Source organism: Pseudomonas cichorii (genome assembly GCF_015471405.1).
GTDB classification, from domain to species: Bacteria; Pseudomonadota; Gammaproteobacteria; order Pseudomonadales; family Pseudomonadaceae; genus Aquipseudomonas; species Aquipseudomonas serbiensis.
The window spans coordinates 114131-171801 of the sequence record NZ_BLVZ01000010.1 but is presented as its reverse complement, the minus strand read 5'-3'; the positions used below and the strand labels follow the sequence as shown (position 1 = coordinate 171801).

Genomic DNA, 57671 nt, shown 5'->3' with positions numbered 1-57671 from the left:
CGATGCCTGGGTCGTCCAGCTTTGGAGTGGTTTTCATGGCCTGCATGTCCACCAGCGGATTGTTCTTCTCCGTTTCCGGGTGGGACTGCATGTTGCCCATTCCTGGCATGTCATGGTGATTCATGCCTGCCATGTTGCTGTGATCCATCGCGGCCATCTTTGCGTGATCCATGCCGCCATGATCCATTCCCATATCGTCCATACTCAGCAGCGGGCGCGGGTCGAGAGGCGGCACAGGTGCCGTTGCACCGGCTTTTCGAGTGAGCGTGCCTCGGGCAAAGCCGCTGCGGTCCATGGACTGGGCGAACAGGGTGTAAGCCTCTTCGGTAGGTTCGACGATGACATCGAAGGTCTCGGCAACGGCGATGCGCAACTCATCCACATTGACCGGCTTGACGTGCAGGCCATCGGCAGCGACCACGGTCATTTTCAGGCCGGGAATCCGCACGTCGAAGTAGGTCATGGACGAGCCGTTGATAAAGCGCAGCCGAATCCGTTCGCCCGCTTTGAATACGCCTGTCCAGTTCATGTCCGGTGCCTTTCCGTTCATGAGGTAGGTGTAGGTTGCAGCGCTGACGTCGGCCAGGTCGGTCGGGTTCATCTTCATCCCGGCCCACATCGTGCGATCGGCAACCGCCTCGCCCCAGCCTTTCTCGCTGACATCGTGGATGAAATCACCCACCGTGCGCTTGTTGTAGTTGTAGTAATCCGACTGTTTCTTCAGGTTCTTCATCAGCTTGACCGGATCGTCATCCGTCCAGTCCGTTAGCATCACCACGTAGTCGCGTTCGTACTGAAAGGGCTCAGGCTCCCTGGCATCGATCACCAGCGGGCCATACACCCCCGATTGCTCCTGAAAGCCCGAGTGGCTGTGATACCAGTAAGTGCCGTTCTGCCGGACCTTGAAGCGATAGACATACATGCCATCAGGCTCGATGCCTTGAAAACTGAGGCCCGGAACGCCGTCCATGTTGGCGGGCAGCAGGATGCCGTGCCAGTGAATGGAAGTGTTTTCCTTGAGCCGGTTTTTCACCCGCAGCGTCACGGTGTCGCCTTCACGCCAGCGCAGCAGGGGGCCGGGGATGCCGCCGTTGATGGCCATGGCCGTTTTTGGTGTGCCGGTGATATTGGCCTGGATTTCGCCGATGAAAAGATCGAACTCGGTCCCCGCCAGCACCTTGGGTTCATCCGCGCCGCTGATGGCCCAGACAGGGCTTTGCCAAAGCCCCATACCGCCCAGCAGACTGCCGGCAGTCAGCCCCTTCACAAAGGTTCGTCTTGATGTCTTGGAGTGCATGCAGAGGTTGTATCCAGTCAGTTGCGTGCTTGTCTGACGGGACGATGCCATAACGGGGCAGGGCGGGTGATTACATTTCAGTCAGGTTGCAGACCCCGCCCCGCGAATCGGGCGTTATTCCTTTTTCATCAGCCCGGCCAGCGCCGCGAACGGGTTATGGGTCGCCTTGGCGGTTTTCGGGGTGCTGAGGGAACTGTCGGAAAAATACTGCTGGTCGGTGTAGCGCGAGTGCTCGTTGTCATGGCAGTACAGGCACAGCAATTCCCAGTTGGAGCCGTCCTGAGGATTGTTGTCGTGGTTGTGGTCGCGATGGTGAACGGTCAGTTCGCTCAGACGCTTGCCCGCGAACTCGCGTGCGCAACGGCCGCAGACATGAGGGTACATGCGCAAGGCCTTGTCGCGATAACCCATTTCACGGTCGCGCTGGGCGTCGGCCAGGATACGGTCCAGCTTGGACGTGTTGGAAGGAGGGTTGGCCGTGCTCATGGTGTCACCTGTGTCGTGTGCGCATTGATAGCGGGAATGCGCACAAGTTTAGCGCCAGATGACGAAACTCACACCTGTTGGGAAAGCAGTTGGCCGTCGACCATACGCAGGCGTTTGGACAGGGAAATGGCCAGGGCGCGGATGATCTTCGCCGCGATTTTCGGCGCTTCGTCGAGCATCTTGTCCAGCGAGTCCCGGCCCAGGTTCAGCAACTGGCAATCCGATGCAGCGATGCAACTGGCCGAACGGCGTTCGCCATCGAGTACTGCCATTTCACCAAAGGCCCGGCCCCGACGCAGCGTGGCGATTTCCACCTGTTGGCCTTCGGGGTTGAGTTTCTGTACCGAAACCGTGCCGCGATCAATGATGCACATGAAAGTGCCGGCATCGCCTTCGTTGAAAATGCTCTGGCCTTGCGGGATATCACTGATGCTGAAATAACCCGCGACGGTCAGGTAATCGGCGGGCAGCAGGGTGTCGAACAGGCCGCAGTCCAGCAGCATGTCGCGTATGGCATTGTTCAGGTGTGACAGTTGTTCTGACATGGTTCGATCTTGTGCAAGTAAGAGGGGAGCAGGTCCGTGCTCCCCGATGCTACTAAGACAGACTTTTACAGCCAAGTTCAGTCCAGCTGCAAAACCTTGAAGATAAAGCCATATTCCAGTGCTACATCGCGCAGTCCCTGATATCGGCCGCTCATACCGCCATGGCCTGCGCCCAGCTCGGTCTTGAGCAGCAGCAGGTTGTCGTCAGTCTTGGTATCACGCAGCTTTGCGACCCATTTGGCGGCTTCCCAATACTGCACGCGGCTGTCGTTGTAACCCGCAATTACCAGTGTGGCGGGGTAGGTTTGAGCCGTGACGTTCTCGTAAGGCGCATAAGCCTTGATGCGCGCATGAACATCTGGCTCCTGCGGGTTACCCCATTCGTCGTACTCGGTAACAGTCAGCGGCAGCTCAGGGTCGAGCATGGTGTTGAGCACGTCCACGAACGGCACTTCGGCAATAGCTGCCTTGAACAGCTCGGGGCGCTGGTTGAGCACGGCGCCTATCAGCAGGCCCCCGGCGCTGCCGCCACTGATGACCAATTGATCGGCACGGGTCAGGCCCTGATCGATCAGGTGTTCGGCGCAGGCAATGAAATCGCCGAAGGTGTTCTGCTTGTGCTCCTGTTTTCCATTGCGATACCAGGCTTCACCCAGTTCGCCGCCACCGCGGACATGGGCAATGGCAAACGCCACGCCACGGTCCAGCAGACTCAGACGAGCGTGTGAGAACCATGGGTCCAGGCTTTCGCCATAGGCGCCGTAGCCATACAGGTAAAGTGGCGTCGCCTGGCCCAGCAACTCGCGTTTGACCACCAGGCTGATGGGTACTTGCGTGCCATCGCTGGCGGTTGCCCAGAGACGCTGGCTGACGTAGGCATCGGCATCGAACTCACCGAGCACCGGCGTTTCCTTGAGCACCAGCTGTTCGCCGGTGGCCAGCGTCAATTGGCGAACCTGCGGGGGGCGATTGAGGGACTGGTAACGCAAGCGAATGCTGTTGCTGTCGAATTCCAGTGAGTCCTGCACATACAGGCTGTAGGCCGCATCAGGCAATTGCACGCGATAGACCGGCAGGCCCTGTGGGCGAACTTCAATGATCGGCAAACCACCTTCGCGCAGGCTCAACGTGAGGCTTTTGGCATTGAGGCTCACACCTTCAAGCATCACTGAATCGTTATGCGGGACCAGGGTTTGCCACTCATTGCGAGTAGGCACTCCCGTGGCTTTTTCTGCGGCCTGATACAGCGCGAAGTTGATACCGCTCTGATTACTGCGGATAAACCAGCTCCAGACGCCATCGAGCTGGCCATGATCCGGAAAGTATTCATGGCCTTCGACCCGCTCGGCCATGCACACAAAGGCCTGTTCGGGATGCTCGGCATCAAGCACCCAGGCTTCGCTGGTGGTCTTGCTGTTGAGCAGTAAAATCAGTTGGCGCTCGGAACTGCTGCGAAAACAGTGCAGGAAGAAGCGGCCGTCCGGTTCGTTGAACACCAGGTCGGCCGAGTCGTTGCCCAGGCGATGGCGATAGAGTTTGTGCGGACGATGGGTGTCGTCCAGTTCACCGAAGAACAGTGTCTGGCTGTCGTTGGCCCAGGTCATGCTGCCGTCGCAATCCTCGAACGGCAGGCTGCTGACTTCGCCTGTGCCCAGTTCCTTGACGTAAAGCTGATAAACCTCTTCGCCGGTGGTATCCAGGCTGTAGGCCAGACGCTGATGGTCAGGGCTGATGCTGAAAGCGCCCAGGGAGAAAAAGCCGCCATTGGCCAGCACGTTGGGGTCCAGCAACAGCTCTTCATGGCTTTCATCCACCGTGTTCGAGTCGTCTGCCGGGCGTGGGCAGCGATAGTGCCGGGCATATTCATCGCCCTCGGTGGTGCGGGTGTAATACAGGTAGGGGCCCCAAGGGGAGGGCAGCGACAGGTCGGTCTCAAGAATACGGGCCTTGATTTCCTGGAACAGGGTTTCTCGCAACTGTGCCTGATCGGCCAGTTGCTGTTCCTGATAGTCGTTTTCCGCCTTGAGGTAATCGAGCACCTCATCGCTGTCGCGATTCTGTAGCCATGCATAGGGATCGGAGCCGTCGGCCTTGCGAGCGATCGGGGCGCTGGAGGTGGCATTCGAGAAGGACATGCGGGGCTCTCTTTAAAGGCATCGGGTCATTGAAGTATCGGTGGCTGCAAGTATGGCGCACCTATTACTGAAGCCGGGCGAGCCGGGCCAGTGAAAAGTCGTTATCATAAGCGCCTATTTACTTGCCTTACCACGGACGTCATGACCGAGAACGACTATCTGATCGCCTGGGGCCTCTATGCATTCGCAGCATTGGGCTGCCTGCTGGTGTGGTTTCTGATGACCCGCTGGATGTGGCGCTACCTGAAAGAGCCGCTGCGGGTGATTGGCGCAGTGCTGCTGTTCACGCCGACCATCGTCGATCCTGCCAAGGAATTATTCGCGCCTGCCGTGGCCGTTACTGCGCTGGACCTGCTGTTCAAGGTCGGCAGCAACGTCTGGAGCGCGCTCATCGATCTGTCCACCTATGGCATGTTTGCCTTCGTTGCCTATCTGGTCTTCGTACTGGTGCGCTGGCCTGTCGAGAAAAACCGCAAGGCCCGTGAGTCAAGACAACCGGTGGCTGAGCCTGAAGAGGCCGATGACGAGCCCTTTGCCAGTGACGACCGCTACGGTCGTCGGCCAGCAGCGCCAGCCAGCACCGTGAGTCGTGGGCGAGTCGAACCTCGTTTGTAAGAACCCGCTTCGTTGGCAAGCGTGCAGCACGTATTGAAGCGAGAACCTGAGCATGTGTGAACTACTGGGCATGAGCGCCAATGTCCCGACCGATATCGTTTTCAGCTTTACCGGGCTGATGCAGAGGGGCGGGCGCACCGGTCCGCATCGCGATGGCTGGGGGATCGCTTTCTATGAAGGACGCGGCCTGCGCCTGTTTCAGGACCCGGCGGCCAGCAGCGAATCTGAAGTCGCCCAGTTGGTACAGCGTTACCCCATCAAGAGCGAAGTGGTCATTGGCCATATCCGTCAGGCCAATGTCGGCAAGGTCTGCCTCTCCAACACCCATCCCTTCGTGCGCGAGCTTTGGGGACGCAACTGGTGCTTTGCCCATAACGGCCAACTGGCCGATTTCAGCCCGCGTGCTACCTTTTATCGTCCTGTGGGCGATACCGACAGCGAGGCGGCGTTCTGCGATCTGCTCAACCGGGTTCGCGAAGCTTTCCCGGAGCCGGTGGAAATCGAACAGATACTGCCGTCCCTGATTCAGGCGTGTTCCGAATACCGTGGCAAAGGCGTTTTCAACTGCCTGCTCAGTGATGGCGACTGGTTGTTTTGTTTCTGCAGTACCAAACTGGTACAGATTACCCGTCGTGCGCCCTTTGGTCCGGCCCGCTTGAAGGATGTCGACATGATCGTCGACTTTCAGGCAGAAACCACGCCCCATGACGTGGTCACTGTAATTGCCACCGAGCCGTTGACCGAGAACGAAATCTGGAATCGCTATGAGCCGGGCCAGTGGAGCTTGTGGCGCAAAGGCGAATGCGTGACCCAGGGTTCAACCGATACTCCGGTATGAAGCTTGCCCAACCAACAAGAGGGATCTAAATGCTGCGAAGTTATCTGCGATTGGTCTTGTTCACGACTGGCCTGCTGGTAGGGGTTCAGGTTCCGGGTTTCATCAGTGACTACAGCAAGCGAGTCGAAGCGCATCTGATCGAGGCTCAACAAGCCATCAAGGGTTACAACGCGACCGCGCAGCAGTTCTTCAAGGGCGATATTCAGGCGTTGATCCAGCATTATCGCAACAGCGAAGACCCGGTGTTTCGCAGCGATGCCGACACTATCAGCACATTGTTGACCCGCACCCACGTGCTTGAGCGCCAATGGCTAGGCTTGCAGGGCGCGTGGTATTCCAGAGCCTTGTATGTAGCAACCTCCGCCGATGCCGATATCCGCCGCGAAACCTTCAATGGCTACACCTGGCAAGTGCTGCTGGCGCCTGAAGTCATTGCCTGGGGCATCATCTCGGCATTGTTACTGGCGCTGCTGATCGAAAGTTTCTTCCTGCTGTTGGGCTGGGTGGTGACGGGTGGTCGGCGCAAGCCAAAGTTGAACAGGGAGTGGCGTTGATCGGCATTACCCCGGTCGCTCCTACTGTGTAATGCCAGTCAGTTGAGTGTGTTCCCCAGGTTAAGCTGAACAGCCGGTTTTTTATGCGGGCTTGTAGTTAATTTCACTCAACGTGCTCAGACTTTTCATGCTTTGAAGTCAGGTCGGATTTTTCTGTTGTCAGCCGTCATAGACAGGGATGACAACAGTAAGAAGAGGCCATGCCCATGAATATTACTTTGACCGTCGAGCAGCACCTTAGCTACAGGGAAGCATTGAAAATTGCCTACGATAAAGCCAGGCAGGACGGCACGCTGGATGAAATAACAGAGGCGGCTTGCCAGGAGGAATTCAATAGTCCACCACCGGCTGCAATTTACCATGAGTCAAGTATGGTCAGCAGCAACAGGGTTTCTGATACGGGGGGTACTTATTTCAAGTGCTGGACCCTTAGAGATAGCTATGAGCAAGCAAAAATTAACGCCAGGGTCTATGCGGCTGAGTCGCTATCGAAGAACATCAATGATGCTGTTGAGGGAGTCAAGGAAAAGCTAAAAGCTTCGGGGGTAGCTTTTAACGAACAGGACTTGAACTTTTCGATAAATGAAAAGGGAGAATTCAAGCCGGCTTCTGTATCTGGAAAGCCCCATGAAGAAGTGGACAGTGTTTTTACAAAACTATTGAATGAAGACGAAGACCTTAGGGAAATGGCTCGCCAATATGTTCGGATGGTTTTCAGTCTGGTGGATTTTACGGTGGAGGGGTGGGATGCACCTTACGCGCGATATCTTGTGCCAGAGGAAATAGAGAGCTGATTTAAGGCTAACGGGCTACAGACCCGTTAGCGGTTAAGCCAATCACTCTCAGCGGATTATTTTTTGGGTGCAGATATGTACGAACGGAGTCTTGATCCCGGTTTTACTGCCTGCACCGCCATCTTCATGGCTGTCGGGGTAAGCGAACCAGTAGCCTGTGTTATAGGTCAACTGCCATTTTGTCCTGAAGCCGTATTGCCATAGCCAGAAAGGTTCGGTTCTATCTCTCCCCTGACATTCGGGTAGTGAGAGCGATGTTCTGAAAAAGCCGCTCTTGTTACTGATGCCTTGAGATAATTTATGTTTTGAATTTGGGTCTTGATTTATATTTAGCTCAAGCGTGAGCCGCACTCCCTCAAGTGGGTGCCCCTTATAATCGACAACCCGCGTTTGCCAGTTCAAGACTCGATAGGCCCTGTGTTTGCCAAATTGTGTATTGAAGTGCTCGACATCACCGGTCACCTCTGTGTCGGCAAGGCGAGGTGCCGAGCCGAACAGTATTTTGTAGCGCTCATCTTTTTTAATGTTACGGTGCGATTTTTTCGACACCCTTAGCTGGACTTGTTGCCCGGGATTCATATTTGGCGTTGCATAAGCGTCATCGCCATGTTTGGTTTTCCATGTGTCACTTTCTTTGTATTCGAGCAGCCAGGGCGAGTTTTCCGGGTCGATCTGGTTGATCAGTACCCTTTGTCCTCGAATTGCCGTGAATGAGTAATGCTTGACGTCAGCGTCATTGGCGAGGCTATCAATGATCGTATTGAGTTTGTCCGGTAACTCAATAACTTGAGCGGTTGCAGGCGTGCTTGAATCTGTCATGGCATTTGCCGGGTTCATATTAAACCCCGAAAAAACCAGTGCCATGATCAAGGCATGTTTCTTGAAAATATCCATTTTACAAATTCCTTATATCGCACAGCCGCTATTGTCGAGGCGTTAAAGTCCCCAGCCTATAAGGCTGTAAATATCAAAAAAGAGTTAAGGCAGACGCACTGAGAGCGTCTGACAGACAGTTGTTTATCAACTGATCGTCATGACGTAATCACTGGTAAGAATCGTTGTCAACACGGTGTTGATAAATAAACATGAGGCCTGCTCTTAAACCACACACTCCGTGTTGTACCTTATGTACTCCGTGATAGCCCCTGGCTCGTTCCACATCAGTACATCCAGGATGGAGAGATTCTCTACGAAGGTGTAGGGGCCGGTTGAGTATCTCAGTACCGAGGGCTGCAGGAATCGCAGTTCTATTTCCCGCTCGTGCCATTCACGGGGGATGAATATTTCGCGTCCGCCGGGAGCGTTGATGTAGCGTCGGGCGCCCAGCAGGCTGCTGATTTCCAGTGCCCATTGGCCGGGATGTTCAATGGCGGGCAATTCCAGTTGCATTTCTGAACAGGGTGTCCAGTTGAACTCCATGCCGAGGTAGTCGCATACGACTTTCATGGATAAGGCATTCAGGTCGCCAATGCTGTTTGAGCGGGCGGGGTTCAATGTCAGGTCGATCAGTTGCAAGGTCTGTTGAAAGAAGGGGGCCTTGCCATGGTAGTGCTCAAGCTGACCGCGGATGCGTTTCAATGTGCTGGCGTGATCGATGACCATTGTGTCCTTGATCAACATGCCGTCGCTGGTTTTCACGGGGACGGTTATGTATTGCCAGCCACCCTTGGCATCCAGCATTCGATTTCGATTCATCCAGCTCTTGCGTTTGTATTTGACGATATCGAAGAGGATTCCCTGTTCGACCGAGGCGATAAGTTGAAAGTAACCGAGGTAGGGAAAGAAATAGGGCTGCATGATGCCCAGTGTAGTGGTCATGGGGAACCCACGAAGTCTCGACGACGGCGTTTTAGCCGAAGGAGTAGTCAGGAATACAACTGAGTGGTTGTGATGACTGCTGGTGGGTGCCGCATTGACAAGGCTAGTCTGGCAGGCTGAAAGGGCGCTGTTATTGGTCGCCTTCGACAAGCCAGTCGATGACTGGCTTTGACGAAAGGCAAAGAGGGTTTATTTGGCCAGGTAGCGCATGCTTTCTTCCAGGCCGCGCAAGGTCAGGGGATACATCTGGTCTTCGATCAGATCACGGATGATGTGAGTGGAAGATGTGTAGTCCCAGGCATTTCTGGGATAGGGATTGATCCAGACGATCTTCTTGAATTTGGCCATGAAGCGCTGCATCCACACATAGCCTGCCTCTTCGTTCCAGTGTTCGACACTGCCACCCGGCTGGGTGATTTCATAGGGCGCCATGGCGGCATCGCCGATGAAGATCACTTTGTAGTCGGCGCCGTACTTGTGCAGCAGGTCCTGGGTTGAGGTGCGTTCCGAGCCACGGCGCAGGTTGTTCTTCCAGACCGATTCATAAATGAAATTATGAAAGTAGAAATATTCCATGTGCTTGAACTCGGTTTTACAGGCCGAGAACAGTTCTTCGCAGACTTTCACATGGGCATCCATCGAGCCGCCGATATCGAATAACAGCAGCAGCTTGATGGTATTGCGCCGTTCAGGGCGCATCTGGATATTCAAAAGTCCTGCATCGCGAGCGGTATGGTCGATGGTGCCGTCGATATCCAGCTCATCGGCAGCGCCCTGACGGGCGAACTTGCGCAGGCGGCGCAAGGCGACCTTGATGTTGCGTGTGCCCAGTTCCACCTGATCGTCGAGGTTCTTGTACTCGCGCTGATCCCAGACCTTGACCGCCTTGCCTCTGCGCTCACCGGCCTCACCGACGCGGATGCCTTCGGGGTTATAGCCTCCCGAGCCGAACGGGCTGGTTCCGCCGGTGCCGATCCATTTATTGCCCCCGGCGTGGCGTTCCTTTTGCTCTTCCAGGCGCTTCTTGAACTCTTCGATCAGCTTGTCCAGACCGCCCAGAGACTGGATCTGGGCGCGCTCTTCCTCAGTCAGTGAACGCTCGAATTCCTTGCGCAGCCAGTCCTCCGGGATCAGGGCCTGCAAGTGATCGTCGAGGTTTTCCAGTCCGTTGAAATAGGCGCCGAACGCCCGGTCGAACTTGTCGAAATGGCGTTCGTCCTTGACCAGGATGGTACGCGCCAGAAAGTAGAACTCATCGATATCGGCGAAGACGACCCGTTGTTTCAGCGCGTTGATCAGGTCCAGCAATTCACGCAATGACACCGGCACTTTTGCCGCACGCATTTCGTTGAACAGGTTGAGCAGCATGGCTGTCGCCCTTTTTCGTGGCAGGGTGGATAAAGACGGTCAGCGATTACCGCGACGGCTCATGAATGCCAGGCGCTCCAGCAACTGCACGTCCTGCTCGTTCTTGACCAGTGCGCCAGCCAGCGGCGGGATTGCCTTGGTCGGGTCGCGTTCACGCAGCACTGCCTCGCCGATATTGTCGGCCATCAGCAGCTTCAGCCAGTCCACCAGCTCTGAGGTCGAAGGTTTTTTCTTCAGGCCCGGCACTTTGCGAACATCGAAAAATACATCCAGCGCTTCGCTGACCAGATCCTTCTTGATATCGGGGTAATGCACATCGACGATCTTTTGCAGGGTGGTGCGATCCGGAAAGGCGATGTAGTGGAAGAAACAGCGGCGCAGGAACGCATCCGGCAGTTCTTTCTCGTTGTTGGAGGTAATGATGATGATCGGGCGTTTTCTGGCCTTGATGGTTTCGTCGATCTCGTAAACGTAGAACTCCATCTTGTCGAGTTCTTGCAGCAGGTCGTTGGGGAATTCGATATCGGCCTTGTCGATTTCGTCGATCAGCAGGATCACCCGCTCCTCGGACTCGAAGGCTTCCCAGAGCTTGCCCTTCTTCAGGTAATTGCGTACGTCGTGGACTTTATCGACACCCAGTTGCGAGTCCCGCAGACGGCTGACCGCATCGTATTCGTACAGGCCCTGATGGGCTTTGGTGGTGGATTTGATGTGCCAGGTAATCAGCCGGGCACCGAAGGACTCGGCCAGTTGTTCGGCCAGCATGGTCTTGCCCGTACCGGGTTCACCCTTGACCAGCAGCGGTCGCTCCAGAGTGATGGCAGCGTTGACTGCAAGCTTGAGGTCGTCGGTGGCGACGTATGCGTGGGTACCTTCGAACTTCATCGGTGAATCCTCTAACGTGACGCGCAGCCTCTGGCTGGCGCGGCTCAATGGGTGCAAGGAATGTGACGACTATAGCGCGCAGGATCGCCGACTGTGAACGCAGATGCCTCATTCAGTCATTGAATGAAGGATTGTGCTCACAGGGTCGGGGCGGGCTCAGGAGCCTTCATTGCTCTCGTAGCGTGTGTTGAAGGCCTGGACAAAGGCATTGCGCAGCACCTGTATAAAGGCCTGGAAGCCACTGATGTCCTGCTGGCGCACACTGCCACTGAGGTCGACACGGGTGGCGAACTGATTCTGTCGCTGGTTTTTCAGAGCGGTTGTGCCGCCACCCACCAGCGCTTCCCAGATCGAACGAAAGAACCCCTTGTTCTGGTTCTCCACATCCTGTTGCCAGTTGAAGACATCGACATTGCGCAGCAGCGGCTTGATATAGCCACTGAGCTGGCCGTTGGTGGCCTGGGCCTCGATCACAAGGTCGCCATTGCCTGCGTTGAAGTCGAACTTACCGTAGGCCGATGCAAAGTCATTGAGCCGCCGCAGATGGATGCCTGTAGCGCGCAGACGAAAATCGAAATCCTGAAAGTCGCTCAGCGGATCGAAGGTGGCGGTGGCTTCTACGGCGGCACTGCCCAGCAACCGGCCCTTGCCTTCAAAACGTGCGTCGCGCTTGCCCTCGACATCGACCACGTTGGTCAGGTTATAGAGGCTGGCATTGATCCTGTCGGCCTCGATTTTGACCTTGGGGCTGGAAGTGAAGTTGTTGAAGGTGATGCGGGCACTCTCGATGCGGACCTCATCGAGTGTGATGGGGAGCAGTTTATTCAGTTGCGTGCGCCAGTCCGTGCCCTGACCTGTCTGCGAAGCCTGCTTGTCATTGCCGCCGTCGACAAAGTTCAGCTCCGGTTCGATGAACACCATCCTGGCCACCACCGCATGGTTATACCAGAGGGCATGCCAGCTCACTGCGAGGTCGATGACCGGCACCTTGACGAACGGAAGCGGGACTTTGCCATCCACCTTGACGATATCCAGTCCGTTGATCTTGTAGGCTCCGCGCCACAGGGCGATGTCTACATCGGCGATCTGGCCACGGTAATCGCCCATGTCCGCAAGTTTTTCATTGAGGTAGTTACGCACCATATAGGGCAGGGCGGCATTGATGACGACCAGCAATACGACAACAGTGGCCAGTATCCATAGCAGCCAGCGGTAGCGAGGTTTCATGGCCTGAGCCTCTGGATTTGTTGAATGGTTGACTCCCAAGGCTTGCATCCGTTCGGTGTAACTGGACGCGCACTGGCGGTAAGCATAGGCTTTGAGTTTTTAACGCATGCGTACAAGGACACGATCATGAGCCGTATTTATGCTGATAACGCCCATTCAATCGGTAATACGCCCCTGGTGCAGATCAACCGTATCGCGCCGCGGGGTGTAACGATTCTGGCCAAGATCGAAGGGCGCAATCCGGGCTATTCGGTGAAGTGTCGGATTGGCGCCAACATGATCTGGGACGCTGAAAGCAGCGGTAAGCTCAAGCCCGGCATGACCATCATTGAGCCCACATCGGGCAATACCGGGATCGGCCTGGCGTTCGTTGCCGCTGCCCGTGGCTACAAACTGACGCTGACCATGCCGGCATCCATGAGCATCGAGCGCCGCAAGGTGCTCAAGGCGCTTGGAGCAGAACTGGTGCTGACCGAGCCGGCCAAGGGCATGAAAGGGGCTATCGCCAAGGCCGAAGAGCTTCTGGCCAGCGATCCCGAGAAATACTTCATGCCGGCGCAGTTCGATAACCCGGCCAACCCGGCAATCCATGAAAAGACCACCGGTCCTGAAATCTGGGAAGACACCGAAGGCGCCATTGATGTGCTGGTGGCAGGCGTGGGGACGGGCGGTACGATCACCGGTATTTCCCGTTACATCAAGAACACTCAGGGCAAGCCTATCCAGTCTGTCGCGGTCGAGCCGGATGTATCGCCGATCATCACCCAGGCGCTGGCTGGCGAAGAGATCAAGCCCAGCCCGCACAAGATTCAGGGGATTGGCGCCGGTTTCATTCCTGGCAACCTGGACCTGTCGCTCATTGATCGGGTCGAGCGGGTCAGCGATGAGGAAGCCAAGGCCATGGCGCGGCGGCTGATGCAGGAAGAGGGCATTCTGTGCGGCATTTCCTGCGGTGCGGCGATGGCGGCTGCGGTGCGTCTGGCGGAAAAGCCCGAGATGCAGGGCAAGACGATCGTCGTGATTCTGCCAGACTCCGGCGAACGTTATCTGTCGAGCATGCTGTTCAGCGATCTGTTCACCGAGCAGGAATTGCAACAGTAAACGTATCTTTGCCTTGTCGACTTTGTACTGAGTCGACAAGTGTTTATGATGCCCGGCTACTGAGCGCCCCCTGACATGACGGCAGTTCAGCTACCTGTCCGTTACTAGGAGAGTTTCATGACCCTTTCATTTGCTGCCAAGGCATCGATCCTGATGCTGTTTCTGTGCAGCACGCTGTATGTGCATTTACGTGGCAAGGCGCGATTGCCTCTGTTGCGTCAGTTCGTGAACCATTCGGCGCTTTTTGCTCCTTATAACACCTTGATGTACCTGTTTTCCCGCGTGCCGTCCAAGCCGTATCTGGACCGCAGCAAGTTTCCTGAGCTCGATATCCTCAAGGACAACTGGGAGACCATTCGCGATGAAGCCATGCATCTGTTCGATGAGGGCTATATCCGGGCGGCCGAGAAGAACAACGACGCCGGTTTCGGTTCGTTCTTCAAGAAAGGCTGGAAGCGTTTCTATTTGAAGTGGTACGACAAGGCGCTGCCGTCTGCCGAAACCCTTTGTCCGAAAACCGTGGCCCTGGTCAACAGCATTCCGAATGTCAAAGGCGCAATGTTTGCGCTGCTGCCGGGCGACAGTCATCTCAATCCGCATCGTGATCCGTTTGCCGGCTCATTGCGTTATCACCTGGGCCTGTCCACGCCCAACTCCGATGCCTGCCGGATTTTCGTCGATGGCCAGGAGTATTCCTGGCGTGACGGTGAAGACGTGATGTTCGATGAAACCTACGTACACTGGGTCAAGAACGAAACACAGACCACGCGCGTGATCCTGTTCTGTGACGTGGAGCGCCCGCTGACCAATGGCTTCATGACCCGTATCAACCGCAGTGTCAGCGCCTTCCTTGGCCGCGCCACCGCGCCGCAGAACCTGGATGACGAGCGCGTAGGCGGCATCAACCGGGCTTATGCCTTCAGCAAGCGTTTCAGCGACAGCTTCAGCGGCAAGGTCAAACAGTTCAAACGCCAGAACCCCAAGGCCTACCGCGTCATGCGCCCGGTGCTGGCTGTGGTGGTGGCAGTCTTGCTATGGAAATGGCTGTTCGGATAAGCCGAATGCCTTATCGGTAGGAGAATTCATTCGCGAGACGGGTCGCGAATGAATTCGCTCCTACCGGGGTTGCCTGTTACAACGCGAAGCGCGCTACCAAGCCATTCAGGCCAATGGCCAGGCGTGACAGTTCATGGCTGGCTGCCGAGGTCTGGGTCGCTCCTGCGGCGGTTTGTGTAGACAGGTCACGAATGCTCACCAGGCTGCGATCCACTTCCCGCGCTACCAGCGACTGCTGTTCAGCAGCGCTGGCAATCACCAGATTGCGCTGGTTGATTTCAGAAATGGCCGCCGTGATCTTCTCAAGGGCCTGACCTGCGCTGCTGGCACGCTTGAGGGTTTGTCCGGCCTGTTGTGCGCTGTTCTGCATGGCACCGACTGTCTGATGGGTGCCGTTCTGAATGCTGCTGATCATCTGCTCGATTTCCTGCGTCGAGTCCTGCGTGCGTTTGGCCAGCGAGCGCACCTCATCGGCGACTACTGCAAACCCCCGACCGGCTTCACCGGCTCGTGCGGCTTCGATGGCGGCGTTGAGTGCCAGCAGGTTGGTCTGGTCGGCGATGCCCCTGATGACTTCCAGTACCTTGGTGATGTCCTGCGCTTGTGTCGCCAGCTCCTGTGCCTGTTCCGATGCGCCCAGCACTTCGGTGACCAGCCCTTCGATGGACTCGATGGTTTCGGCAACCTGACGATGACCATGCTGGCTGTCGGCATCCGAGGCCTTGGACGCTTGTGAGGTCGATACGGCGTTGCTGGCCACTTCATCCACCGCAGCGCTCATCTGGTTGACCGCAGTGGCCGCCAGTTCGATCTCATCATTCTGTGCCTGCAGGCCGCGTGTGCTCTGCTCCATGACCGAACTCATCTCTTCGGCCGCCGAGGCCAGTTGTGATGACGACTCGCTGATGCTCTGGATGGTCGAGCGCAGGTTGGTCTGCATGGCCGACAATGCCTTCAGCAACTGTGCCGGCTCATCCGAGCCTTCAATCTGGATCGAGGCGCGCAGGTTGCCTTGGGCGATGGTCTGCGCAACAGCCAATGCTTCGCTGATCGGTTTGACGATGCTGCGGGTCAGCAGCCATGCCAGCAACACGGTCCCCAGCAAGGCGACGGAAATGATCAGGGACACGATGGTTTTCGTGGAGTCATACAGCTCGGCTGCCTCGTTGGCAGCATTGTCGGCGCCTTTTTGGCTGAAACCGATCATGGCTTCCAGGCTGGCATCGAGTAGGCGGCCCTGAGGTGTGAGTTCGTCGGTAAGGATCGCCCTGGCGTCATCGAAATGCTGACTGTCTATTTGCGCGATGATCTTGTCCACCAGTGTCAGGTAGCGTGTCGCGCTGCTTTCAAGGTCGCCCAGCAACGTGGTTTCCTGGCTGTCGGTGGTTTTGGCTTTTTGCCTTTGCAGGCGGGTGAACAGTTCGCCTCTGGCGTCGTTGATGACTTTCTTGCTGCGTAACTGGCTGTCAGGTGCCGGCATGGCGATCAGCCGAAGGGACTCCATACGAATGGACGCGATAGCAGCGCCCGCATCGTGCATGTTCTCGATATCCGGCATCCAGGACTGTTCTATGATTTCTGCACTTGAGCGCAGTTCTGCCATTTTGCCCAGGCAGAAGATTCCTACAAATGCGAGTAAGACAGCCACTAATCCAAAGCCGAGACAGGCTCTGATCCCAATACGCATGTTTCTGATAAACATTGACCGCTCCTTGTGTCGTAAAAACTCCCTGATTGTTTTTTTTGAGTGGGAGAAGGTATGAGTAATATCTTCGAGCCATCATGTTATCGGGATGCGAGGATCGCAGGTTTATAAATGATGGCGGATTTATGGCTATGTCCCCGTTAAGTGGTGCCAGAGCCTTTATGGGTTCCGGGCTGCACTCGACATGGTCTTGTGTAACACAGCCATGGTTTTTGCCATTGACGCAAGGCAGGGTCAGGCTTTTGAGTTACTGGGCTAGGCTTTGAGTGTCTCGACATGAGGCTCGTCCATGTCCGCTATCGCTATTGCCCGTCTGATCCTCGACGGCTTCGATGATTACCGTGAGCACTTCCGGCAGATAACCGCCGGTGCCCGGGAGCGTTTCGAGCGTGCGCAATGGCAGTTGATCCAGAGCGCTTCGGCAGGGCGGATCAATCTCTATGAGCAGAAAGTCAACGAAGTGATCGGGCACCTGGAGGCTGTCGCAATCGCCAGTGCCCAGCCTCTGGACGTCAGGGCATGGCCTGACGTCAAAAGCGTCTATATCGAGCTGATCGATTCGCGACTGGACGATGAGCTGTCTGAAACCTGGTTCAACTCGGTTTTCTTCGGCCTGTTCAGTCATGATCTGATCAGTGACGAGCGCATGTTCATCCATAGCACACGGCCTGCGGCACAGGCTCATGAGCATATGGCGCAGATTCGCAGCTACCGGCCGCTGGGTGATATCGCGGCCATGTTCGAGAGCATATTTGCCGATTACCGCTTTGAGGTGCCTTATGCGGATCTTGGCGCAGATCTACAGCGAATACAGGCCCGACTGCGGGAAAACCTGCCCGATTGGGTGTGCAAGGACCCAACGCTGTGTATCGAACTGTTTTCATCGGTCTTCTATCGCAACAAGGGTGCCTATCTGGTGGGGCGCGTCTACACCCGCGAGGAACAATGGCCGCTGGTCATTGCGTTGGTACACCGCGAAGGCCTCGGGGTCCTGATCGATACACTGATCACCGATGAGGCTGAGGTGTCGATCATCTTTTCCTTCACCCGTTCGTATTTCATGGTCGACGTACCGGTGCCGGCAGCGTTCGTAGGGTTTCTCAAAGGTATTCTGCCCGGCAAGCACATTGCCGAGCTGTACACCTCCATCGGTTTCTACAAGCAAGGCAAGTCCGAGTTCTATCGCGCACTGATTCATCATCTGGCCAGTAGCGACGACCGTTTCATCATGGCCCCCGGAGTACGGGGCATGGTCATGAGCGTGTTCACGCTGCCGGGTTTCAATACGGTGTTCAAGATCATCAAGGACCGGTTTTCGCCCTCCAAGAATGTTGATCGCATGACCGTAATCGACAAGTACCGATTGGTGAAAAGCGTCGACCGGGTAGGGCGCATGGCGGATACCCAGGAGTTTGCCGATTTTCGCTTTCCCTTGAGCAAGTTCGAGCCCGAGTGCCTGGCCGAGCTGTTGCAGGTGGCACCTTCCACCGTTGAGGTGGAGGATGGGGACAGAGTGTTGATTCGCCACTGCTGGACCGAGCGGCGCATGATTCCATTGAACCTCTATCTGGAACAGGCCAGCCCTGAACAGATGCGCGAGGTGCTGGATGATTACGGGCTGGCGATCAAGCAACTGGCGGCAGCGAACATTTTTCCCGGCGATATGTTGCTCAAGAACTTTGGCGTAACCCGTCATGGCCGTGTGGTGTTCTATGACTACGACGAAATCTGCTTTCTCACAGAAGCCAACTTTCGCCGCATTCCGACGCCGCGTACGCCCGAGGATGAAATGGCCTGCGAGCCTTGGTATTCCATTGGCCCGATGGATGTATTCCCCGAGGAGTTTCCGCCTTTTCTGTTTGCCGACCTGCAACAGCGCCGCCTGTTCGACAGCCTGCATGGCGAGCTGTACGACGCCGAGTATTGGAAAGGGCTGCAAGCGGAGATTCGGGCCGGCAAGGTGATCGATGTGTTCCCGTATCGGCGGTGCAGGAGCCAATTCATTCGCGAATGAATTCGCTTACAGCCTAATGCCTATCAGTTAAGGCACAAACAAAACGTATGGGAGGCAGCCTGCTGGCGAAGAGGCCTGGAAGCCGGCAGATATTCTGCGTCTGTACGCTCAAGTCGCCAGCAAGCTGCCTCCCACAAAGTTATTCATGACCTTGACTGAACGCATTACTCCTGAGTATTCAACTCAGTTGCACATGCCTGCTCAACAACGCCCGCAGGGCCGCTGGCTTGACCGGTTTGGGCAGGTAATCCAGCCCGGCCGCATGCACCTGGGCAATCAGCTCCGGGCGACCGTCGGCGCTGATCAGCACTCCCGGCACGGGTTGTCCCAGCCGTGTACGCAGCCAGGCCATCAATTCCGTACCTATTTCACCTTCGTCCAGGTGATAGTCCACCAGCGCCAGTTCCGGGCGAATGCCGTTGTTGAGCAGGGTTTCGCACTCCTGACGATTGCGGGCGGTCCACACCTGGCAGCCCCAGCGTGACAGCAGGCTGTTCATGCCGATCAGAATGCTGTCTTCATTGTCGACACACAGGACCTGAATGCCGTTCATCACCACACGGTTGGGTTCGGTTGGTGTGTGGGGGACCAACGCCAGTGGTTGAGCCAGAGGAACGGTGACACTGAACATGCTGCCTTTGCCCGGCCATGATTTGACCTGCAACGGGTGATCGAGCACTCGACACAGGCCGTCGGCAATCGCCAGACCAAGCCCCAGGCCTTTTGCAGCGTGGGTCTGATGGCTGTCCAGGCGTTTGAACTCCTCGAAAATCACTTTCTGCTTGTCTTCGGGAATACCAGGGCCGCGGTCCCAGACTTCCAGGCTCAGGTTGCCACCATGACGCCTGACACCGAGCAATATCGGGCCTTTGGCATAGCGGAAGGCATTGGTCAGGAAGTTTTGCAGGACGCGGCGCAGCAGTTTTATGTCGCTGTCGATCCGCAGTTTGCTGCCCCTGACCCGAAACTTCAGACCCTGCTCCTGAGCCAGCGCCTTGAACTCTGCGCCCAGTGTGTCGAACAGCGCATTCAGGGCGAAAGGTTGCCGATCAGGCGTGATCTTGCCGTTTTCCAGACGCGATATATCGAGCAAGTCGCTGATCAGGTCTTCGGCAGAACGCAACGAACTGTCCAGATGCTGGATCAATTGCTGCGCGTCACTGGAGATGCCTTCTTCCTGATGAGACAACGCAGCGGAAAACAGCCGGGCGGCATTCAGCGGTTGCATCAGGTCGTGGCTGACGGCGGCGAGAAAGCGAGTCTTGGATTCGTTGGCGGACTCGGCTATTCCTTTGGCTTCGGTCAATGCCAGATTCAGTTGCGACAGCTCGTGGGTCCGCTCTGCGACTCGTTGTTCAAGGCTTTCATTGGCGCCCTTGAGGGCATGCTCGGCGTCGCGGAATGCAGAAATATCGGTGAAGCTCATCACGAACCCGCCGCCAGGCATCGGGTTGCCGATCAGCTCGATAACCCGGCCATTGGGGAACAGCCGCTCTGATGTGTGTGCCCGGCCCTGACGCATCCAGTGCAGTCGACGTGCAACGTGGACCTCGGCTTCGCCCGGTCCACACAGGCCACGTTCGGCGTTGTAGCGGATGATGTCGGCAATCGGGCGTCCGACGCTGATCAAACCGTCCGGATAATTGAACAGCTCCAGATAGCGATGATTCCAGGCCACCAGCCTCAGGGACTGATCGACGACACTGATGCCCTGGGTGATGTTCTCGATGGCGCCTTGCAGCAGAGCGCGGTTGAATTGCAGCACTTCCGACGCTTCGTCGGCGATACGTACCACGTCTTCAAGCTGCATGTCCCGGCCTTCGATGGCCGCCTTGACCACGGCTCTGGCCGATGAAGTGCCCAGCACCCCGGCCAGCAGCCGTTCGGTATGGGCGATCCATTCGCCGTTGGCGTTCTGGTTCGGGTTGAAGCTCTTGCCCTGACGATAGGAGAAGCGGATGAAACTCTGCCGGGCTCGTTCTTCGCCGACAAAGCGTGATGACAGGCTCAGCAGGTCTTCGACCTGAACAGCCAGCAACGGGCGGCTGCCAGGGCGCACATGGGTTTCCTGACCGATGAAACGGCCTGCCTGCCAGTGTTCCGAAACGCGGGTGCGCGACAGCATCGATACCCAGACGAACAGCGTGCAGTTACCCAGCATTGACAGCACGACGCTCTGGGTCATTGGCGTGATTGGCAAGTCCAGGGGGTTGCTGTGCAGCCAGCTCAGCAAGGGGAAGTTGTCCAGCGACCAATCCATGCCGTGGGCCACGACCGGCAGTACCAGGGTGTAGAACCAGATGAAGATACCCGCCGCGAGACCGGCGAATACGCCTCGGCGGTTGGCCTGTTTCCAGTACAACGCACCAAACATGGCAGGAGCCAGTTGGGTGATGGCGGCAAAGGCAATCTGGCCGATGGTTGCCAGACTCGCCGTGGAACCTAGCATGCGATAGCTGACATAGGCCAGCAGCAGGATCACCACAATGCTGATGCGGCGTACCGATAGCATCCAGTAGCGGAACGCCTCGAACGGCCGCTCCGTATTCTTGCGCCTCAGCAGCCAGGGCAGCAGCATGTCGTTGGAGATCATGGTCGACAGCGCGACACTGGCGACGATCACCATGCCGGTGGCTGCCGAAGCACCACCGATAAATGCCAGCAACGCCAGTGATGGATGCGCATGGGCCAGCGGCAGGCTGATGACGAACGAGTCGGGCAGCATGGAACCTGGCAACAGCATTTGCCCGGCCAGAGCAATGGGCACCACGAACAGCGCGGCCAGGGCCAGATAAGCGGGGAATACCCATTTGGCCAGGTGCAAGTCCTGGGGTTCGATGTTCTCGACCACGGTGACGTGGAACTGCCGGGGCAGACAGACAATCGCCATCATCGCCACGCCGGTCTGCACAATCATCGCTGGCCAGTTGATGGTTTCTTTCCAGTATTCCTCAAGGCGCGGTGCGAGCTTCGCCTGATTGAACAGGTCATCGAAGCCATCGTACAGGCCAAAGGTGACGAACACCCCGACCGCCATGAACGCCAGCAGCTTGACCAGCGCTTCAAAGGCAATCGCCAGCACCATGCCGCGATGGTGTTCGGTGACGTCGAGGTTGCGGGCACCGAACACGATGGTGAACAGCGCCAGAACCACCGAGACCACCAGCGCTGTGTCCTGGGCGCGAGTGCCGGTTGAGTCGGGGCCGGCACCGATCAGGATATTGACTCCCAGCACGATGCCTTTGAGCTGCAGGGCAATGTACGGCAGCATCCCGATCAGGCAGATCAGCGTCACCATGATCGCCAGCGGTTGCGACTTGCCGTAGCGCGCAGCAATGAAGTCGGCAATCGAGGTGATGTTTTCCTGCTTGCTGATCAACACCATCTTCTGCAGCACCCAGGGTGCGAGCAGCATCAAGACGATAGGCCCCAGATAGATCGGCAAAAACGACCATAATTGCTCGGCCGCCTGGCCCACAGCCCCGAAGAAGGTCCAGCTTGTGCAATAAACAGCCAGCGAAAGGCTATAGACCCAGGCGCGCATGGTCGGGCGCAGCGAGGCGCTGTACCGGTCGCCATAGAAGGCAATGGCAAACATGATGGCCATATAGGTCAGGGCAACGGCAGCAATCAGCCCGCTGGACAGCGACATATGAATTTCCAGAGTGTATCGATCTCGAACCGGCAGTCTCGCACGATGCCTGGCGTTCGTCTTTCTCGACCAAGGTCGAGCGTGGTGTTATGTCGCAGGAGACGTATTTCCAGGTTGCAGGAGCGGGCCTATCGACATCCGGCAACGTTACGTCTTCAATGTGCTCCGGATTGGATTCAGAACTTCCAATTAGCCAAGCCATTCAGGACCACGGACGATGAGCCAACAGTCACAATTCAGCCTGCTCGGAAAACGGCGCTTTCTGCCGTTTTTCATCACCCAGTCCCTTGGGGCATTCAATGACAACATCTTCAAGCAGTCACTGATTCTCGCCATCCTTTACAAGTTGAGCATCGACGGCGACCGTTCGATCTACGTCAACTTGTGCGCCTTGTTGTTCATCCTGCCGTTCTTTCTGTTTTCGGCCTTGGCCGGGCAGTTTGGCGAGAAGTACCCCAAGGATGCGCTGATCCGGCTTATCAAGCTTGCGGAGATCGGCATCATGGTGGTCGGTGCTGCCGGGTTTCTGTTTGATCATCTGTGGATGATGTTGCTGGCGCTGTTTGCCATGGGCACTCATTCGGCACTGTTCGGGCCGGTCAAGTATTCGATCCTGCCGCAGCACCTGCGTGAGAACGAGTTGGTCGGCGGGAACGGGCTGGTGGAAATGGGCACCTTCCTGGCGATCCTTGCGGGCACCATTGGCGCCGGGATCATGATGTCCTCCAGTCATTACGCCTTCGTGGTATCTGCCGCCATTGTGCTGGTGGCATGCCTGGGTTTCGTGGCCAGTTACGGCATTCCGAAAGCGCCAGCGGCTTCCCCGGAAATGAAGCTGAACTGGAATATCTTCACCCAGTCCTGGGCTACCTTGCGCATGGGGCTTGGGCAAACACCTGCGGTGTCGCGCTCGATTGTCGGCAACTCCTGGTTCTGGTTCGTGGGGGCTATTTACCTGACACAGATCCCGGCCTACGCCAAGGAGTGGATGTACGGCGACGAAACCGTTGTCACACTGATCCTGACGGTGTTCTCCATCGGTATTGCTCTGGGCTCGTTGCTTTGTGAGCGGATGTCCGGCCACAAGGTCGAGATTGGTCTGGTGCCGTTCGGCTCCATGGGGCTGACGGTGTTTGGCTTGTTGCTGTGGTGGCATTCGGGCGGATTCCCGCAGAACGTGCAGGCCAACGACTGGCTGGCCGTGCTTTCCTATGGACAGGCCTGGTGGGTATTGCTGGATATTCTCGGGATCGGGGTTTTCGGTGGCTTTTACATCGTGCCGCTGTACGCGCTGATCCAGTCCCGAACCCCGGAGAAGGAGCGCTCGCGGGTCATTGCTTCCAACAACATTCTCAATGCGCTGTTCATGGTGGTGTCGGCCATCGTTTCCATCCTGATGCTCAGCTTCGCCAAACTGTCGATCCCGCAGTTGTTCCTGGTGATCTCGCTGATGAACATCGCGGTCAACGCCTACATCTTCAAGATCGTCCCCGAGTTCACCATGCGTTTCATGATCTGGCTGCTTAGCCATTCCATGTACCGCGTCGAGCATCGCAACCTGGACCTGATCCCTGAAGAAGGCCCGGCCTTGCTGGTCTGCAACCATGTGTCCTTTGTTGATGCGTTGCTGATCGGTGGCGCCGTGCGGCGGCCGATCCGTTTTGTCATGTATTACAAGATCTATCGCCTGCCGGTGCTCAACTTCATTTTCCGCACGGCCGGTACCATCCCGATTGCGGGGCGCAACGAAGACCTGGAAATCTACGAGCAGGCGTTCAAACGGATTGCCCAATACCTTGCGGACGGTGAACTGGTCTGCATCTTCCCGGAAGGCAAACTGACCCGCGATGGCGAAATCAGTGGCTTCAAGGGCGGCATGACCCGTGTGATCGAGGAGACGCCGGTGCCGGTGATCCCGCTGGCGTTGCAAGGTTTGTGGGGCAGCTTCTTCAGCTATGCGCCGGACAAGAAGCTGTTTCGTCGCCTGTGGTCGAGAGTGGTGCTGGTTGCAGGCGCTGCGATTGCGGCCGATGCAGCTAAACCTGCCGATGTGCGAGAGCAGGTGAAAGCGTTGAGAGGGGCTGGGCGCTAGAGGATATGCAAGGGGCGGTCGATACGCCCCTTGCATGCGAGTGTCAGGCAACCTTGAAGCGGCTGACCAGACGCTGCTGGTGTTCGGCCAGTCGCGCCAGTTCCTGGCTGGTAATGGCTGTCTGTTCAGCACCGGCACTGACCTGAATGACCAGATCGTTGATCTCGTTGACGTTGCGGTTGATATCCTCGGACACCGCACTCTGTTCTTCCGCCGCCGAGGCGATCTGAATGTTGCGGTCGCTGATGCTGGTCACCCCTTCGGCGATTTCCGTCAGCAGTTCGCCAGCGCGCTCGACCTTGAGAGCTCCGGACTGCGCCTTGCCCAGGGTTTCCTGCATCGAGGTGGTCGCCCGGTCAGAACCTGTCTGCAGATTGGTAATCATCTGCTGAATGCTGCCGGTGGATTCCTGAGTCTTCTGCGCCAGGGTGCGCACCTCTGAGGCCACTACTGCAAAGCCACGGCCATGGTCGCCGGCGCGCGCGGCTTCGATGGCGGCGTTCAAGGCCAGCAGGTTGGTCTGCTCAGCAATCCCGCGAATGACATCAAGCACTGAAGAAATCGCGTCACTCTCGTGTTTCAGGTCGCCAATAATGGAAGCTGTCTGCTCGGCCTGCCCCGACAACTGGCGAATCAGTTCGATGGTGCTCTCGATTTCACCACGGCCTTGCGTTGTGCTGGTGTTGACCTGTTGGGACATTTGCGCTGCATCGCTGGTGCTGAGCGCCACTTCCCTGACGGTTGTGCTCATCTCGTTGATCGCCGTGGCTACCAGCTCAGTGCTCTGGCGTTGCTGCTCGATGCTGCGGCTGGTTTCTGAGGTGACGGTGGAGCACTCCTCGGCTGCGGTCGCTACCTGTGCGGTGGCATTGCCGATTTCCTGAACGATATCTCGGATCTCTTGCGCCATCCGGTTGAGGTTACGTGAGATCTGGCCGAACTCGTCCTTGCTCTCGTAGGTCGCTCTTGCAGTGAGATCACGCCCGGCAAGGTCGTCCAGCACCTTGTTCACATCACTGACCGCCAGGTTGATATTGCGAATGATCAGATACGACAGTGCCGATACCGCAAGCAGTGCGGCGATGGCAGCACCGATAGTCAGCCACAGGGCGCGGTTGGCGACATTGCGTTCATGCATGGCGAGCTTGCTGACACTCTGGCCCAGGTCCTCTTCAATATCGCTCATCATGTCGATACGGCGCGTAGAGGTTTCAAACCAGGCTTGCGGCTTGATGCCCAGTGCTTGCCCCATCGGCACATCAAATGCCAGACGCTGCAACTTGCCGACTTCCAATGCTGCGGGGGCCTGCATTTTCTCATTGAATTCCTTCAAGGAGTCTGTCGGCGCCTTGCGGCTGAATGACTCGGAATAAGCGATGAACTCTCCGAGATTACGGCTGAAGCTCGACAATAGTTTTTCGTCGAAACGATCCTGATTGAACACCAGGCCAAGTACGACACGTTCGCGGCCAGCTCGCTCTTTCATTTCGATGAATTGATTCAGCGCGCTGAGGGCGTGAACAATAGTCGCATTATTGACGCTGGCCTCCAGAGAGTGGGTATAACCAATAAGTGTTTGAATGACCTGGGTATAACGTGCTCCCGACTCGGTACTGTTGATAGCCTGCTTGTCGACGTTAGTGCGAGTTTGTATCACGCTGTCGAGTGCGCGAAGTACAGGGTCGAGTTCGGAGGCTCCGGATGTAGATAACTCGCGTACGGCCTCTATAGTGAGATTCGAATCCTTGCGCAATTCGATAAGCCGGTCGCCCATGGTCGTGCCGCGACTGCCCAGGAACACGCCGCTGGCGCCACGCTCGCGTTGCAGTGTCGTGATAAGACGGCTCAGTTTCTGGGCTGTAGCACTGGCCGTTACTGTCTTGTTCATGTCGTTCAAAGTTTTGTAATTATTTGAAACAAATACGCCGGCCAATATCAGGAAGCCCAATAAGGGAAGCAGCAAAATCAATAAGAGTTTTATCCTTAGCGGTGCATTTTTGAGCATTTTCGTGAAGCTCCCTTGATGTGTGAAATCTTGGCGCGCGACAGAGTGGGGTCGTTATAGTTCGCGTTACATGTGTCGGCGCATGTTACTGGGGATTTAGGCGGGAGGTCGTTTTTTATATTTTTATTTTGCGCTGGATAGTTTGTCCGACAAAAACTAACCAGGCTGCCTTGATCCGGGTCAAGGAAACGGTCTGTTTTATAAGGGGGTTAGACTTTGTACGAAATGTATCTGCGCTCGGTGATGCTGCGTTAAAAACAGGCTCGGAATGCTCATTTACACCAGTAAACTCCGCTTCCTCGCCTGTTTTTGCCTTGCCTCACCTTCGCTCGAAAACATTTCGTACAGAGCCTAGTTGCCCGGACGGTTATGGAAACAGTCCGGGCATTGATGAACGCCTGGCCTTAATGAGCGACAGGTTTGTCAGCGGGCTGTTGAGTGTTTTCTTCCGGCATCTTGCGGAAGTAAGTGGAGAGCAGGGCACCCGAAATATTGTGCCAGACGCTGAACAGCGCGCTGGGTACTGCCGCCAGTGGCGAGAAGTGTGCGCTGGCCAGCGCAGCACCCAGCCCGGAATTCTGCATGCCGACTTCCAGAGCCAGGGATTTACGCTGCGGCAGCGGCAGCTTGAATACCTTGCCTGTGAAGTAACCCAGCAGGAAACCGAAGGTGTTGTGCAGGATCACCACCGCCATGATCAGCAGGCCGGACTCGGCGATCTTCGCCTGGCTGGCGGCCACCACGGCACAGACGATCAGCACGATGCTGACCACCGAGACCAGCGGCAGTACGTCGACCGCATGGCTGACCCGGGCACCGAGCAGGCGCTGGGCGGCGACGCCGAGGCAGATCGGCAGCATCACCAGTTGCAGGATCGACCAGAACATATCGGTGAAGGATACCGGCAGCCAGGCCGAGGCCAGGAACCAGATCAGGGTGGGCGTCAGCAACGGAGCGAGCAGGGTGGTGACGGCTGCGATGGCCACTGCCAGCGCCAGATCACCCTTGGCCAGCCAGGCCATGACATTGGATGAGGTGCCGCTCGGGCAGCAACCCACCAGAATCACACCCACTGCGATTTCCGGTGGCAGATGAAAAATCTGGCACAACAGCCAGGCGACGCCCGGCATGATGACGAAGTGCGCGACCACACCCAGCGCCACGCGCCACGGGTTACGCACCACCTCAGAGAAGTCTTCAAGCTTGAGTGTCAGGCCCATGCCGAACATGACCAGCCCCAGCAACGGGACAATCCAGCCTTTAAGACCGATGAACACCTGAGGGAACAGGAACGCCAGAATAGCGAACAACAGCACCCAGTACGCAAACGTATTCCCTACAAAACGGCTCAAGGCTACCAATGCCCGCATGTCTTGTTCCTTTTTCCTGTATCCATGAAAAAGAGGCGCCGCCTATATAGGCGGCGTCATCCTGTTGCAGTCCAGCCGGAAGAATCAGATCCCTTGCGGGATTTCCTCTCCGCCCAGTGCCTTGAACAACTCAGGCAGGAACTCGCCGAAGGTCAGCATCATCAGAGTGAAGCTGGCGTCCAGCTGGCCCAGGGCTTCGTCGCCGCCGTCCTGTTCGGCCTGATCCTGCAGCAGATCCTCGAACTTCAGGCGCTTGACCACCAGCTTGTCGTCCAGAACGAACGACAGCTTGTCTTGCCAGGCCAGCGAGAGCTGGGTGACGACCTTGCCGGTGTTCAGGTGCAACTGGATTTCATCGCTGGTCAGGTCCTGACGCTTGCAACGCACGATGCCACCATCTTCGTGGGTGTCGCGCAGTTCGCATTCGTCCAGTACAAAGAAGTTGTCGGCGGCTTTCTGGGTCTTGACCCAGTCGGTCATGATTGCGCTTGGCGCGGTCTTGACGGTCAGCGGACGCACCGGCAACGAGCCGATCACTTCACGCAGGGTCGACAGCAGGTCTTCGGCACGCTTCGGGCTGGAAGCGTTGACCAGAATCAGGCCCTGTTTCGGCGCAATGGCGGCGAAAGTGGCCGAGCGACGGATAAAGGCACGAGGCAGGAAGGCCTGGATGATTTCATCCTTTAGCTGGTCACGCTCTTTCTTGTAGACCTTGCGCATCTGTTCGGCTTCGATCTCGTCGACCTTTTCCTTCAATGCATCACGTACCACGCTGCCGGGCAGAATGCGTTCTTCCTTGCGCGCAGCAATCAGCAGGAAGTCCTGGCTGACGTGTACCAATGGCGCGTCCTCGCCCTTGCCGAATGGTGCGACGAAACCGTAAGTGGTCAACTCCTGGCTGGCACAGGCGCGGGCCGGCTTGGTCGCCAATGCAGTTTCCAGCGCCTCGGCGTCAAAAGGCACATCCTGGGTCAGGCGATAGATAAGCAGGTTTTTGAACCACATGAGGTGAATCTCTCCTTCCATACAAAGGAGGGCATTATTCGCTGCTCGGCCGTCCGGGCCAACCCTGCGCTAAGCCTTTGGAAGGATTATAAAAATTATTTAAAAAAGTGCTTGCCAGAGTATGGGGCGCTCCGTAGAATGCGCGCCACACCGAGAGTGAAGGGTGATTAGCTCAGCTGGGAGAGCATCTGCCTTACAAGCAGAGGGTCGGCGGTTCGATCCCGTCATCACCCACCAATCTCTCTCTTAGTGTTACGCGCAGCGGTAGTTCAGTCGGTTAGAATACCGGCCTGTCACGCCGGGGGTCGCGGGTTCGAGTCCCGTCCGCTGCGCCATATTAAGCTTCAAGGCCCTTGAACTCCTTGAAGCAACCAGAAAAGCGACCTTAGGGTCGCTTTTTTGCTTTCTGCGGTCTGGGAGCGAATTCATTCGCGAAGAATCCTGCATCAATGCCGCCCGGTACACCCCACGAAAAGACATCGCCTTCAATGTCGTCTCGCGAATGAATTCGCTCCTACGCCCGCATGGTCCTTCTTATATTCATTTTTTGGATTATGTATCAAATTAAAAATCAATATTTATCATATTAGCTTATAGCCAAATAGAAGTTTTTTTGAGCGATTGATTCCGTTATGTTTGGTTTCGACAGCCTACCCCTCACCTCGGATGGTACCAATCGTGATCAAGGTTCTGCGCGCATGCCATCGCGCAAACAGGCCAGGAGCCTGAGTTTGCAAGGCATGCCAGGGTGATCCACCACTGACCCCTGTTGCAGGATCGTTGGAAGGGAGTTCGATGTATGTTGCCACTTCAATCCCGTTATCCGGGTTCTTCTCGCCCTGTCGCTGACAGGCGCTCTGCAGTATTCCAGCCTCCTGCTCGTTCAACTGCGCACAGTTAGCTCGCGTTTCGTTTCGGGTGTTTTCAAGCACCGGGACTGAATGTCGGCATCAACGAATAAACGCATGGCTCGCTGTCTCGATGACGGCGTGAGTGCCCGACCGCGCAATTTGGATGAGCGGGCTGCAATGGCGGCCCTTTGGAGTGGATGTGCAGAGAGTCTTACAGGATGTTCATGTGTCCAGGCGCAGTCTGCGCTTGAACCCGTTGGCCTTGGCTATGGGGAGCGTGTTGCTGGCCGGGGCGGTTCAGGCACAGGAGGCTTCGTCCCAGAGTGGCGATACCCTGTCTACGGTGGTGGTGACCGGTAACCGTGGTGCCGAGCAGCGCACCGTCACCAGCAGCCCGGTGCCGATCGATGTGGTCAGCGCCAGGCAACTGCAAAGCACCGGCAAACCCGGCCTGATGGAGGCCTTGAGTGCCGTGATTCCATCCCTGACCCTGCCGGAAAAAACCGGCTGGGACGCCAGCGGCATGGCCCGTGCGCCGAACTTGCGTGGGCTGAGTGCCGCCGAAGTGTTGGTGCTGGTCAATGGCAAGCGCCGCCACACCAGTGCGACCTTGAATATCAACGGTATCAATACCGGCGCGGCACCTGCCGACCTGGATTTCATTCCCATCAGCGCCATCGACCACGTTGAAGTGCTGCGCGACGGGGCTGCCGCTCAATATGGCTCCGATGCCATCGCAGGTGTGATCAACGTCATTCTCAAGGCCGATACCAGCGGCACTGCCGTTACCAACGCGGGTATTGGTTATGACGGCAAGAAGCAGACGGTTCAGCAGAGTCTGAACAAGGGTTTCGAGATCGGCGATGGCGGCATCGTGCAGCTCGCGCTCGATGCCCGCAGCCAGAACGATGACAACAAGGCCAGTGCCAACGGCTACACCTATGATCAGGCGCTGGATCTGGCAGGCAAGTCCACGTATGGCGGCTACGGCACACCGAAGATCAACCTGCTGACCCTGGGCTATAACGCCGAATTGCCGGTCAGCGATGATCTCAGCCTTTATTCGTTCACCACCTATTCGCGTCGCAAGGCCGAGCAGGGTCAGAACTTTCGCCTGCCCACCATCACCAATACCATCACGACCGGCCCCAACGGATACCCCGGCGGGTATGTGCCAATCTGGTACATCGATGAGGAAGACTTCCAGGCGGCATTCGGTGCCAAGGGCCAGGTCGGCGAGTGGGACTGGGACTTGTCTTCGACTTATGGCCGCAACGAGGCCGAGCAGGGCACCGAGCGCAACCAGAACCCGTCCCTGGGCGAGGCAACGCCCAACAACTTTACTTCCGGCACCTGGATTGCCACCGAACTGACCACCAATCTGGATTTCAAGCGCGGCTTCGATATCGGCCTGCAAAAACCTCTGGATCTGTCTTACGGCTTCGAGCATCGACGCGATGGATATGAAGTTCAGGAAGGTGACTGGGCTTCCTATGCCAACGGTGGATATTGCGTCTCGCCAGGCAATTGCGCTTCTTCCGGCGCGCAGGTCACCAACGGTATTTCTCCTGACGAAGCCAGCAGCGCCACGCGCAACAGCGTCGCCAGTTATGTCGACGTCGGTTTCAACCCGATACCACAGTGGTATCTGGGCACGGCGTTGCGTTATGAGCACTACAACCAGGGTGTGGGCGCGACCCGCAGTGGCAAGCTGACAACCCGTTATGACTTCACCCCCGAGTTCGCCGTGCGGGCGACGGTGAGCAACGGTTTCCGGGCACCTTCGCTGGCCAATAGCCTGTTCAGTGCCCGTTCGACCACTTATGGCGTGGTGAATGGCGTCTATCAGTCCATCAACTTCGGTGTGCTGCCGGTTGCCTCGGACGCGGCCAGAGCCTTGGGGGCCGAAGACCTCAAGCCTGAGCGCTCCACCAACTTCAGCCTGGGCTTCACCCTGACGCCGACCGAGCGCCTGAGCCTCACCGCCGATGCCTATGTGATCAACATTCGCGACCGCATCACCCTGACCGGCACGCTGCTGGGCAGTGAAGTCACTCAAGTGCTGTTGGATAACGGCATCAATTCGACGTCGGGCGGCCAGTATTTCATCAACGGTGCCGACACCCGGACCAAGGGCGTGGATGTGGTCGGTAACTACCGCCAGGACCTGGGCGCGTTCGGTTCGGTGAAGTGGACCGCGGCGTTCAACTGGAACCAGACCGAAATCCTCAGCTACAAGGCTTCCACCACCATTCTGGGTACTTCCTATGACTTGATGGACCGTGAGGCCCGCAACGATGTGACCGGTATTCAGCCCAAGACCAAGCTGATCCTGGGCGGCGACTGGAGCATCGACAAGTTCAATATCAATCTGGCCCTGACCCGCTATGGCTCCTACAAGGAAGTCAACGATTCCACCGACCGATCCCTGGATCGTATCTACGCCGCCAAATGGATCACCGATCTGGACGTCGGCTACAACCTCACCAAAGACCTGAACATCGCCGTGGGCGCCAAGAACCTGTTTGACGTCTATCCCAAGAAGCAGGGCATCCCCAGCAACACCATGACCAGTAGCTACGGCACTTACTCGCCCTTCGGATTTACCGGTGGCTATTACTACACCCGCCTGACGTATGCCTTTTAAGTGAGCGCGCAGTCACTGCGCCCAGGCTGTTCGACATTAACAAGACGCGATCACGTGTCATTGCGTGCGAGGAACCCGAGATGCCCATTGTCGCCAAACCGTTCGACCTCCGAAGCGAGGAGACTCACTACAAGGTGCCCGAGGCTCAGGCAGCGGCTCCTGCCAAAACATTGCAGATTGTCCCGGCCCGTCATCCGTGGCGTTGGGTAGGCTCTGTCTTTGCCGCACTGGTGTTGTTTGGCATCGTCCATTCGCTGGCCACCAACCCGCGCTGGGAGTGGGATGTGTTTGCCAAGTGGTTCTTCTCGCCGTCGGTGTTGCGCGGGCTGGGGCAGACCTTGCTGCTCACGGTCCTGAGCACGGTGTTCAGTATCCTGCTCGGGACGGCGCTGGCACTGGCGCGCCTGTCGAAGTCGCCGCTGCTGGCGTCACTGGCCTGGGGCTACATCTGGTTTTTCCGTTCGATGCCAGCCTTGCTGGTACTGATCATCCTCTACAACTTTGCCTACCTCTACGATCACATCGTGCTGGGTGTGCCGTTCACCGAAATCGTGCTGGCCGAATGGTCCACAGTCGATGTGTTGAGCCAGTTCACCGTGGCGGTGCTGGGGCTGAGCCTGATGCAGGCGGCCTATACCGCGGAAATCATTCGTGGCGGCATCATCAGCGTCGACAACGGTCAGCATGAAGCGGCCGCAGCACTGGGCTTGCCAGCGCAGCGGCGGATTTTCCGCATCATCCTGCCCCAGGCCCTGCGTTCGATCCTGCCTTCGGGATTCAACGAAATCATTGGCCTGGTCAAGGGGACTTCCATCGTTTACGTGCTGGCCCTGCCGGACCTGTTCTACACCGTGCAGGTGATCTACAACCGCACCCAGGCCGTGATTCCGCTGCTGATCGTCGCCACGGTCTGGTACCTGATCATCACCACTTTACTGACCTGCGCCCAGTACTACATCGAGCGCCATTTTGCCCGGGGCACGGCGCGTGTCCTGCCGCCGACTCCCTTGCAACGCCTGCGTCACTGGTTCAAGGAGAAGACCCATGGCTGAGTCTGCAATGGCGGTACGCGCCGGTCGTATCCAGATACAGAACGTGGGCAAGCGTTTCGGCAATCAGGAAGTGCTCAAGAATATCGACCTGACCATCGAGCCGGGCAAGGTCACGGTGATCCTCGGGCCTTCCGGTTCCGGCAAGTCGACCTTGCTCAGGACCATCAATCATCTGGAGAAAATCGACAGCGGGCACATCACCATCGACGGTGAATATGTCGGCTACCGGCGCAAGGGCGATCTGCTCTATGAACTCAAGGAGAGCGAGATTCTCAAGCGTCGCATCGACGTGGGTTTCGTGTTCCAGAACTTCAATCTGTTCCCGCACCTCACGGCCTGGGAAAACATCGCCGAAGCCCCTCTGGCCCACAAGCGCTGGAGCAAATCCGAGGCCCGCGACCGGGCACTGGAACTGCTGGGCAAGGTAGGCCTGCAAGACAAGGCCGACGCTTATCCACGGCAGCTTTCCGGTGGTCAACAGCAGCGTGTAGCCATCGCCCGTGCCCTGGCGCTCGATCCCAAAGTGCTGCTGTTCGACGAGCCGACCTCCGCGCTGGACCCGGAACTGGTCGGTGAGGTGCTGGACGTCATCAAGGGCCTGACCCGGCTTGGCGTGACGCTGGTGGTCGTGACCCATGAAATCGGGTTTGCCAGGGAAGTGGCCGACCATGTGGTGTTTCTCTGCGAAGGCCAGTTGATCGAAGAAGGGCCTCCCGAACAGATATTTCGCCAACCCCGCCATCCTCGCACCATCGCCTTCCTGGGCAAGGTGCTGTGAATTTTTCGAGTGTTAAAGGAGTGACTTCGCATGCTTGCAAATACCGCGCGCCTGGCGCTGCTGACGATAGCCATCGGCCTGGCTCAACCTGTGTTGGCCGCTGAGAGCGCTACGCCGCCGACCGTGCAAAAGATCAATCTGAGCCCTGACCAGCAGCGCATCCGTGCGCCGCGCAACGAGGAAGCCATTGCGCAGATTCCACAGGGCTTCAAGTTCGCCCAGCCGGGCAAATTCACGGTTGCCGTCTCTGGAACTGCCGGGCCGCCTCTGGCTCTGCTGGCCTCCGACGACAAGACCACCATCGGCAGCGAAGCCGACACCGCGCAACTGGTGGCTGACAGCCTTGGCCTGCAACTGAATGTGGTTCAGACCAGTTGGGAAGACTGGCCGCTGGGCGTCAGTTCGGGCAAATACGATGCGGTGATCAGCAACGTGACCGTTACCGAGGCGCGCAAGAAGCGTTTTGATTTCGCAACCTATCGGCAGGACGTGCTGGGCTTCTATGTGAAGGCCAACAGCAAGATTACCTCCATCAAACAGGCCAGCGATATTGCCGGGCTGAAGATCATCGTCGGCTCCGGCACCAATCAGGAGAAAGTCCTGCTGGCCTGGAACGAGGAAAACGAAAAGGCCGGTATCAAGCCCGCCTTGTTGCAGTACTACGACGACGTGGCGGCTGCGCAGTTGGCCGTTCAATCGGGTCGCGTCGATGCCACCTTTGGCCCCAATGCACTTTCGGCCTATTCGCAGGCGCTGACCAACGGCATCAAGCGGGTGGGCATCGTCAACGGTGGCTGGCCGCGTCGCGCCGATATCGCAGTGACCACGCGCAAGGACAACGGCCTGGTCAAGCCGATCCACACTGCGCTCCAGGGCGTGATTGCCGGTGGGCAATATGACCAGGTGCTCAAGCGCTGGGGGCTGGATGTGGAGCGTATCGATCAATCGGAGATCAACCCGCCAGGCTTGCCGGATTGAGCCATTCAGGGAGGACATGAAATGGGACTGACACGACGTGAAGCGCTTTCCAGTATTGCAGCAGTAGGCGGCGAGCAAGCCGTCAAGGGGGCGCTGGCTGCGCTGGGGCTGGGGCCTTCGTCTCATCGGCGGCCACAACCCTTGAAGCTGAAAGCCGATACGGGGCAGGGCACCAGCGTGCTGGTACTCGGTGCCGGTATTGCCGGGCTGGTCACTGCACTGGAACTGAGCCGCGCCGGCTTCAAGGTACAAGTGCTGGAGGCTCGCAACCGCGTGGGCGGTCGCACCTGGACCCTGCGCAACGGCGATAAGGTCGATTACCTCGATGGCCGCACGCAAACCGCGCAGTTCGATCAGGGGGTGTATTTCAATGCCGGTCCTGCGCGGATTCCGAGTCAGCACCGGACCTTGCTCGACTATTGCAGCGAGCTGGGGGTGCCGCTTGAGGTGCTGGTCAACACCAGCCATGGCGCGCAAGTGCGTCCAGACCTTGAACAGCCTGCTTTTACGGTAGGCCAGGCGATCAACGATGCTCGCGGGCATCTTTCCGGGCTGTTGGCCACGGCGGTGCAACGTGATGCGCTGGACGATGTATTGAGCGCCGAAGAACGCACTCGTCTGCTGGCGTTCTTGCAGGTCTATGGCGACCTGTCTCAGGAACTGGCCTACGAAGGCAGCATTCGCTCCGGCCATCAGGATTCACCCAGCAATCCGGGTGCCCTGCCGGGGAGTCTGGCGCCAGTGGCGCTGGATCGGCTGCTACACCCCGAGTTGTGGGGCGCACTCCTGCATTCCGAGTTTCCCGAGTTCTCGGCCACGATGTTTCAGCCGGTGGGCGGGATGGACCGCATCACCGACGCCTTCTACAGCCGCCTGACCGATCAGGTGCAACTGGGCGCACAGGTGCGTCGCATCCGCCAGCTTGAGGACGGTGTGGCGGTCACTTATCACGATCAGCACAGCGGCCGCGAGCAAGTGGTACGTGCCGACTATCTGGTGTCCACCTTGCCGCTGCCACTGCTGGCCAGGCTCGACACGGATTTCAGCGATCCGGTCAAGGCCGCGCTGCTCAGCACCCATAACGGCCACGCAACCAAGGTGGCCTGGCAGTCGCCGCGATTCTGGGAAAGCGAGTACCGCACCTATGGCGGGATTTCCTGGATCGAGCATCCGGCGCGACTGCTCTGGTATCCGAGCAACGATCTCAATACCCGAGAAGGGCTGCTGGTGGCCGGGTATGTCACGGGCGAGGGCGCCGATACCTTCGGCACACAACCTTTCAATACCCAGTTTGCGACTTCCAGAGAGGCGGTTGAATTACTGCACCCGGGTTACTCGCAGCAGTTGCGCAATCCACTGGCAGTGTCCTGGGAGCAGATCCCCTACAGCGAAGGCCCGTGGCTGCAGCGCGAACTGTTTCCGGCACAGGCCAGCGCCTTGCTGGAAGAGGCCCATGGCCGGGTGTATTTCGCAGGCGACGGGCTTGTGCAAAGCGGAGTCGGCATCTGGCAGGAATCGGCAGCCAACTCTGCACGCCATGTCGTGGCGCAATTGGGCGAACGGGTTATCGAGCAGCGACACAAAGCCGCCATTGGCGCGCTATGACTATCCATTGAAGGAGTAACAACCATGAGCGACCAGATCAAACGCACCAGTGTCGGTGACTTTCCCATCTCGCAGACCGTGACCGTTCCGGCATCGGCCAGCCTGATATTCGTCAGCGGCACCTTGCCGGATGTCGCCGACCCGCAAGCCCCAAAGGGTACGCCCGCGGCGTTCGGCAATACCGAAACCCAGACCGTTTCGGTGTTCAACAAGATACGCAATATCCTCAGGCAACAGGATCTGGATCTGGGCGATATCGTGCAATTGCGGGTGTTTCTGGTGGGAGCCGAGGAAACCGGTGGCAAGCTGGATTTCGCCGGTTTGCAGGCGGGCTACACGCAGTTCTTCGGCACGGCTGAACAGCCCAACAAACCGGCGCGCACTGCGCTGCAAGTCGTAGCCCTGCCATTGCCGGGCGCTCTGGTGGAAATCGAGGCCATCGCTGCCAGAACAGCGTAAGGCTTCAAGCTTTTTCCCAGACTTTTTCAAACCCAAGACATCGGATACCGGGGTTCGGGCGCGCAGCGCTCAAACCCTGGCGGGGCTTTGCGTGCCTGCGAAATGCCGACAAGGAAGAGCGATGACTCATCAGCGTGCAGCGTTACAGAGTGGCAGTGTGCAAAGGCAGTCATGGTTGAGTGGCTTGCTGATGATCGGGTTGGCGAGCGAATCGGCTCTGGCGCGGGAGGCCAGTACTCAGGTGTCACAGGATGCCCGTCTGGAAAAGGTCGAAGTGGTGGGGGCGCGAGTGACCCAGGCTGACGAGGCCATCGGCACCGATCAGATCAGCAATACCTTGTCCATTTCCCATCAGGCCTTGCTGTCGGCGCCAGCGGGAACTTCCGGTCTGAAAATGCTCGAAGCCTTGCCGGGCTTCAACGTGCAGGTCAACGATGCGCTGGGTTTATACGAGTTCGGCAACTCGGTGTTCGTAAGGGCCTTCAACTTTCAGCAGATCGGTTTTTCCATCGACGGCGTGCCGCTGGGGCGCAGCGACCAGTTTGGCGGCAGCCCGATCTATCGCTATGTCGATAACGAAAATACCCAGCGGGTGACCGCTTCCACCGGCGCGGGCGACGTCTCGCAGCCGGGCTATACCTCGCTTGGGCCTTACGTCGATTACGTCTCGTCCAACCCAGCTCGCGAAAGCGGGATCAGCACGTCCTACACGCTGGGCAGCGACAGCCTGCGACGCAGTTTCATCAAGCTGGAAACCGGCGAGTACCAAGGGCTTTCAGCTTATTTCAGCCGCTCGAAAATCGACGGTGATTTATGGCGTGGGCCTGGCACCATCGATCGTGAACACCTTGAAGGCAAGGTCCGGTACGAGTTTGGTGAAGGGCATGAACTGCTGTTTCGCGCCGTGCATAACGACTTTTTCGATTACGACTCGCCTTATGTGAATCTGGCGCAGTACAACGGCACCGCCAATGACGAGTTCGGTCGATCCGGCCGCGACTTCGCCTATCTGGGTGAGCTCCCTGATTTGCCGGAAACGGCCGCTGGCGTGCCTTACAGCAACGCCGGCTACAACCAGTATTACAAACAGGCGATCAACCAGCGCCGGGATACGCTCTACAGCCTGACCGGCAATTTCCAGCTCAACCCGGATCTGGAAAGCCGCACCAGCGTCTATTACGAAGCCAAGAAGGGCTATGGTGTTTCACCTGAAGCCTATGCGACATCATTGGCGCTGTATAACGCGCAGAGTGGCAGCGTCGCTGGACTGGTTGCGCCGCGTGGCGTGCAGTACGGGCTCTCCGCGCTCAGCGGTCATCGCTATGGCGCGCTCAGCAGCCAGACCTGGCATGTGGGCAACCATGCCATCGAGACGGGCGTCTGGGTTGAAAAGGATGTCTTCAACCGCTTGCAGGCGCGTTACAACCTGCTGGACGGAAGCCCGGCAGGTACGCCGCTGCGCAATGAGCCCGTGCATCTGCAAGGCGACTTCAGTTCGACCCGCGACTCTGTGCAGTTTCACCTCAAGGACACCTGGACCCTGCTCGATGACCGGCTGAGGCTGCAATACGGTTTCAAACGCCTGGACCTGGATTACCGCATCGAAGGCTATCGCAATGCAGGCGATTACATTGCCAACCGGCAACCGCGCCTGAGCACCTCATGGAACGATCATTTCCTGCCGCAGGTGGGGCTGGTCTATGACGTGACGGCCAACTCCCAGGTGTTCGCGTCCTACTCGGAAAACATGGCGCTGCCGCGTGGTGCCGATGACGTTTTCCGCTCCGCCAGCCCGAACGCTCCGGCACCGGAAGCGGAAACCTCGAAAAACTATGAGGTGGGTTATCGCCTCAACCGGCCGACGTTCAATGCGTCCTGGGCTTTCTATCGCACCGAGTTCGATAACCGCCTGCAGGCTTTCGCATCGCCGGTGGCGGGCAGCAGCACGGTGGAGACGTTCTTCCAGAATGTCGGCAAGGCAGAAGCGTATGGCACTGAACTCAGCGGGCAGTGGAAGCCACCCGTTCTGTCGAACAAGGTCGTGCTCAACGGCAACCTGACCTACAACATCGCCCGCTTCAAGGACGATGCCGCCGGTTTTGCCCTGCGTGACAACGACATTCCCGACAGTCCTCGCTGGCTGGCGCAAGCGGGCGTCACCTACGAGTTGCAGCCCTGGGCGGTGCTGAACTTTTCAGCCCGCCATATCGGCTCGCGCTACAGCAACTTCACCAATACCGAGTCGGTGCCGGGCTACACGCTCTACAACGCCTACCTGGATCTTGGCGGAGACAACCTGCGCTACGGGCCGCTCAAGAGCGTCAAGCTGCGTTTCAACATCGACAACCTGTTCGACAAGGATTACCTGGGCTACATCCTGACCAGCACCAGCGGGCCAGCCTTTTATCGACCCGGTTCGCCCCGCACCTTCCAGACCACCTTGAGTGCGGAGTTCTGAGCCATGACCTTTAAACGTCTTCTGTCTTGTCTGGCACATCTGGCGCTGGTCATCGCTTCGCAAACCACACGGGCTGACAATGAAGTCCGCGACAGTACTCTGGCGCTGCACAATCGGCTGCTGGTGCTAGACAGCCACCTGGATACACCGATGCAGCTTTCGCGTCCCGGCTGGGACATTCTGGCCCGGCACACTTACCGTGAAGATGGCAGCCAGGTGGATCTGCCACGCATGATCGACGGTGGTCTGGATGGCGGCTTCTGGGTGATCTACACCGCTCCGGGCCCGAGAACCGAAGAGGGGCGGGCCTATGCCAGCAACTACGGCCTTGCCATGCTGGCGCGGATTCGCGACCTGGCCAATCGCTCCCCGGACAAGTTCGAGCTGGCCCTGACGGCCGCCGATGCCCGGCGCATTGCCGCGCAGGGCAAGCGCGTGGTGTTTATCAGCATGGAAAACGCCGACCCGCTAGGGTCAGACCCGCAACTGATCCAGACCTATTACCGACAAGGTCTGCGCATGCTGGGCCTGGTGCATTTCAGCACCAATGAGATTGCCGATTCGGCCACGGCCTTGCCCGAGTGGAACGGCCTGAGCCCCAAGGGACGAGATCTGGTGGCGGCGGCCAATCGTCTGGGGATTCTGCTGGATGTTTCCCATGCGTCGGACGCGGTGTTCGATCAGGTATTGGCCACCTCGAAGGCGCCGGTCATCGCTTCCCACACCAGCAGCAAGGCGGTCAACGCGCATCCGCGCAACCTCGACGATGAGAGGCTGCGACAGCTTGCGGCCAAGGGCGGTGTGGTGCAGGTCAACAGTTACGGCGATTATCTGATACCCCAGAAGGTCGACCCCGAACGGCAGAAGGCACTGGCACCGCTCTATGCCCGTTATCGGAACCTGGCAGCCTTGTCGCCCGATCAGGTCAAGGAATTGCACAGCGAGGTCGCCGCGATCAAAAAGCGTTACGGGCCGGCCAAGCCCGATTTTGAAGTGTTCATGAAACACCTGCTGCATATCCTCGAAGTGGTGGGGCCTGAGCATGTTGGCATTGGCGCTGACTGGGATGGCGGCGGCGGTGTGGTGGGGCTGGAAGATGTCAGCCTGTTGCCGAAAATCAGTGAGCGCCTGTTGCGCGCGGGTTACACAGAAAAGGACCTGGCCAATATCTGGGGCGAGAACCTGTTGCGGGTCCTTCAGGCGGCGCAGGATGCGGCTCAGCCGCAACAGGCCGGGTTGTGACGCCTGGGTGAGATGACAGGCGCGGATGTCATATCCGCATATGTCATGTTTCCCCTGAGAGCTCCTTACGCTTTGGACTCATTCAGTCCAATGCTATCAAGGAGCTTTCATATGCAACCCAGACTACGGCGTGCCAGGCGCTCTGTTGCTTCTCATCCGCGCATGCCCGCGCTCAGCGGTCCCTTCGATCATCCCGATGATGTGGCGCGTTATGTCCATGAAGTCATCGGCAACAGGCGTGATCGGGAATACGGCGGTTTCATCCTTGTGCGTAACGATGGCAAGTACGTCGCCACCGAACCCATGGCCGGCAATACCTTTGATTTCAATCCCAATGAGGTCTTTCCGAGTTACGGGCAGGATGGGTATGTCCTTTATCCGGCGGGGCATTCCGATTATGCGATCTATCACTCCCATCCTTCGCTGTTTGCCGGCCTCGATGAGTGGCCTGAAAGTGAAAAGGCCACCTACCCGAACAGCCTTTCCGTGGCCGATATCCATGCGGTGATCGACGATCATGAGTTTTGTTCGGTGACTTACCTGTCCGGGCCGGACGGCTCATTGATCAAGTACACCCTGTCGCATTCCGATGCTGAACAAGCCCTGTTCAGGCGAGTGTCCGGCCCTGCGGACAGGCCTCATCAGTACGTGCTCGGCGAAATACACAGGGCCTTGCAGGCGCGAACGCTCATGCCTAGCGATCTGGTCCGGTTGCTGGCCCAGGCCGGGGATTTGCAGGTCGTCGTCACCAGCCGGTTGTGGGGTAAACCCGGCAAGGTGGCGAATGACTGGCAGCCTTGTCCCAGGATACCGGCTCCCGCTACCTGCGAGACGGTCTGGCCGCCGAAGCCGTTGCGCCTGAGCCCGGAATTCTCCAGTGCCGATGACGCCGTACGCTATGTGCATGGTCGTATCGGCGCCCGGGGTCATTTCCAGGCCATCGGTTTTCTTCTGGTCGATCCTCAGCGGGGCGTGTACCGGGCGGCGGAGCCGCGTCTGGAGGACGGGAACATGGTCTACGCGCCCTGTTCGGCATTTCATCCCGATGCCTATTACCGGCCACCGTTGCCTGAGGGATATCGCATCGACGGCATGTACTTTTCGCCCGATACCCTGATTGCCGAGGGCGAGCGGCTGGACGGGCGCAACTTCTTTCAGCCGGACGATCTGCATCTCATGTTCGAGTATCGCTACATTCCGGCCCGTCGCTCGAAATGGGTGCCTGTGCGCTATGGCTTCGCGATGTCCGAGGTTTACTTCTCGTCTCCCGATGGAGCGTTGCTGGGCTATACCCCCAGTCATTCGGCCGAGGAATATCAGTTGCTCAGGCGGGTTTCGCGGATTTATTCGGGAAGTGAGTCGGTACAGGCGCAACTGGCCGCAGGCACGCTCAGGTCGGCCGATTTCATACGCATGGTGGCGCAGGCGGGGCGGCTGCGAGTGATCAGCCGCAGTCGGAACTGGCCGCAAGCGGGTGTGATTGTCCCGTCTGCCACCGGACCTGAAAACTGAACTGCGACTGAACGGTGCCACGTAAACCAGAGAAAACCTTTATTTACCTGAACTTATCGAGCATTGGCGCCTCTCATGCCGGTAGCCATTGATCGCGGCGGCCTGATAAGCTCGCGGCTTTACTCGTTTGCCCTATTGGCGCATGGACAAGGAATTAGCATGAAACAGCATCGGTTGGCAGCGGCGATTGCCCTGGTCGGTCTGGTACTCGCAGGTTGTGACAAGCAAGCCAGCACTGTAGAGCTGAAAACCCCGGCACAAAAAGCGTCGTATGGTATTGGTCTGAACATGGGCAAAAGCCTGGCTCAGGAAGGTATGGACGATCTGGATTCCAAGGCCGTGGCCCTGGGTATCGAAGATGCCGTCGGCAAGAAAGATCAGAAACTGAAAGACGAAGAGCTGGTTGAAGCCTTTGCTGCGCTGCAAAAGCGTGCCGAAGAGCGTATGGCCAAGCTGAGCGAAGAGTCGGCGGCAGCCGGCAAGAAATTCCTCGAAGAAAACGGCAAGAAACCAGGTGTGGTCACCACCGCTTCCGGCCTGCAGTATGAAATCGTCAAGAAAGCCGATGGCCCTCAGCCAAAGCCGACTGATGTTGTAACCGTTCATTACGAAGGCAAGCTGACCGACGGCAAGGTGTTCGACAGCTCCGTCGAGCGCGGCAGCCCGATCGATCTGCCTGTTGGCGGCGTGATTCCTGGCTGGGTCGAAGGCCTGCAACTGATGCACGTTGGCGAGAAGGTCAAACTCTTCATCCCTAGCGATCTGGCCTACGGCGCACAGAGCCCGAGCCCTATGATCCCTGCCAACTCGGTACTGGTCTTCGACCTGGAACTGATCGGCATCAAGGACCCGGCTGCGGCACCTGAAGCTGAAGAAGAACCGGCTCCGGCCAAGGCCAAGAAGTAATACTTCGCCCGGTTGTCTGAAAACGCCCTGTCTCGACAGGGCGTTTTTGTATCTGCCGTATTTCCCGAACGCTTTGTTGTCCGTACAGTCCCACTATCAGGGGGCGGTGAGGATTGTCTGACAGTCCTGTGACTGCATTGCGGTAGCCGCGCTAAACATGTAAGTCAACGATTTCATGGGCTTTTTTTATGTGAGTAAAAAATGCCCGATTTAACCTGGACCCCCGTAGAACGGGGCGCACAGGCATGAAAACAGACGCTGTTCACAAGGTTATCCACAGCTTATGTGGATAACCTTTGAACGGAGCAGCAGGCTGGTACTTGTTTACTGACACCACCTTTTTAAACGGGAGTGAACATGAAAGCACCTTGGAACTTCATTCGTTACCTGCCCGGAGCCCGGCGCCTGCTCGCTGCGGGCAGGCTGCCGGGCCTTCTGTTTGCCGTGGCGCGCAAAGGGGCTACCGAAGGCAGCCGGCTGGGGCGTATCAAGGAAGACCTGCGCCTGCTGCAGTCCTTGTGCCTGGCCTACTGGCGCGGTGAGTACCGGGACATCAATCCCAAGGCCATATTGTCCATCGTGGCGGGTCTGATGTACTTCCTCAGCCCTCTGGATGCGATTCCCGACTGGATTCCTGGTCTGGGAATGTTCGATGACATTGCCGTCCTGGCCTGGATCATGAAGAACCTGACCGATGAGCTTGACGCCTTTCGCGCATGGCGCGAGCGTCAGTCGCCGGAGAAGCTCATCGTCGTCGAACGATTGCCTGAAACCCAGGCACTGCTGGAACGTGAAGGCGGTAAACGTTGAACGTTTCAGCGCTGTTACACAAGCTGGGTTAATCCGCTGTTAATATGGCCGCGTATGGAGCAAGCCTATACAAAATGTGTTTTTGTCCTACAGGGGGAAGCGTATGGATCTTCAAGTGATTTCTCGTGATGGAGAGCCGGAATATGCAGTCCTGCCGTGGGCTCAATATCAGGCACTCCTGAATGCAGCGGGCCTTGCGGGCAAGACACGTCCTGAGCCTGTCCAGGCATCTGGCCAAGCCTCAAGCGCCGACTACCCGGGTTTTGATCAGTTGGGTTCCCTGCGCGAGGCCAAGGGGCTTGAAGTCGCAAGCCTGGCGCGCTCCGTAGGCATCAGCCCGTCTTATCTGGAACTGATCGAGAATGGAACCCGTGAACCCGATGCTGCCATCAAGCGCAGCCTGGCATGGGAACTGGGGCTTCCAGGCTGGAGAAGCCAGCCATGAGTGTGCGCATCAGTCGTCAGCATTGGGATGGGCTGTTGAATGAACTGGAACATGCGCGCCGCCAGCGTCATCTGGTGACCTATCGGGCCTTGCTGGAGCGCCTGCAATTGCCCAGCCCGGCCATGCAGACCCTCACCGCAGCCCTTGAGCACCTGGCTGCTCTGGACGTACGTGCCGAACAGCCACTGCGCAGCTCGCTGGTCATCAGTCAGGGCGCGAGTCGTTTGCCGCGTCCCGGCTTCTTCGAGTGTGTAGAACGGCTGGGCAGGTTCTCCGGACCCTCCGATGGCGTCGCCGCTGCCGCCTGGCATGCCTCGGAAGTGGTGCGAGTGTTCGAGTTTTCCTACCCTGAACCGCTTTAGGAGCCAATTCATTCGCGAATCGATTCAGGCGTTGGACAGCAAGTCCAGCCGCAACGAATCGATCACATGCACGCTGGCACCCGCGACATCCTTGGCGAAGTGCTTGGCCTGCGAGGCCAGGTCGGCCAACTGACTGGCGTTCACTTGCGAGCAGCTTTCTTCGCGCAGATGCACCACACCGATCGATAGCGACAGCAGTGGAAACTCCTGACGCTGACCTTGGCGGTTCAGGGCAATGAAGCAACCCGATTGCAGGTGTTCCGCTCTGTAAAAGCGCCGGCACTGGTTCTGGAAATCATCGAGCAGAGCCTGCAAGCGCTTTTCCCAGTCCTCGAAACCCAGCACCATCAGGAAATCATCACCGCCAATATGGCCGACAAAGTCCCGGCTCGGGTCGATGCGGTCATTCAGGCACTGCGCGAGGCAAAGCAAGACTTCGTCGCCACGGGCGTAGCCGTAGATATCGTTGAAGGGCTTGAAACTGTCGATATCGACATAGCAGATCATCGATGCGCGCCCTTGCTGCAACAGGCGCGTCAGGCATTGCTGGATTGGCACATTGCCCGGCAGCAGGGTCAACGGGTTCGCGTAGCGTGCTTGCTGGATCTTCAGCTCGGTAATCAGCTTCAGGACATCAATCACCCGGCCCAACCCGATGTAGGTGCCGTTGCTGGTGATGATGAAGTCTTCTTCAATGCGCTGGCGTGCCCGGCTGGTCAGCAGACGGCTGACCTGTTGGAGGGATTGATTCACTTCCACGGCCAGAAAGTCATCGCTCATCAAGCGGCTGATGGGCTTGCGGGCAAACAGCTCGGTCCCGAATGGCTTGAGCAACACTTCGGACAATGAGTGGCGATGCACGATGCCGCAGGGCCGGAAGTTTTCGTCCAGAACGGCCAGTGAGTTGAGGTTGGCCTGTTTGCGGAAGGCCTCCAGCACGTCGGCGGTCGGGGTTTCCTGGTTTACCGAGGGTTGCGGGTTGAGCAGGGCGCTCAGGTCCGAGGCTTCTTCGTTCAGGGACGTAGTCGCCACCTCGGTCTTGGGCAGCATGACGCGAATGTCGCGTGGCGGGCGTTCTTGCGGGCGGGCCAGGAGATAGCCTTGTACCAGGTCCACGCCCATATCGGTCAGTGCGGCGAGCTCTTCCGGCAATTCAATGCCTTCGGCGATTACGGTGGCCCGTGATGCCTTGGCCATTTGCAGCATGGAGCCGACGAACTCACGCTTGACCGCATCCTGATGAATACCGTCGATGAAGTGCCGGTCGATTTTCACGTAATCGGGGCGTAGTTCCGACCAAAGCCGCAGGCTGGAGTAACCGGCACCCAGGTCATCCAGTGCGATGGAAAAACCCATATCGCGATAATGGTGCAGCGCGTTGTACAGCAGCTCGAAATCATCCGTGGGCATCTGCTCGGTCAGTTCTATCACCACATCTTTCGGGGCGATGCCGTAGCGTTGCAGCATTTCAAGGGTGCGGCCCGGTGGGTGGGAAATTTCCAGCAGGGATTCGGGAGAGACATTGAGAAACAGCTTGCCCGGCAGTTTTTGCTGGCTGAACCGACGACAGGCTCCGTCGCGGCACATCAGTTCCAGTTCGCTGAGTCGACCGGCCTGGCGCGCTACGGAAAACAGGTTGATGGGGGAGTGCAACTTGCTGTTTGACGGGCCGCGGCTCAGGGCTTCATACCCCAGAATACTGCGCCCCGAGAGTGAGACGATGGGCTGGAACAGGCTGTGCAAATCACTACGAGCCAGAATAGAACTCAGTGCACTCAACTGCTCATTCATCGTCATGGCGGTCTCTGGATATAAAAAAGGGGCTGAACGCGCTTACGCTCAGCCCCTTATTACACTACAGATCAATGACTGTTTAATGACATATGCCATTAATTTGCCATTAATGAGTAACCGTCACTTCTTTGCTACCGAAGCGCTCAGCCCCAGATAGTCGATCAGAATGCGCCCGGTTTCTGCCAGGTAGGCATCATCCTCGGGTTTAGTCTTCTCGTTCTCTACTGGCAGGGCATCCTCGTCCTCTTTTTTCAGTTCCTTGAGCGGCTCTTCGCCCTTGGCTTTGCGGCGAGTGTTTTCAAGGGCCAGTTGCTTGCTTTCGATCGCGCTGTGTTCGGCACGACGATCCACTTCATTGAGGCTGACGGTTTTTTCGCTCATCAGCTTCTTGGCCAGTGCAAGGCGGTCTTCGATGAAGACAAACTCGGCGTTCTTGGCCGTGCGGGCTTCATGTCGCGACTGCAACTGCGCCAGGAATGGCTTGAACGGATCGATTGCAGGCTTGATCGCCGGTTTGATGCTGTCCCATGGCATGGCCTCGGGCAGGGCACTCTCACCGATTTCCTTGGTGTCGATCAGCGACGGGTAAGTGATGTCCGGTACTACACCCTGATGCTGGGTGCTCTGGCCGGATACCCGGTAGAACTTGGCCAGTGTCAGTTTCAGCTCGCCGTGGTTGAGCGGCTGAATGGTTTGTACGGTGCCTTTACCGAAGGTCTGGCCGCCAATCACCAGCGCGCGGTGATAGTCCTGCATGGCGCCTGCGAAAATCTCCGAGGCCGACGCTGACAGACGGTTCACCAGCAGTGCCATCGGGCCTTTGTAGAAGGCGCCTTTGGCTTCGTCTTCGAGTACATCGACCTTGCCGTCGGCATTGCGCACCAGAACCGTCGGGCCCTGTTCGATGAACAGGCTGGTCAGTTCGGTGGCTTCCTGCAGGGAGCCGCCGCCGTTGTTACGCAAGTCCAGCACGACGCCATCGACATTCTCTGCCTTGAGTTCGGTCAGCAGCTTCTTGACGTCGCGGGTGGTGCTCTTGTACTGCGGGTCGCCGGCACGATAGGCCTTGAAGTCCAGATAGAAGGCCGGGATCTCGATGACGCCGAGCTTGTAATCCTTGCCATCCTGATTCAGGTGCAGGATCGACTTTTTCGCCGCCTGTTCTTCGAGCTTGACCGCTTCACGAGTGATGGACACGATTTTGCTGGTCTGGTCGTTCGGCGCGTTGCTGGCAGGAATGACTTCCAGGCGTACGACCGAGCCTTTAGGCCCGCGAATCAGTTTGACCACTTCGTCCAGGCGCCAGCCGATGACATCGACCATTTCCTTGTCGCCCTGGGCAACACCGACGATCTTGTCGGCCGGAGCGACCTGCTTGGTCTTGGCTGCCGGGCCTGCCGGCACCAGACGCACGATCTTCACGTTGTCGTTGTCGCTCTGCAACACAGCGCCGATGCCTTCCAGCGACAGGCTCATGTTGATGTCGAAGTTTTCCGCGCTGTCAGGAGACAGGTAGTTGGTGTGCGGATCGTAGGACATGGCGAAGGTGTTGATGTACGCCTGGAAGATGTCCTCGGCGCGGGTCTGGCCCAGACGCGCAAGTTGATTCTTGTAACGCTTGGTCAGGGTTTCCTGGATCTTCGAAGGATCCTTGCCGGCGATCTTCAGACGCAGGACTTCATCCTTGACGCGCTTGCGCCACAGTTCGTCCAGTTCGGCTTCATTCTTGGGCCATGCGGCGTCCTTGCGGTCGACCAGCAGGGTTTCCTTGGCATTGAAGTCGAGCTTGTCGACGCCTTTGTTCAACTCTGCCAGAACGAAATCCATACGCGCCTTGACGCGATCCAGATAACGTTTGTAGATGATGAAGCCAGGGTTCAGGTCGCCGCTCTTGAGGAAGTCGTCGAACTGGGTCTGCCACTTGTCGAACTCAGTGATATCGCTGGCTGTGAAATAGCTGCGAGACGGGTCCAGAAGCTTCAGGTAGCTCTGATAGATGATGACCGAGCGTTTGTCGTCCAGCGGTGGTTTGCTGTAGTGATGTCGCTTGAGCAGCTCAACCACGTTGAGACTGGCAACCACTTCGTCGCGGTCCGGCTGAAGATTGTCCCAGCTGTTGGCGGCAAAAGTGCTGGCTGACATCGGCAACAGGCTAAGACCGATAGACAGTGCAAGGGCGGTGCTTGGGAGTAAGTGCTTCATGCTGATTCGACGTGGTGACAATTGATAACGCATATTAGGCCGTCTTTGAGGTCGCCGGTTCCTTCGGACCCGGCCGCACAATGCAAAAGCCCGGCTAAACAGCTTCGGGCTCAGTCTTGACTCACTATGGAGGCAGTGTGAAGGCATTGCAAGGCGTTGAAGCATATGTCCCAGGCCTGAAGCCATCAGGTTCGGTGATGAATGCAGAGTACGTTCGTATCCGGATGGCTGCGCCTGTCACGGCACACGATGCAATACATGAGCCTCTGGGGGCTTGACGGGCATTGGAGCCAAGTAGAGTTGATTCAGCCAGCATTCAGCTTTTGCTCAACCCATACGCTTTGAAAGCGGGGTCAGGCGGGTCAGGTATATGCCATCAAAGCCCCGCCTGACTATGGTCGCAGTCCGCCCCGGAATTCATCTGCAATTGCAATGCTGCGTCAGAGGTTCAGGGGCGGATGCAGGCTCAAGGGAACCATGCCGTCCAGCTCAGGTTATCCAGAAGTACTGTGCCTTGCTGCTGGCCCAGATATACCCTGCAAGAATGGCACGCCTGGCCCAGGTGAATTTCCTGGGAAACGATCCCGGTGCCAGATTGTAGTGGTGCATCAACGATAGTCTTTTCATCAATGTCGTAAAAGGAGATGTGATCCCGGGTGGGATCCGCGCCAACATGAGACAGCTTCAGGGTCTTGATTAAACCGGAAAAGCTGAGCATGAACTGGTTGTCTCCTGTGGCCTCCAGGGTACGGTTACCGAGGGTTGGATGAACTGTGCTGACGTTTACAATCGAAAGTGACCTTATATGGATGAAAAGAGTCATGTCATCCGAGCAGTGCACTGTTTTATTGATCGCTAAGTGCTGGGTGGGGAAACTTTCCCAGTTTTCAAAACCGCTTACCGGGTAGTAATGGACAATGGTCAGGTTTTCGACTGGAAACGGCGTCCGGGTCAGCCCTCCATCGAACGATACTTCCATGATCAATCGCATGTAGGTGTGGTGCTTGAGTTTTTGCAGTTCACTCAAGGCTACTTGGGTGCTTTGGGCCGTATCGCTGGTGATCGCGAAGTCCTGCCAGACCGGGTGATCCCACTTACAGGCCGAGCCATCGCGGGCGGTGCCTTCAAAACGCAGCCAGACACGCTGACCTGTTGCGATGAGGGGCCAGGCCTCGACGGTCAGGTCGGCATCACCGTTTAACGGGTTGATGTACAGTAACTTGCCCGGGTACGTGGCTTGTGTGATTTTCGGTGTCGGCAGAGACGAGCCGGGTAGTGCCTGTACCGTCAGAGACAGCGGATCCGATTCCAGCTCGTTCGTGCCACGGGTCACGACATAGGTGACCTCCACTGTTCTACCCAAAGCGGAGGTAATGGCTGAGGGCGTAACAGTAAACTCGACACTCTTGGCCTGGTTGCCGGACAGGGAAACAGGGTTGGTAGCATCCTCGTTGCCGTCCCAGCGTACGCGGATACTATCGGTTTCAAGCATGCCAGGGTAAGCCACCACGAGGGTTGCACCTGCCACGGCCTGGAGTGGGTCCAGCACCCCATCCGGCGCTTCGCTCACCGTCGGAGCGGGTGTTACTAGAATATCGACAGCGGTGAACGCGGCGAGCGAATAGCCCGACCAGTTGCTTACCCGGTCGCGGATCTCGTAATAGACCGTCAGATTGTCACTGTTGCCAGCAGCCGCCTGTAACGCGACGCTCACGATGATGGTTTGCGGTTTGCCCGCCTGGTCCGCAGGCAGCGGTGGGTTCTCGACGAAGAATTCGTTGCTCGCCCAGAACAGGCGGAGGACGTCGCCTTCCTGCATGTTGTCCCAGGCAGCGACGGTCAGTGGCCGGTCGGTTGGCACCTCGATATTCGAGGGCAGGTTTTCTACAGGTGCCAGAGTGTCATTGATGTAGGGCGTGTGGTTATCCGTATCAAGGCCACCGGGCACGCTGCGTTTGGCCCGTACCTGGCGCACCGGAGAATCCCCGGGTGTACCGCCCGCAGCGGGCGTGATCCGGTAGAACACCTCGCAAACTTCCGGCTCATCGGGAATGTCCTGAGGCAGCGCCGAAAAGTCGATGGAGGCCCGATCAGGGTTTGCGAGCAGGCTCTGGATGACCTTGCCGTTCCACCACAATTCGATGAGGTCGCCTTTGGCCGTACCGACTGGCGTGAACGCAAACAGCGCTACGCCTTTTTGCGGATCCTTGAGTTGGACCCAACCCAACCCATCGTTTCCGCCGAGGTCGATTGACGGGATCTGCAGAGCGGGCAATTGCCCGGGTTGTTGGCTGAGTGAGGTAAAGGATGTATTCATGAATGGCTCCTGCTATGTCATGACTTCCTTGAAGGTGGGTACACCGCAGCGATACCCGCCGATTGAGTAGCGGGCTGGAGATGGGAGCAGGCCGTGGCGATGCAATCGAACGTCGTGTGTTTCAGATGAGTGCTGGCCATGGCTTGAATCCTCCAAAATCCTTTCCGGAGTCCTGCGATGCGACAGTGTCGGGGGAGTATTTAACCGATGAATCTGCATGTCACTGTCAGAAATGACAGTGCCGGACAGTCGGGCAGATTAAAGGTCGCCCGTTCGTGGACACGGTCGCATAATGCAAAAGCCCGGGGTGGCTGCCTTGGGCTCAGTTCTGACTCACGACGGAGGCACTGTGAAGGCATTACAAGGCGTTGAAGGACATGTGGAATGGGTCGAAGAGCCAAGTCCGGCTCTTGATGTGGGGCAGGTTCGTATCAAAGTGGCCGCTGCGGGCCTGAATCGGGCCGATTTGTTGCAGCGTGCCGGGCTGTATCCGCCACCGCCAGGCGTTAGCTCGGTTCTGGGGCTTGAGTGCTCGGGTGTGATCGACGAAGTCGGGCCGGGCACTTCCTGGCAGGTCGGAGACCGCGTCTGCGCGTTGTTGGCGGGCGGTGCCATGGCTGAAGAGGTGGTGGTCGACGCGCGTCATGTGCTGCCCGTGCCCGAGGGGCTGTCGCTGCATGAAGCCGCCGCGATCCCGGAAGTCTATGCCACGGCATGGCTGAATCTGTTTCAACTGGCAGGCCTGAAGCCTGGTGAAAAAGTCTTGCTGCACGCCGGAGCAAGTGGCGTCGGTTCTGCTGGCATTCAGCTCTGCAAGGCGTTTGGCAGCCCGGTATGGGTCAGCGTCGGCTCCACCGAGCGTCTGGCGTATTGTGTCGAACTGGGTGCCCAGGGTGGTGTCGTGCGCAGCGACAGTCTGGAAAGCCTGAGTGACTTCGCCCCCTTCGATGTAATCCTCGACCCGGTCGGCGCCAATTACGCGGCCCTGAACGTCAAGCTGCTGGGGCTCGATGGTCGCTGGGTGCTGATTGGCTTGATGGGTGGGCGCGAGGCTCAACTGGACCTGGCTCAAGTATTGGGCAAGCGTATCCAGTTGCTCGGTTCGACCTTGCGCAGCCGTGACGAGCAGTTCAAGGCGGACCTGCTCAGTGACCTGGGCCAGCACGTCTGGCCGCTATTCACTGAAGGACGCCTCAAGCCGCAACTGGCCAGGGCCTTCCCGATCAAGGACGCCGAAGCCGCATTTGCTGAGCTGGCGACCAACCAGGTGTCGGGCAAGATTGTGCTGGTGATCGACGAGAGCCTCGTTTAGCGCCATTTCCGTAGGAGCGAATTCATTCGCGAAGGGCCTTCGCGAATGAGCGGAGCGCCGCCCGATTCGCTCCTACGGAAATGCGTTTTAATTCATGATGTTGAATTACGTCCAGGCATGCACCGGCCAGCCAGCCTTTTCGGCATGCTCGCGTAACACGGCATCCGGGTTGACCACATGGGGATAGTCAACCTTGAGCAGCAGCGGCAGGTCATTGCGGGAGTCGGAGTAGAAGCTGGCACCTTCGAGGTTTTCACCTTCGGCGTCCAGCCAGTCCATCAGGCGGGTGATCTTGCCTTCGCGGTAGGTCAGCACGCCGACTGTTGCACCGCTGTAGACACCGTTCTGCACATCCAGATCGATCCCCAGTACTTCATCGATGCCCAGACGCTCGGCAATGGGTTTGACCAGGTGTACGCCAGACGCAGAGATCACCAGAATGCGGTCGCCTTTGGCCCGATGCTGCGCGATGCATTTGCAGGCGTCGCTGTAGATGATGGGTTCAATGATGTCTTCCACCCAGGGGCCGACCAGATGATCGACTTCCTCTGGTGTACGGCCAGCCATGGGTTCCAGGCTGAACGCCATGTAATCTTCCATGGCCAGTTTGCCCGCGCTATAGGCGGCCATCAGTTCATTGTTGCGTTGCATGAACGACTCGGGATCGACCCAGCCCAGGCGGCCCATCTGCTCGCTCCACAAGCTGGCGCAGTCGCCACCGATCAGGGTTTCGTCCAGATCGAAAATTGCTAAAGGCATGCGTGCCTCCTTGGATTGTTGTTCGGTAGTGGGTAGGGCGTGGGCGCGGCAGCTTCAAGTTACAAGCTTCAAGCTGCAAGTGAAGAGCACGCAAAACTGCTTGAGCTTGCCGCTTGCGGCTTACAACTTGCCGCTGCCCCTAACCCACCTCACATAACGCCGAAAGTTCTATCTTGAGGCTCACTCGTCGCCCATCGGGGTGTAGATCTTCTGCGCTGCGGTTGAGTACGTCGACCACCAGTTCCACGTCTCGTGCCTGGACACGATAGCGGATCACGTTACCCAGCAGGCTGTGACTGAGAACTTCGCCTTCCAGTGCGCCGGTCACGCTGAGCTGGATGGCTTCGGGGCGGATCGCGACGCGGCTGTTGATCGGGCGTTGCATCAGGCGGGAGGCGTCATCGGGTTCCAGCAGGTTGTAGTTGCCGATGAAGCCCGCTGCAAAGACGTCTGCCGGCGCGGTGTAGAGGGTTTCGGCATCGCCGCTCTGGACGATTCGACCCTGGTTCATCAGGAAAATGCGGTCTGACATGGTCAGCGCTTCTTCCTGGTCGTGGGTGACGAAGATCGTGGTCAGGCCCAGTTCGCGCTGGATGGCGCGTATCTGTTCGCGCAGATGTTTGCGAATCCGTGCATCCAGCGCCGACAGCGGCTCGTCGAGCAGCAGCAGGCGAGGGCGAGTGACCAGCGAGCGGGCCAGAGCGACGCGCTGGCACTGGCCGCCGGACATCTGGTGCGGGTAACGGCTGGCCAGGTCGGTCAGCTCGACCAGCTTCAGCACTTCGGCGACCCGCTTGTGAGTGTCGTCGGCGTTGACCTTCTGGATGCGCAGGCCGAACGCTACGTTCTGCTCCACAGTCATGTTGGGAAACAGCGCATAGCTCTGGAACACCATGCCGATATTGCGCTTTTGCGGAGTAAGCGGCACCAGGTCCTGACCATCGAGCAGGATGCTACCGCTGTTCACTGACGTCAGCCCGGCGATGCAGCGCAGCAACGTTGACTTGCCGCAGCCCGACGGGCCGAGCAGGGTCACGAATTCACCGCGTTCGATCGTGCAGTTGATGTCGCTGAACACCGCTGTGCTTGCGTAGCTTTTCTGCAGGTTTTCGATACTGACAAAACTCATATCAGTCTTTGTCCTTGTTCAGTCGGTTGGCGGCCCAGGTCAGCACCAGCACGAAGAGGAAATAAGAGATCACCAGCGCACTGTTGAAGTGCCCGCTGCTGTTGCGCATGTTGTTGAGGTACACCTGCAGGGTTTCATAGCGGGTCCCGACCAGCAGGTTGGCGAACACGAACTCGCCGAACAGGAAGGAGAACGACAGCAGCAACGCCACCAGCAAGCCTTTGCGCAGGTTGGGCAGCACCACCATGAAAGCCGCCTGCCAGGTATTGGCGCCCAGCAGTTGGGCGGCGTCCATCAGGTCGGTGAGGTTGATCGCCTGCAGGTTGTTGCTGATGGCCCGATACATGAACGGCAGTGCGACGGTGAAGTAGCAGCCAATCAGAATCCAGGGCGTGCCGACCATGGCAAACGGCCCGGAGCCATAGAGTTGCAGCAAGCCCACGGACGAGGCCACGGGCGGTACTGCGAAAGGCAACAGGATCAGGATGTTCATCAGCGCATCGAGGCGTGGGAAGTGGTAATGCACCACGAACAGCAGTGGCAGGATCAACACCACGGACAGAATCAGGGCGCCCACACAGACCAGCAGCGACTGACCGAACGCAGTGAGAAAGCGCGGGTCGCTCCACAGTGCGATGTACCACTTGAAGGTCAGGCCGCTGGGCAGAATGCTCGCCGACCAACTGGTGGACAGTGAATACAGCAGCGTGCCAGCCAGTGGCAGCAACAGGATCAGGAACAGGACATACACCACGAAGCGGTGGTAGATCCCGGCGGGACCTCTTTCAGCGCGAGACATGGTAGCTCCTCTTCAGCAACCATTGATGAACGACAGTGACCAGCGTCATCAGGCCGACCAGAATCATTGCCAGGGCACTGGCCATGTTCGGATCAAGGCTGATATCCCCGGAAACCATGGCTGCGATGCGGATGGGCAGCACGTTGAAGTTGCCGGTGGTCAAGGCGTAAACGGTGGCATAAGCCCCCAAGGCATTGGCCAGCAGAATCACGAAGGTCCCCAGCAGCGCAGGTGCCAGGACCGGCAGGCCGATATGGCGCCAGTACTGGAAGCTGCTGGCACCGAGCAAGGCCGAGGACTCGCGCCAGTCTTCGCGCAAGGCATCGAAGGCCGGGTAAAGCAGCAATACGCCCAGCGGGATCTGGAAATAGGTGTAGAGAATGATCAGGCCAGTCTTGGAATACAGGTTGAAGTCTTCAATGATCCCGGCCTTCTTGAGCATCAACGTCACGGCCCCGTTGAAGCCCAGCAGGATGATGAATGCAAAGGCCAGCGGCACACCAGAGAAGTTGCTGGTCATGTTGGCGAAGGAGTTGACGAAATCCCGTAGCCGCGAATCCACGTTGCGCAGCGAGTGGCTGCCCAGTACCGCGATCACGATGCCGAACAGGCTGGACCAGAAACTGATTTCCAGGCTGAACTGAATGGCCTGGCGATAGAAGCGGGAATTGAATGCCTTGGCGAAGTTGTCAAACCCCCAGCCTGTTTCGGAGTGCAGGCTGTTGATCGCAACCCAGGCCAGCGGCGCAATTTGAAACACGATGAAGAACAGGGCAAACGGCAGCAGGCATAGCAGCCCGAGCCATTTACCACGATTGTTGGTAGTCAATTGAGGATCTCCCGGCATACCGGTTTGTCGTGGGGCACGCCGAGCAGTTCGCAGACAGTGCCGCATAGCTCGGTTTGTCTGGGGGCTGCCTGGGCATCGAGGCTGAATGCATCGCCCAGCACGAACAGCGGTACTTCACGTTCTTCGGGGAGTAGCCCGTTATGTGATCGATCGTTGTTCATGCCGTGATCGGCGGTGACCAGTACCTGATAACCGGCATCGAGCCAGCGTTGCAGGTAATCGGCAATCAGGATGTCGGCGCTGCGTGCGCTGTTACGGTATTGGGGGCTGTCGAGGCCGTGCTTGTGCCCGGCGTCGTCGATATTCATGGGGTGGATCAACAGCAGATTCGGTGCGTGCCTGACTCGCAGGCTTTCGGCGTCGGCAAACAGGTGCGAATCGGGGTAATGGTCGGCGTAGTAAAAGTGCCCGTGCTGGATCGGCAGCGCCGGATCGTCGGTGTGACGGTCGCGGGCGGCGTCGAAGGGCGTGCGATTATACAGTTCGCTGACCCAGTGATAGGCCGCCGCTGCCGTGGTGAGCCCGGCATCGGTGGCGTAGTGGAACATGCTGCGCTGGTTGGACAGGCGTGAAACCTGGTTGTGCACAATGCCGCTTTCCAGGGGGGTGACCCCGGTCAGAATGCATTCGTACAAAGGGCGCGACAGCGCCGGCAACTCGGATTCAAGCTTGTACAGCACGGCCCGTCCTGCACTGCTGTAAGCCTGGAGATGACCCATCGCATGCCTTGCCACTTCGTAGTTGAGGCCATCGAGCACGATGAGGATGACATTGTGTTTCATGAGCGGGTCGCTCCAACTGCAATCGATACAAGGGCGTTACAGGTAAGGGCGAGCAGGCATGCTGGCTCGCCCTTGGCCTTGATCAGTTCATTTCGACGATGACCTGCTCGTTCCACATCTGAGGCAGCTTCTTGGACGTCGCTTCCCACGCCGCTGCGCTTTTGATCGGGGTGACGCCTTTGTACTGCTCGTTTGGCAGCAGCTTGGCCTGGACCTCGGCGGGCAGGGTAAGGTGCTCGGCACGAATCGGACGTGCGTTGCCTTTTGCCAGGTTGATCTGGCCTGCGTCGCTGAAGATGTACTCACGCGCCAGTTTGGCCGCGTTCGGGTGTTTGGCGTATTTGTTGATGATGGTGGTGTAGCCGGAAATCACCGAACCATCGGACGGGATCAATACCACGTAATCGTCCGGGTTGGTCATCTTGGCCTTGTAGCTCAGGCCGTTGAAGTCCCAGACGATGCCGACTTCGACTTCACCTTTCTCCATGCTCTGGATATTCGGATTATTGAGTGCCAGGCGTTTCTGCTTGGCCAGTTCGGTGAACAGTTGCAGGCCTGGAGCAACGTTGCTCTCGTCGCCTTTCATGGCGATGGAGGCCGCCAGCACGCCGTTGGCCGCCTGGGCTGCGGTGCTCACGTCACCGATAGTGACCTTGTATTTGCCGCTCTTGAGGTCAGACCATTTGGTCGGGACTTCAGAACCATGCAACAGCTTCTTGTTGACGATGAAGGCGATGGTGCCGGTATAGGCCAGTGCCCAGTGACCTTCCTTGTCCTTGGCCCAGTCCGGGACTTGTTCCCAGGTGCTTGGCTTGTAAGGCTGGGTAACGCCCTTGGCGACAGCGATCGGGCCGAAGGCTGCACCCACGTCACCGATATCGGCGCTGGCGTTGTCTTTTTCCGCATCGAACTTGGCCACTTCCTGAGCCGAACTCATGTCGGTGTCCATGTGCTTGAGGCCGTATTTGCTTTCGAGGTCGGCCCAGGTGGCTTTCCAGTTAGCCCAGTCATCCGGCATGCCGACGCTATTGATCGCGCCTTCGGTCCTGGCTGCGGCTTC

At 57.8% G+C, this 57671-nt stretch carries 45 protein-coding genes and 2 tRNA genes (2 of these 47 running past the window's edge); 24 read left to right on the top strand and 23 right to left on the bottom strand.

Annotated elements, in window-relative coordinates:
• From JL015_RS17330 to JL015_RS17315, 4 genes are all read right to left on the bottom strand, one after another.
• A protein-coding gene (locus JL015_RS17330) for a copper resistance system multicopper oxidase (RefSeq protein WP_201019336.1) crosses the window boundary here: on the bottom strand, window positions 1-1297 show its 5' portion. Its footprint begins 434 nt before the window's first position; only the first 1297 of its 1731 coding nucleotides appear in the window; it begins with the start codon at window positions 1295-1297; the stop codon falls past the left edge of the window.
• 114 nt (window positions 1298-1411) lie between these two features.
• Window positions 1412-1783 (bottom strand): YajD family HNH nuclease, encoded by a 372-nt coding sequence (locus tag JL015_RS17325; protein WP_200999840.1) that lies wholly within the window; start codon window positions 1781-1783, stop codon window positions 1412-1414.
• A gap of 68 nt (window positions 1784-1851) precedes the next feature.
• Window positions 1852-2328 (bottom strand): cyclic nucleotide-binding domain-containing protein, encoded by a 477-nt coding sequence (locus tag JL015_RS17320; protein ID WP_201019335.1) that lies wholly within the window; start codon window positions 2326-2328, stop codon window positions 1852-1854.
• Between the two features lie 77 nt (window positions 2329-2405).
• Window positions 2406-4463 (bottom strand): S9 family peptidase, encoded by a 2058-nt coding sequence (locus JL015_RS17315; protein WP_201019334.1) that lies wholly within the window; start codon window positions 4461-4463, stop codon window positions 2406-2408.
• 141 nt (window positions 4464-4604) lie between these two features.
• Between JL015_RS17315 and JL015_RS17310 the strand changes: the two genes are divergently transcribed.
• From JL015_RS17310 to JL015_RS17295, 4 genes are all read left to right on the top strand, one after another.
• Complete coding sequence (locus tag JL015_RS17310) at window positions 4605-5078, top strand: MFS transporter (RefSeq protein WP_201019333.1); 474 nt, start codon at window positions 4605-4607, stop codon at window positions 5076-5078.
• A 52-nt stretch (window positions 5079-5130) separates the two neighbouring features.
• On the top strand, window positions 5131-5916 hold the full coding sequence (locus tag JL015_RS17305; RefSeq protein WP_201019332.1) for a class II glutamine amidotransferase: 786 nt from the start codon (window positions 5131-5133) through the stop codon (window positions 5914-5916).
• 29 nt (window positions 5917-5945) lie between these two features.
• On the top strand, window positions 5946-6470 hold the full coding sequence (locus JL015_RS17300) for a DUF2937 family protein (RefSeq protein ID WP_201019331.1): 525 nt from the start codon (window positions 5946-5948) through the stop codon (window positions 6468-6470).
• Window positions 6471-6676: 206 nt separating this feature from the next.
• Window positions 6677-7264, top strand: a complete 588-nt coding sequence (locus tag JL015_RS17295) for a hypothetical protein (protein WP_201019330.1) — start codon at window positions 6677-6679, stop codon at window positions 7262-7264.
• A gap of 48 nt (window positions 7265-7312) precedes the next feature.
• Here JL015_RS17295 and JL015_RS17290 read toward each other — a convergent pair whose 3' ends face one another.
• The 5 genes from JL015_RS17290 to JL015_RS17270 all read right to left on the bottom strand — a co-directional run bounded on the left by JL015_RS17290 (window position 7313) and on the right by JL015_RS17270 (window position 12562).
• On the bottom strand, window positions 7313-8158 hold the full coding sequence (locus tag JL015_RS17290; protein ID WP_201019329.1) for a hypothetical protein: 846 nt from the start codon (window positions 8156-8158) through the stop codon (window positions 7313-7315).
• Window positions 8159-8362: 204 nt separating this feature from the next.
• Window positions 8363-9082 carry a WbqC family protein gene (locus JL015_RS17285; RefSeq protein ID WP_201019328.1) on the bottom strand — a complete coding sequence of 240 codons (720 nt, stop codon included), beginning with the start codon at window positions 9080-9082 and terminating at the stop codon, window positions 8363-8365.
• Between the two features lie 189 nt (window positions 9083-9271).
• Window positions 9272-10450: a vWA domain-containing protein gene (locus tag JL015_RS17280; RefSeq protein WP_201019327.1), complete on the bottom strand. Its 1179-nt coding sequence runs from the start codon at window positions 10448-10450 to the stop codon at window positions 9272-9274.
• Window positions 10451-10489: 39 nt separating this feature from the next.
• Window positions 10490-11335, bottom strand: a complete 846-nt coding sequence (locus tag JL015_RS17275; protein WP_201019326.1) for an AAA family ATPase — start codon at window positions 11333-11335, stop codon at window positions 10490-10492.
• A gap of 156 nt (window positions 11336-11491) precedes the next feature.
• Window positions 11492-12562 carry a DUF748 domain-containing protein gene (locus tag JL015_RS17270; protein WP_201019325.1) on the bottom strand — a complete coding sequence of 357 codons (1071 nt, stop codon included), beginning with the start codon at window positions 12560-12562 and terminating at the stop codon, window positions 11492-11494.
• Between the two features lie 126 nt (window positions 12563-12688).
• Between JL015_RS17270 and cysK the strand changes: the two genes are divergently transcribed.
• Window positions 12689-13663, top strand: coding sequence for a cysteine synthase A (cysK, locus tag JL015_RS17265; protein WP_200999830.1), 975 nt, complete (start codon window positions 12689-12691; stop codon window positions 13661-13663).
• A 117-nt stretch (window positions 13664-13780) separates the two neighbouring features.
• A complete protein-coding gene (locus JL015_RS17260; RefSeq protein ID WP_201019324.1) occupies window positions 13781-14719 on the top strand; it encodes an aspartyl/asparaginyl beta-hydroxylase domain-containing protein in 939 nt (312 codons plus the stop codon).
• Window positions 14720-14795: 76 nt separating this feature from the next.
• Here JL015_RS17260 and JL015_RS17255 read toward each other — a convergent pair whose 3' ends face one another.
• Window positions 14796-16421 (bottom strand): methyl-accepting chemotaxis protein, encoded by a 1626-nt coding sequence (locus JL015_RS17255; RefSeq protein ID WP_201019323.1) that lies wholly within the window; start codon window positions 16419-16421, stop codon window positions 14796-14798.
• Window positions 16422-16713: 292 nt separating this feature from the next.
• Here JL015_RS17255 and aceK point away from each other — a divergent pair, with 292 nt between their 5' ends.
• Window positions 16714-18438 carry a bifunctional isocitrate dehydrogenase kinase/phosphatase gene (gene aceK, locus JL015_RS17250; RefSeq protein ID WP_201019322.1) on the top strand — a complete coding sequence of 575 codons (1725 nt, stop codon included), beginning with the start codon at window positions 16714-16716 and terminating at the stop codon, window positions 18436-18438.
• A 178-nt stretch (window positions 18439-18616) separates the two neighbouring features.
• On the opposite strand, the gene JL015_RS17245 is transcribed toward aceK, so the two are convergent.
• Window positions 18617-22090, bottom strand: coding sequence for a hybrid sensor histidine kinase/response regulator (locus JL015_RS17245; RefSeq protein WP_201019321.1), 3474 nt, complete (start codon window positions 22088-22090; stop codon window positions 18617-18619).
• 217 nt (window positions 22091-22307) lie between these two features.
• On the opposite strand from JL015_RS17245, the gene JL015_RS17240 reads away from it, so the two are divergent.
• On the top strand, window positions 22308-24182 hold the full coding sequence (locus tag JL015_RS17240; RefSeq protein ID WP_201019320.1) for an MFS transporter: 1875 nt from the start codon (window positions 22308-22310) through the stop codon (window positions 24180-24182).
• Between the two features lie 43 nt (window positions 24183-24225).
• On the opposite strand, the gene JL015_RS17235 is transcribed toward JL015_RS17240, so the two are convergent.
• The 3 genes from JL015_RS17235 to rdgC all read right to left on the bottom strand — a co-directional run bounded on the left by JL015_RS17235 (window position 24226) and on the right by rdgC (window position 28562).
• Entirely contained in the window at window positions 24226-26187 is a 1962-nt protein-coding gene (locus JL015_RS17235; protein ID WP_201019319.1) for a methyl-accepting chemotaxis protein, read from the bottom strand.
• 404 nt (window positions 26188-26591) lie between these two features.
• Window positions 26592-27557 carry a bile acid:sodium symporter family protein gene (locus JL015_RS17230; protein WP_122320655.1) on the bottom strand — a complete coding sequence of 322 codons (966 nt, stop codon included), beginning with the start codon at window positions 27555-27557 and terminating at the stop codon, window positions 26592-26594.
• Window positions 27558-27641: 84 nt separating this feature from the next.
• A complete protein-coding gene (rdgC, locus tag JL015_RS17225) occupies window positions 27642-28562 on the bottom strand; it encodes a recombination-associated protein RdgC (RefSeq protein WP_201019318.1) in 921 nt (306 codons plus the stop codon).
• A 161-nt stretch (window positions 28563-28723) separates the two neighbouring features.
• Here rdgC and JL015_RS17220 point away from each other — a divergent pair.
• The 15 genes from JL015_RS17220 to JL015_RS17150 all read left to right on the top strand — a co-directional run bounded on the left by JL015_RS17220 (window position 28724) and on the right by JL015_RS17150 (window position 44667).
• A tRNA-Val gene (locus JL015_RS17220) sits at window positions 28724-28799 on the top strand.
• Window positions 28800-28820: 21 nt separating this feature from the next.
• A tRNA-Asp gene (locus tag JL015_RS17215) sits at window positions 28821-28897 on the top strand.
• Window positions 28898-29681: 784 nt separating this feature from the next.
• A complete protein-coding gene (locus tag JL015_RS17210) occupies window positions 29682-32060 on the top strand; it encodes a TonB-dependent receptor plug domain-containing protein (RefSeq protein ID WP_236250235.1) in 2379 nt (792 codons plus the stop codon).
• Between the two features lie 80 nt (window positions 32061-32140).
• Window positions 32141-33112, top strand: a complete 972-nt coding sequence (locus tag JL015_RS17205; protein WP_201019317.1) for an amino acid ABC transporter permease — start codon at window positions 32141-32143, stop codon at window positions 33110-33112.
• Window positions 33105-33890: an amino acid ABC transporter ATP-binding protein gene (locus JL015_RS17200; protein WP_201019316.1), complete on the top strand. Its 786-nt coding sequence runs from the start codon at window positions 33105-33107 to the stop codon at window positions 33888-33890. Before JL015_RS17205 ends, JL015_RS17200 begins: the two co-directional genes overlap by 8 nt.
• Before the next feature lie 30 nt (window positions 33891-33920).
• Window positions 33921-34868, top strand: coding sequence for an ABC transporter substrate-binding protein (locus JL015_RS17195; protein WP_201019315.1), 948 nt, complete (start codon window positions 33921-33923; stop codon window positions 34866-34868).
• Window positions 34869-34889: 21 nt separating this feature from the next.
• Window positions 34890-36473, top strand: a complete 1584-nt coding sequence (locus tag JL015_RS17190) for a flavin monoamine oxidase family protein (RefSeq protein WP_201019314.1) — start codon at window positions 34890-34892, stop codon at window positions 36471-36473.
• Between the two features lie 24 nt (window positions 36474-36497).
• Window positions 36498-36932, top strand: a complete 435-nt coding sequence (locus tag JL015_RS17185) for a RidA family protein (RefSeq protein ID WP_025261158.1) — start codon at window positions 36498-36500, stop codon at window positions 36930-36932.
• A 121-nt stretch (window positions 36933-37053) separates the two neighbouring features.
• Window positions 37054-39390 (top strand): TonB-dependent receptor, encoded by a 2337-nt coding sequence (locus tag JL015_RS17180; RefSeq protein ID WP_201019313.1) that lies wholly within the window; start codon window positions 37054-37056, stop codon window positions 39388-39390.
• 3 nt (window positions 39391-39393) lie between these two features.
• Window positions 39394-40632, top strand: coding sequence for a dipeptidase (locus JL015_RS17175; RefSeq protein WP_201019312.1), 1239 nt, complete (start codon window positions 39394-39396; stop codon window positions 40630-40632).
• Window positions 40633-40743: 111 nt separating this feature from the next.
• Window positions 40744-42144, top strand: a complete 1401-nt coding sequence (locus tag JL015_RS17170) for a DUF4329 domain-containing protein (protein ID WP_201019311.1) — start codon at window positions 40744-40746, stop codon at window positions 42142-42144.
• A 159-nt stretch (window positions 42145-42303) separates the two neighbouring features.
• The gene (locus JL015_RS17165) at window positions 42304-43050 is read left to right on the top strand and encodes an FKBP-type peptidyl-prolyl cis-trans isomerase (RefSeq protein WP_201019310.1); all 747 of its coding nucleotides are present in this window, start codon (window positions 42304-42306) and stop codon (window positions 43048-43050) included.
• Between the two features lie 357 nt (window positions 43051-43407).
• Window positions 43408-43860 carry a YkvA family protein gene (locus JL015_RS17160; protein ID WP_200999816.1) on the top strand — a complete coding sequence of 151 codons (453 nt, stop codon included), beginning with the start codon at window positions 43408-43410 and terminating at the stop codon, window positions 43858-43860.
• A gap of 103 nt (window positions 43861-43963) precedes the next feature.
• Entirely contained in the window at window positions 43964-44305 is a 342-nt protein-coding gene (locus JL015_RS17155; RefSeq protein ID WP_201019309.1) for a helix-turn-helix domain-containing protein, read from the top strand.
• Window positions 44302-44667, top strand: a complete 366-nt coding sequence (locus JL015_RS17150; protein WP_201019308.1) for a hypothetical protein — start codon at window positions 44302-44304, stop codon at window positions 44665-44667. The genes JL015_RS17155 and JL015_RS17150 overlap by 4 nt, the downstream gene beginning before the upstream one ends.
• A gap of 24 nt (window positions 44668-44691) precedes the next feature.
• Here the strand turns inward: JL015_RS17150 and JL015_RS17145 are convergent, their stop codons facing one another.
• From JL015_RS17145 to JL015_RS17135, 3 genes are all read right to left on the bottom strand, one after another.
• Complete coding sequence (locus JL015_RS17145; protein WP_201019307.1) at window positions 44692-46464, bottom strand: bifunctional diguanylate cyclase/phosphodiesterase; 1773 nt, start codon at window positions 46462-46464, stop codon at window positions 44692-44694.
• 117 nt (window positions 46465-46581) lie between these two features.
• Window positions 46582-48663, bottom strand: a complete 2082-nt coding sequence (locus tag JL015_RS17140; RefSeq protein WP_201019306.1) for a carboxy terminal-processing peptidase — start codon at window positions 48661-48663, stop codon at window positions 46582-46584.
• Between the two features lie 466 nt (window positions 48664-49129).
• Entirely contained in the window at window positions 49130-50980 is a 1851-nt protein-coding gene (locus JL015_RS17135) for a hypothetical protein (RefSeq protein ID WP_201019305.1), read from the bottom strand.
• 349 nt (window positions 50981-51329) lie between these two features.
• On the opposite strand from JL015_RS17135, the gene JL015_RS17130 reads away from it, so the two are divergent.
• Window positions 51330-52292, top strand: a complete 963-nt coding sequence (locus tag JL015_RS17130; RefSeq protein WP_201019304.1) for an NAD(P)H-quinone oxidoreductase — start codon at window positions 51330-51332, stop codon at window positions 52290-52292.
• Window positions 52293-52397: 105 nt separating this feature from the next.
• Here JL015_RS17130 and JL015_RS17125 read toward each other — a convergent pair whose 3' ends face one another.
• The 6 genes from JL015_RS17125 to JL015_RS17100 form a co-directional block, all read right to left on the bottom strand.
• Window positions 52398-53051, bottom strand: a complete 654-nt coding sequence (locus tag JL015_RS17125) for an HAD family hydrolase (RefSeq protein ID WP_201019303.1) — start codon at window positions 53049-53051, stop codon at window positions 52398-52400.
• A 139-nt stretch (window positions 53052-53190) separates the two neighbouring features.
• Window positions 53191-54180: an ABC transporter ATP-binding protein gene (locus JL015_RS17120; RefSeq protein ID WP_201019302.1), complete on the bottom strand. Its 990-nt coding sequence runs from the start codon at window positions 54178-54180 to the stop codon at window positions 53191-53193.
• Between the two features lies 1 nt (window position 54181).
• A complete protein-coding gene (locus tag JL015_RS17115) occupies window positions 54182-54979 on the bottom strand; it encodes an ABC transporter permease (protein WP_201019301.1) in 798 nt (265 codons plus the stop codon).
• Window positions 54966-55826 carry an ABC transporter permease gene (locus tag JL015_RS17110; RefSeq protein ID WP_200999806.1) on the bottom strand — a complete coding sequence of 287 codons (861 nt, stop codon included), beginning with the start codon at window positions 55824-55826 and terminating at the stop codon, window positions 54966-54968. Before JL015_RS17110 ends, JL015_RS17115 begins: the two co-directional genes overlap by 14 nt.
• Window positions 55805-56611, bottom strand: a complete 807-nt coding sequence (locus JL015_RS17105) for an alkaline phosphatase family protein (protein ID WP_201019300.1) — start codon at window positions 56609-56611, stop codon at window positions 55805-55807. Before JL015_RS17105 ends, JL015_RS17110 begins: the two co-directional genes overlap by 22 nt.
• Before the next feature lie 82 nt (window positions 56612-56693).
• A protein-coding gene (locus JL015_RS17100) for an ABC transporter substrate-binding protein (protein ID WP_201019299.1) crosses the window boundary here: on the bottom strand, window positions 56694-57671 show its 3' portion. Its footprint extends 90 nt past the window's final position; only the last 978 of its 1068 coding nucleotides appear in the window; the start codon falls outside the window, past its right edge; the stop codon is at window positions 56694-56696.

Bases quoted from the DNA above. Each gene is read 5' to 3' on its own strand.
- JL015_RS17325 (WP_200999840.1), bottom strand. From the start codon at position 1,783: ATGAGCACGGCCAACCCTCCTTCCAACACGTCCAAGCTGGACCGTATC.
- JL015_RS17320 (WP_201019335.1), bottom strand. From the start codon at position 2,328: ATGTCAGAACAACTGTCACACCTGAACAATGCCATACGCGACATGCTG.
- JL015_RS17315 (WP_201019334.1), bottom strand. From the start codon at position 4,463: ATGTCCTTCTCGAATGCCACCTCCAGCGCCCCGATCGCTCGCAAGGCC.
- JL015_RS17310 (WP_201019333.1), top strand. From the start codon at position 4,605: ATGACCGAGAACGACTATCTGATCGCCTGGGGCCTCTATGCATTCGCA.
- JL015_RS17305 (WP_201019332.1), top strand. From the start codon at position 5,131: ATGTGTGAACTACTGGGCATGAGCGCCAATGTCCCGACCGATATCGTT.
- JL015_RS17300 (WP_201019331.1), top strand. From the start codon at position 5,946: ATGCTGCGAAGTTATCTGCGATTGGTCTTGTTCACGACTGGCCTGCTG.
- JL015_RS17295 (WP_201019330.1), top strand. From the start codon at position 6,677: ATGAATATTACTTTGACCGTCGAGCAGCACCTTAGCTACAGGGAAGCA.
- JL015_RS17290 (WP_201019329.1), bottom strand. From the start codon at position 8,158: ATGGATATTTTCAAGAAACATGCCTTGATCATGGCACTGGTTTTTTCG.
- JL015_RS17285 (WP_201019328.1), bottom strand. From the start codon at position 9,082: ATGACCACTACACTGGGCATCATGCAGCCCTATTTCTTTCCCTACCTC.
- JL015_RS17280 (WP_201019327.1), bottom strand. From the start codon at position 10,450: ATGCTGCTCAACCTGTTCAACGAAATGCGTGCGGCAAAAGTGCCGGTG.
- JL015_RS17275 (WP_201019326.1), bottom strand. From the start codon at position 11,335: ATGAAGTTCGAAGGTACCCACGCATACGTCGCCACCGACGACCTCAAG.
- JL015_RS17270 (WP_201019325.1), bottom strand. From the start codon at position 12,562: ATGAAACCTCGCTACCGCTGGCTGCTATGGATACTGGCCACTGTTGTC.
- cysK (WP_200999830.1), top strand. From the start codon at position 12,689: ATGAGCCGTATTTATGCTGATAACGCCCATTCAATCGGTAATACGCCC.
- JL015_RS17260 (WP_201019324.1), top strand. From the start codon at position 13,781: ATGACCCTTTCATTTGCTGCCAAGGCATCGATCCTGATGCTGTTTCTG.
- JL015_RS17255 (WP_201019323.1), bottom strand. From the start codon at position 16,421: ATGTTTATCAGAAACATGCGTATTGGGATCAGAGCCTGTCTCGGCTTT.
- aceK (WP_201019322.1), top strand. From the start codon at position 16,714: ATGTCCGCTATCGCTATTGCCCGTCTGATCCTCGACGGCTTCGATGAT.
- JL015_RS17245 (WP_201019321.1), bottom strand. From the start codon at position 22,090: ATGTCGCTGTCCAGCGGGCTGATTGCTGCCGTTGCCCTGACCTATATG.
- JL015_RS17240 (WP_201019320.1), top strand. From the start codon at position 22,308: ATGAGCCAACAGTCACAATTCAGCCTGCTCGGAAAACGGCGCTTTCTG.
- JL015_RS17235 (WP_201019319.1), bottom strand. From the start codon at position 26,187: ATGCTCAAAAATGCACCGCTAAGGATAAAACTCTTATTGATTTTGCTG.
- JL015_RS17230 (WP_122320655.1), bottom strand. From the start codon at position 27,557: ATGCGGGCATTGGTAGCCTTGAGCCGTTTTGTAGGGAATACGTTTGCG.
- rdgC (WP_201019318.1), bottom strand. From the start codon at position 28,562: ATGTGGTTCAAAAACCTGCTTATCTATCGCCTGACCCAGGATGTGCCT.
- JL015_RS17210 (WP_236250235.1), top strand. From the start codon at position 29,682: ATGGGGAGCGTGTTGCTGGCCGGGGCGGTTCAGGCACAGGAGGCTTCG.
- JL015_RS17205 (WP_201019317.1), top strand. From the start codon at position 32,141: ATGCCCATTGTCGCCAAACCGTTCGACCTCCGAAGCGAGGAGACTCAC.
- JL015_RS17200 (WP_201019316.1), top strand. From the start codon at position 33,105: ATGGCTGAGTCTGCAATGGCGGTACGCGCCGGTCGTATCCAGATACAG.
- JL015_RS17195 (WP_201019315.1), top strand. From the start codon at position 33,921: ATGCTTGCAAATACCGCGCGCCTGGCGCTGCTGACGATAGCCATCGGC.
- JL015_RS17190 (WP_201019314.1), top strand. From the start codon at position 34,890: ATGGGACTGACACGACGTGAAGCGCTTTCCAGTATTGCAGCAGTAGGC.
- JL015_RS17185 (WP_025261158.1), top strand. From the start codon at position 36,498: ATGAGCGACCAGATCAAACGCACCAGTGTCGGTGACTTTCCCATCTCG.
- JL015_RS17180 (WP_201019313.1), top strand. From the start codon at position 37,054: ATGACTCATCAGCGTGCAGCGTTACAGAGTGGCAGTGTGCAAAGGCAG.
- JL015_RS17175 (WP_201019312.1), top strand. From the start codon at position 39,394: ATGACCTTTAAACGTCTTCTGTCTTGTCTGGCACATCTGGCGCTGGTC.
- JL015_RS17170 (WP_201019311.1), top strand. From the start codon at position 40,744: ATGCAACCCAGACTACGGCGTGCCAGGCGCTCTGTTGCTTCTCATCCG.
- JL015_RS17165 (WP_201019310.1), top strand. From the start codon at position 42,304: ATGAAACAGCATCGGTTGGCAGCGGCGATTGCCCTGGTCGGTCTGGTA.
- JL015_RS17160 (WP_200999816.1), top strand. From the start codon at position 43,408: ATGAAAGCACCTTGGAACTTCATTCGTTACCTGCCCGGAGCCCGGCGC.
- JL015_RS17155 (WP_201019309.1), top strand. From the start codon at position 43,964: ATGGATCTTCAAGTGATTTCTCGTGATGGAGAGCCGGAATATGCAGTC.
- JL015_RS17150 (WP_201019308.1), top strand. From the start codon at position 44,302: ATGAGTGTGCGCATCAGTCGTCAGCATTGGGATGGGCTGTTGAATGAA.
- JL015_RS17145 (WP_201019307.1), bottom strand. From the start codon at position 46,464: ATGACGATGAATGAGCAGTTGAGTGCACTGAGTTCTATTCTGGCTCGT.
- JL015_RS17140 (WP_201019306.1), bottom strand. From the start codon at position 48,663: ATGAAGCACTTACTCCCAAGCACCGCCCTTGCACTGTCTATCGGTCTT.
- JL015_RS17135 (WP_201019305.1), bottom strand. From the start codon at position 50,980: ATGAATACATCCTTTACCTCACTCAGCCAACAACCCGGGCAATTGCCC.
- JL015_RS17125 (WP_201019303.1), bottom strand. From the start codon at position 53,051: ATGCCTTTAGCAATTTTCGATCTGGACGAAACCCTGATCGGTGGCGAC.
- JL015_RS17120 (WP_201019302.1), bottom strand. From the start codon at position 54,180: ATGAGTTTTGTCAGTATCGAAAACCTGCAGAAAAGCTACGCAAGCACA.
- JL015_RS17115 (WP_201019301.1), bottom strand. From the start codon at position 54,979: ATGTCTCGCGCTGAAAGAGGTCCCGCCGGGATCTACCACCGCTTCGTG.
- JL015_RS17110 (WP_200999806.1), bottom strand. From the start codon at position 55,826: ATGCCGGGAGATCCTCAATTGACTACCAACAATCGTGGTAAATGGCTC.
- JL015_RS17105 (WP_201019300.1), bottom strand. From the start codon at position 56,611: ATGAAACACAATGTCATCCTCATCGTGCTCGATGGCCTCAACTACGAA.